Source organism: Desulfovibrio sp. OH1186_COT-070 (assembly GCF_003860215.1).
GTDB lineage: Bacteria > Desulfobacterota > Desulfovibrionia > Desulfovibrionales > Desulfovibrionaceae > Desulfovibrio.
On the sequence record NZ_RQYH01000009.1, the window covers coordinates 1 to 57,671 of the forward strand.

Below are 57,671 nucleotides of genomic sequence, written 5' to 3' on the forward strand. Positions count from 1 at the left end.
TGTCACAAATATCGTGTCGTCGATGTGCGCGCATAGCTTCTCCTGTCATGCAGGAAGAGGTGTTATCATACTATTCATAGTTTGACGACACTATCTAGTCGATGCCCATGGCCTTGCCGATTTTTTTCGCGGCCTTCTTGACTTTTTCCAAGGGGCTTTTTTCGGCTGCGGCTTCGAACTGGCGCAGGATTTCCTCCTGCTTTTCCGAAAGGCGCACCGGCGTGAGCACCCGCACCTCCACCAGCAGATCGCCGCGCGTGGCGCGCCCCGGATAGGGCAGCCCCTCGCCGGGCATGCGCAACAGGGAGCCGCTCTGGGTTCCTCTGGGAATTTCCAGCGGCAGGGGGCCGTTCAGGCCGGGCACTTCCACGCGGTGGCCGAGGGCTGCCTGCACAAAGCTGATTTCCTGACGGCAGAGCAGATCCTGGCCCTGGCGCTGCCAGCGCTTGTCCTGCTCCACGCTCAAGACCACATAGAGATCTCCGGGGGGGCCGCCGTGTGTGCCGGGCTCGCCCTCACCGCGCACGCGCAGGCGGGTTCCCGTGTCCACACCGGCGGGAATGCGCACCACCAGTTCGCGGGTGTCGGCCACAATGCCTTCTCCCTTGCAGCGGGGGCAGGGCTTGGTGATGATGCGGCCCGTACCCTGACAGGCAGTGCAGGGCATGGCGATCTGAAAAAAGCCCTGGGTGCGGCGCACCTGACCATGCCCCTGGCACTGGCGGCAGGTTTCCACCGAGCTTCCCGCCGCAGCGCCGCTGCCCTTGCAATCGGGGCAGGTGATGTGCTTGGGCAGGGAAAGGGTGATTTCGTCGCCCGCAGCCGCCTGGGAAAAACTGATGGTCAGATTGTAGCGCAGATCGGCTCCGGCCATGGCGCGTGAAGCGCGCCCGGCAGAGGAAAAACCGAACAGATCGCCAAAAATATCGCTGAAGTGGGAGAAAATGTCCTCGGTGCTGCCAAAGCCGCCCGCTCCTCCGCCCAGGCCTGCATGGCCGAAGCGGTCATAGCGGGCGCGTTTGTCCGCATCGCGCAGAACGTCGTATGCCTCGGCGGCTTCCTTGAATTTCTGCTCCGCCTCGGCATTGCCGGGATTGCGGTCAGGGTGGTATTTCATGGCCAGTTTGCGATAGGCCGTCTTGATTTCGCTTTCGTCGGCATTGCGATGCACGCCGAGCACTTCGTAATAGTCCAGCTCCATTTCGGCTCCGGTTGCTGTCCGGCTTCATGCCCTGCGGGGGCTGTCTGCCCGTCTGTGCCCCGTCCGGGACAGTTCTTGCTCACAAGGGGTCGGCGGGTGTTTTGCGGGCGTCAGGGCGGAGTTACTGCTGTTGTGACGCCACAGCCACGGAAAACGCATTCCGGCAAAAAACGCATCTTTTGCCGGAATGCCGTAACAAGGGTATGGCGCTTCGCGGATATTCCGGTCTGGAAGTCATTTCATGATTTCTCATGAAATGGGGCGCTAGTCTTCATCCGCAGGGACGGTATGGTCTTCCGGCAAAACGGTGTAGAGGGCTTCATCGTCAGGCATGACCTTGCCCGCCGCGATTTCACGCAGGGCTGTCACGGCCTCCTTGTTGCGGGATGCCACCAGAGGCTCATAGCCCTGACGGTACTGGCGCACACGTTTGATGGCCATCTGCACCAGCAAAAAACGGTTGTCCACACGCCTCTGGCAATCTTCCACGGTGATCCGGGCCATGCTGCCTCCGGTTGCGCCGCCGCTGCGGTCTTGGTGAGAAATAATACCGCCCGGCCGTTTGTAAAGGGTCGGGCGCATGTCCTTGCTGGACGGACTTTACCTGTCGAAACGCTGATGATATAGGGCGTCATTGCCTCTGTCAAGAGCGACGTTTTCCGGGAATGCCCGGCCACCATACGGCATGCTGTCACGCGGGTTTTCATGAGCAGAGAAAAACGGTCTTTTTCCCAGGAGCATTGCGTCAAAACCAGCGGAAAGGCGATGCAGAAAACCGCCATGCTCTGGCCCGGCTGCCGCGTGGGGGTGGCTGTTTCCGGCGGGGTGGACAGCTTTGTTCTGCTCAAGACCCTGAAGATCCGACAGGGCATTGTTCCTTTTCGTTTTGAACTCATGGCCCTGCACCTCAATCCCGGCTTTGACGCGCACAGTCATGCCGCCCTTTTGCCCTGGCTGGCGGGCGAAGGCATTGCCGCGCATGTGGAAGTGACCTCTCACGGCCCCGAGGCGCATTCCGCACAAAACTTGCGCCGCTCCGCCTGTTTTCGCTGCTCCTGGCTGCGCCGCAAGCGCCTTTTTGAGTTGTGCGCACGCTACAGGCTCACCCATCTGGCGTTGGGGCACAATGCCGAGGATCTGGTGCAGACCTTTTTTCTCAATCTCTGCCGCAACGGCCGGGTCAGCGGCATGGGCATGAACGAAGCTTTCTTCGGGGGAGGGTTGCGTCTGATCCGCCCCCTGCTGCTGGTGGAAAAAAAGCATATTCTCAAGGCCGCCAAGCAGTGGGGCCTGCCTGTCTGGGCCAACAGTTGCCCTTCAGCGGGGGCAACGGCCCGCAGTGCCATGGCCGGGACACTGGAAGCCCTGTACTCTGTGGCCGGTGACTCCCGCCGCAGCATTTTCAATGCCCTGGCGCGCTGGCAGTTGGAAAAAAGCAGTCCTGCCGACGCCTGGGAATTTCCCCACAGCCCGCAGACAAAGGCCCAAGACCCGGAGTAGGGGCATCCGGCCCAAGGCTCTTTTCCCCTGCGGACAGGGCGGACGCGGCTTGCGCTGCGGGTTACGCCCGGGCGCAGGGTTCGGGCCAGATTTGTGCGGGCAGGGCAGCCTCCAGAGCATGCCCGAAGCAGAGCAGATCCGCTTCGGCAAAGGGTTTGCCAACAAGCTGCACACCGACAGGCATCTGGTTGGCAGAGCCGGGATTGGCCGGCAGGGAGAGTCCGGGCAGCCCCGCCAGATTCAGGGACAGGGTATAAGCGTCCATGAGGTAGAGTTGGAGAGGATCCGCGCCGAGGCTGCCCGCATCCCAGGCTGTCACCGGCGATACCGGCGCCAGAAGGGCATCGCAGTCCGTGAGGGCCGCCAGGCATTCGTCACGGATAATGCGGCGTACCTGTGCGGCCTTGCGGTAGTAGGCGTCATAATAGCCCGACGACAGCACATAGGCTCCCAGCATGATGCGGCGCTTGACCTCCGGTCCCAGTCCTTCGGTGCGCGAACGCACATAAAGGTCCTCCAGATCCGCAACGCGGGCCGCGCGGCGTCCGTAACGCACCCCGTCATAGCGCGCCAGATTGGAGCTGGCTTCGGCCATGGCGATGATGTAGTAGGTGGCAATAGCCGCTCGGGTATGTGGCAGGTCAACCTCCACCAGAGTGGCTCCCAGATCGCGGGCCACATCCACAGCATTGTTGCAGGCCGCGCGGACTTCGTCTGAAAGGCCTTCGCCGTAAAATTCTCTGGGCAGCCCCAGACGCACGCCCTGAAGGGATTTTTTCGCCAGTTGCGCGGCATAGTCTTCCGCTGGCCGGGGATCGCTGGTGGAATCGCGGGGATCATGCCCGGCGATGACATTGAGTACGCGCGCGCAGTCTTCCACACTGCGGGTCAGGGGGCCGACCTGATCCAGAGACGAGCCGTAGGCGATGACCCCGTAACGGGACACGCGCCCGTATGTGGGTTTGAGCCCCACGCAGCCGCAAAAGGCTGCGGGCTGGCGGATGGAGCCGCCGGTATCCGTGCCCAGAGATGCAAAGCACTGCCCGGCGGTTACCGAGGCTGCGGAGCCGCCGCTGGACCCACCGGGAACCTTGCGCGTGTCGCGGGGATTGCGGGTTGTCTTGACGGCGGAATTCTCCGTGGTGGAGCCCATGGCAAACTCATCCATGTTGGCCTTGCCCAGCAGAACGGCTCCGGCATCGCGCAGCTTTTGCACGGCAAAGGCATCGTAGCAGGGCACATAGCCTTCAAGAATGCGCGAGGCCGCACCGGTGGCAAGCCCCCTGGTGCACAGGGCGTCCTTGACGGTGACGGGCACTCCCCACAGGGGGCGCGTGCTGTCCGGCCCCTGCCTGTCCAGAGCCGCAGCCGTGGCCAGAGCGTTTTCTCCGTCCACGGCAACAAGGGCCGCCACATGCGGCTCCGTGCCCTCAATGCGCCGCAGGCATGCCTCGGTCACCTCAACGGCGCTCAGTTTCCTGTTTTGCAGGGCTTGGGCTACCTTGGTCAGCGAGAGGGAGCAAATATCGGTCATGGTCTTTTCCGGATGCGCGGTACGGGCGCACAGTTTTTTCCGCATGCCGTTGCGGAGAAAGCGGGATGGCGGGCAGCAGGCCGGGCTTCAGACAATGCGGGGGACGAGAAAATATTCACCGTCGGTTTCCGGCGCTGTGCCCAGCACTTCTTCGCGGGTGCGGGTGCGGTGCGGCACGTCATCACGCAGAAAACCCGTATGCAGGGCCGGGCTGTACAGAGGTTCCACGCCTTCGGTGTTCACGCTTTCCAGCACGTCCATATAGGCCAGGATATCGCCGAACTGGCGGGCAAAAAGGGTTTGTTCTTCCGGGCTGGCGTGCAGGCGCGAAAGCTCGGCCATGTGCGCTACATCCTGATGCGTCACATTCTTTTTTGCGGGCATGACTGTCCTTTTTCGGCCGTCAGCGTGCCGGGGGCAGGCTGAGCTTGTATGAGGGTCTGGGCCTGTTGCCCATGATGGGCGCGCCTGCGGACTGGTTCAGGGGCATCTGGCCGACGGCCGGGGCTTCCGCTCCGCCTTCGGGAGCAACCAGGGGATTGCCCCCGGCGTCCACCGGAGGTTGGCCCTGCATGCGCAGAGCAGCCTGCTGCAGTATCTGGGCGCGAACCTGCCGCAGGGTCGCTGCGTCCACAGGCGTCATGCCCTGCGGAGATACGCCGAAAACAAAGAGTTTCTGGTGGGCAACGCCCGCAGTATCCCAAGTGATGGGTGCCATGGCCCACGCCTGGTTTGCGGCGCGTCGGGCCGCAGCCGTGACCTGGTGCGGATCGGGACGGAAGGTGAGGCCCATCACTGCGCCGAAGCGGGCAAAATCAAAGCCCAGGGCCGTCCAGAAATCCGCTCCGGGCGTTTGCAGGGCGCGGGGGGCCTGCGCCTGCTTCCACGCCCCGGGAAAGATCGTCAGGGCATACTTTTGCGCATTGGGAATCTGCTTGCCCGCAAGCCCTTGCTCCCAGAGGGTTGTGCCCATCAAGACAAGGCGGTCTTCGCCGTGGTAGAGCAGGCTTGTGGTCAGCATGTCCATGTTTTTCCAGGAGTCTGGCAGAAACAGGGCCTCAAAGCGCGTCTGCGGTATGGGACTGATGGCGCCGGCGGGAGTCTGCGCGTCAATGAGGGGGGCCACGGCGTCGCTCCAGGAGGTGGGATCGGCCTTGTTGTAAGTGGCTTTCTGCAACAGCAGGTTGCGGGCTGCCAGGCTCTGCTCCAGACGGCCCGTCATGCGCGCGGCATAGGCGTCGTTGGGGGAGAATGCGCCGAAAGAGCGGATGTTCAGGCTGTCTGTCACAAAAGCGACCAGCGTATCAATCTGGTCCTGCGGGCTGGGGAAAAAGCGCCAGGCTCGTACGCCTTCGTCGCCGGGCTCCAGAGACGGGGTGAAGCTGAAAAAGACCCGTTTTTCCAGAGCCCCGGCCTTGTGGGCCTGGGCATAGTTGCGGGTTTGCAGCGGCCCGCCCACCAGCGTGCAGGCGGCGGGCAGAGCGTCAAGGCGTTGCAGCCAGTCGGGGGCTTCGGTATTGACGACTTCCAGACGCAGGGCAAGCCCCGCGGAGGCCAGTTCTTTCTGCGCCAGATCAGCGCCGTTGCGAATTTTGGCGGCAATGGCCGCGTAGGATCCGGAAGCGGGCAGGGCCAGAACCACACAGGGACCTTGGCTGCCGGTGGCCGGGGTGGAGGGCGGGCGCTTGCCCAGAAAGGGCAGGGTGCAAGCTGTCAGGCAAAGAGCGAGCGCCGACAGGGCAAGCAACGCGAACACTCTGGCATAACGGTGGCGTGTCATGGCTCTCCTTCCGGTTGGACTCCCGCGGGGCGGCAAAAAGGTCCGGCTCTCGCGAACCAGACCTTTTGTAGTACAGCGCAGGCGCGGAGGCAAGAACTTGTGCCGGAGCGTGACAGTTGCCGCCCGCCTCATGCCTTGCCGGGCATGCCTTTGGCTCCTGTTTTGGGGAGACGGCAGCTTCGGTAGCAGGGTGCGCTGCCGTCTCCACCCCAAAAGACGCAATGGCTTGGCTTCCAGACTTCAGCGTTGGTTGCTTGCCGTGGGCAAATCTTCCCACAGTACTGCGGCCACATGTTCGTCGGGGTGATGACGGGTAAGCAGGCTCACTCCGAACATTCCCAAGGCACAGAAGATGAATCCGAACAGGGTCTGGTCAAAGTTTATGCCCAGATACGGCCAGAGGAGCGTGGACACAAGCCCGCCCAGCATTCCGGCCATCACACCGGCGCGGGTCAGACGGCGCCAAAGCATGGTGCCCAGGAAGGGCAGCACGATGGTGGTGGCCGTCAGGCGCAGTGCCCACTGGTAGATGGCGATAATGCCCGTGAAATTGAAGGCCACCCACAGCGCGGCCAGAGCCACCAGAGCCACTGTGAGGCGAGAAACCAGCATGAGCTGCTTGTTGGTGGCTGCGGGATTGACAAGCTGGCGGTAGAAGTCATGAGTCAGGTTGGAAGAACCCTGAAGAATGAAGGAATCGGCTCCGGTCACCAGAGCGGCCAGAAGGGCGCAGTAAATGAGCCCGCCCACATAGGGGGGCAGCAGGGTGCGCGTTACTGTGGAGAAGATCAGGTCGGGGTTGGTGTCCGGGGGCAGAAATTGCCTGGCTGCCAGACCGATGATGATGGGGCAGACAAAAACTCCTGCGCAGACCAGTACGCCCAGAGTATTGGCCCGCAGGGAAACTTTTTCGGACTCGGCAGCAAAGATGCGCTGCCAGGAAGACTGCCAGACAAGATAAAAGGGCCCCACTGAAAGGAAAAACATGGCCACTTCCCTTGCTCCGTAGGGGCCGGAAGGAGAAAGGAACTCCGGCGGGGTGGCGGCCAGCAGCGAACCCATGCCGCCAGCCAGATTTACGGAAGCCGCGGCCAGGATGATGATGCCCGCGATGATCAGCACAGCCTGCAGGGCATCGGTAATGATGGTGCCGGGCAAGCCGCCCAGTATGGTGAAACCGAGCACCAGCACTGCCGAAAGGAGCAGTGCGGAGCTGACGTCCATGCCGAAGCAGGCCGTCCATATGGTGGACATGGCCAGGTACTGCATGGCTGTGGTGGGAATGGCGTACACGATGGCCGAGAGCAGGGAGGGGATGATGCCCACCCGTGCTCCGAAACGTTGTCCGAAGAGATCGGCCAGCGTATAGAGGCGCTGGCGGCGCAGGGCGCGCCCGAAGGCCAGAATCAGAACCAGGGAAAAGAAGACGCTGGCCAGGCTGAAGCGGATATAGCCCGAAGCGCCCACCTGGAATCCCAGCCCCACAGTGCCGATGAAGACTGAGGCCCCGCACCATGTGCTGATGACCGTGCCCACAATGGGCCAGAATCCCATGTTCCAGCCGCCGATAAGATAGTCGTCAGCGTTTTTCACTTTCAGGAAGTAGTAAACGCCGATGCCGAACATGATCAGAAAGTAGACGATAAAATAGCCGAGATACCAGCCCATGAGATCCTCCTTGTGCCTTGTCTCTTCCGGATTTCAGCCTTTCGCGCAGGCGGAGCCCGGAAATTGTTCAGGGCTTCAGCGCGCCCCAGACAGGGCGCCCCATGCTGACGGTGGAAACGATGTGGATCCGGTTGATGTCTTCTGCGGGCACGGCGCGCGGGTCGGCGTCCAGCAGGGTGAAATCGGCCAGTTTGCCGGGTTCGATGCTGCCCCGGCGTTTTTCCTCAAAACACATGGCCGCCGCATGGGTGGTATAGGCGCGCAGGGCATCCAGCGCGCTCACGCGCTGCTCCGGTCCCAGAGGGAGTCCTGCGCTGGTGATGCGGTTTACGGCCGTATGGATGGATTGCATGGTCATCTGCGGCAGCACCGGAGTGTCGGCATGCAGAGAGAAGGGCAGGCCCAGACGCACGGCGCTGCCACAGGGGTCAATGCGCGCGGCGCGCGTGGGACCGAGAAAAATTTCGCGATGGCGGTCGCCCCAGTTCCAGACATGCAGGGCAAAGAAGGAGGGCCACAGCCCCGCGGCTTTCATGCGTTCCAGTTGTTCGTCCGAGGCCATCTGGCAATGGATGAGCAGATGGCGTGGATTTTTGCGGGGGCAGCGGGCCTGCGCCTTTTCCACCGCGCGGATGATGGATGTGATGGCCCCATCCCCATTGCCGTGCAAGATAGCCTGCTGGCCTGCGCTGTGCGCCTTGAAGACCAGGTCGTCCAGTTCTTTCTGGGGGATGATGGGGGCGGGTTTTGTTTGGGGGCGGCTATGGTAGCCTGCGGGCACCGCTGCGGTGAAAGCCTGGATGGATCCGTCCACAAGCAGCTTCATGCCATGAAAGCGCAGCAGCGGTGAACCCGGGCCGGACAGGAGGCCCGTGGCGAAAACCTCGTCAAAGCAGGCGGCATGCACGGGCATGTGTGCGTGCATGTGCAGGCGGCCTTCATTTTCCAATTCTGCCAATGCGGTGTACACCAGCCAGGGCGAAAGACCGCCAAGTCCCGCGCCGCCGCCAATGCAGGCCGTAAAGCCTTGGGCATTGTACTGCTCCACCGCTGTGCCCAAATCCCGCTTCAGCCCTGCAAGGGTCACAGGCGGCAGATGCCCCAGCGCGGTCAGAACCAGGGTTTCGGTGATCAGCCCGTTGGGACGACCGTTTTCGCACACCACGTCCGGATTATCGGAAGGCGCGTCCGGGGAAATGCCCATCAGGCGGTACATGTGGCTGTTGATGTAGGCCGCGTGTATGGAGATGTGCAGGAGCAGGACTGGCCTGTCGGGGAAAAGCGCGTCCATTTCTTCCCGTGTGGGGCCGCGTTTTTCGGCAATGCCCATGTCGTCGAAACCGTAGCCTGTGGGAATGGGTTGGTCGTGTCCCCGGCTGTGCCGTTGCAGAATACCCAGGGTTGAGGCCAGATCACCGGCTCCGCCGCAGTAGGCGTGGGCAGCCCAGGAGGCGAGCAGATCCGGGTGACTGTGGGTGTCAATGAATCCCGGATACACGACAGCGCCGTCCAGGTTGACTTCCTTCAGGCGCGATCCGCCCAAGCGGCGCAGTTCTTCCGCCGTCCCCACGGCCTCAATGCGATCCCCTGCGGTCAGAACGGCTTCAGCGCGGTTGTCCGTAGCGTCAAGGGTGACAATGCATCCGTTGCGGTACAGTGTTTTTTCACAACATTTCATGGGAGCCCTCTTGCCCGAAATGTGGCCGGAAATGTGCCGCTCCTCCGGCCCTGTTCGTTGTGCTTCTGCCGTGAAAGCCGGAACTTTTGCGGCGGCATGTTTGTCTGGACGAAAAAAAGCAAGAGGAATGCCAGAAGGAATAAAAATATTTTTACAATAAATACAAAATGTTATCTCTTGAGAATGAGATGACAGGGTGTGTTTTGTAGAAAATTTTATTCATAAACTGTCTTTATTTTTTGTCATGTTCATGATTTTATATAACAACCTTTCAGACGTAGCCGGAGGAGTGCGCATGCTGTCACCCCGTCAGGCAGCCCGGGTTTTGGCTTTGCATCTTGCCGTCCGTCCGCTGAATACGGACGAGCTATGCTGGCTTTCGGGCGAGGATGTACCGCCTGACGATACGGAGCGGGCCGCGTTGGAGAGTCTGCGCCTGGCGGAATGCGCTGCCGGTGTGCCCCGCCTGTGGCGCGCTGGTCCGGCAACCGGAGAATTTGTCCGCTCTTTCCGGAGGGGGGAGCTTTTGCCGCCGGGGCATCGGGCGTATGCTCTTGTGCGGTTGCGGGAAAAGGCGGGGCCGCGGCAGTGCGCGGAAATACTGCGCAGCGATCAGGTTCGGAGGTGCGCCGATGTGCATCTGACGCCTCTGCTGGAAGTAATGGTGGCGGTTCTCATGCGCTGGTGCGCGCGCCATGCCGATGACCCTGCCGCTCTGGACGGAGAATTTCTGCACGTTCTTTTTGCCCTGCAAGGATTTTCGCTCACTTCTCCGGCCCTGTTGCGCAGAATATTGCGCCTCACTGCCCGCGCTTTCCGCATGGCGCGCAAAAGCGGCAACGAGCGTTTCACGGCTCTGCTTTTTCTTTCCCGTTTGTATCTGTATGTTTTTGTGGGGGACAATTCGAGCCGTCTGGCTGACAGGATGGAAAGTTTCCTGAACACGGCCAAAGATTCTCTGGATCTGGAGTCCGGCGGTTTTTTGCCCCTTCTGGAAGGGCAACTGGCCTATATGCGCGGCGATCCCAAAAAAATCATTGCCTGCTTCAACCGCTGTTCCGAAGACATGGTCTGGTGCTGCCGCCGACTGTACGACACCCTGGGCGTTTGCGCCCTGTTCAGTGCGGGATATCTGCACCAGTTCCATTTTGCCCTGGGCAGTGTGGAATATTTTCATCGCAAGGCCGTTTTGGCAGGAGACGACCTCACCGCAGCCATGTTCCGGAGCAATTCCTGCTTTCTTCTGCTGCGCAAGGGCGACAGGCAGGGCATGCATGCCGCGGTGCGCTCCCTGGAGCAGTCGCCCCTCTATACGGAGCACGCCATCGTGCATTCCCATGTGACCCGCGCCCATGCCCTGCTGCTCTTCATGGAAGGTGACGCGCGTGGCGCGCACGCTCTTCTTGACCGGCAAACCCGTCTGCTGCTGGCAAGGGGGCACAAACCCGTAAAGTTCAAGGACCCGCTGGTTCTGGACATGCTCCACGTCTTTTCGAGCGAGGGATATCCGGATATTCCCTGTTACGAGCCCGAGCCGCTGATGCAGGGGCTTTTGCAGGGAGCCAACCGGCATTTGCAGGGCACGGCCCTGCGTGTTCTGGCCCGGCAGATGCTGGAGGGCGGCGCGCCGCCGCAGGAGGCTGTGCCCCTGTTGCGCAAAAGCCTGAAGGTTCTTCGCGGATTGGGGGATCCCCATGCCCTGACCCTGACGCTCCACACTCTCGCCGAGGCACTCTGGAGCAACGGCTGCCGTGAAGAAGCTCAAACCATGCGTACCATGGTACGGGACGCCGCAGGGCAGGATCTGCACGGCAGCAGCTATTACGATGCCTGCCGGATATGCATGAACGCGCGTCCGGCCGTTTTTGATCTGTTCGAGGACGTTTTTTCCAGGGGCCGGACGGTGGGAAAGGACGTGGGAGAACGCTGCCATGCCATTTTCAGCGGGCTGCGCATGCCCGACTCCCACGAGGAAGCTCTGCATCTCTTTGTACGGTCTGCCATGGACGCCTTCCGGCAGGAGCGGGGCGGGCTGTTTTGTTCCCGTGGGAAGGGCGTGCGTTTTGCGCACACGATCAACATCTCTGATCCGGACTTGGAGTCTGCCGCCATGCGTCCTTGTCTGGACTGGCTGGCCGCCTTCGCGGGCGACAACGGCCGCCGTGCGGCATCCCGGCATGATCGACACGGTTTTGTGCTCTGCCTGGGAGAAACGGAGGAAGATGGCTGGTATTTGTGGATGGACAGTCCTTATGCGGGATTGTCGTCCGTTGATTTTTCCGAAGAAGATCTGTGGGCGGGTGCGCGGCTGCTGGCTGCGGAACTGCGTTCGGTGTTGCGGTTGCAAAAATGCAGGGAGCGCGAAGTCGCCTCACAGCATGACAGGTTGCGCAAGATTTTTTTGGGCGAAGGCAGAAACGATTGCCTGGTATTGCGCGAAGGGCTGCACGATCTGCTGGTTCAGGCATCCAGTGCCGCTGTCACGGACGTGCCCATTCTGCTCTATGGGGAAACCGGCGTGGGCAAGGAGGTCGTGGCCCGGCATATTCACATGACCAGCGGGCGGCAGGGGCCGTTCATTCCGGTGCATCCGGCCAGCATGGTGGAGAATCTTTTCGAGAGCGAATTTTTTGGGCACGAGCGGGGAGCGTTTACCGGGGCGCTCAGGCAGAAGACCGGCCTGCTCGAAATAGCGGATCAGGGGACGCTTTTTATCGACGAAATCGGGGAAATGTCGCCCTTGGTGCAAACCAAGCTTTTGCGTGTTCTGCAAGAACAGCGTTTTATGCGCGTGGGCGGTACCAGCGAAATACGCTCGCGTTTCCGGCTCATATCTGCCACCAATCGCGATTTGTGGCAGGAGGCGCGTGAGCAGCGATTCCGGCAGGACCTTCTGTACCGCATTGCCGTGGTGCCGCTGCATTTGCCGCCATTGCGCCAGCGCCCCCAGGACATCCTGCCGCTGGCCAATGCCTTTGTCAGTCATTTTGCCCAGCGCTACGGCAAACACATTGAGCCGTTGGGCAGCGCGCATGCCGAACAGTTGCTGGCATACGACTGGCCGGGAAATGTGCGCGAACTGCGCAGCCTCATCGAGCGGGCCGTGATCCTGCACAGGGGCGGCGGGCTGCGCCTGCTTTTCGGGTTCAGCGATGATGCCACCGAAAAAAATTTCCTTTCTTCTCCGGGAGAGGGGTTTCCGGAGACTCTGCCCACTCTGGAAGAAGTGGAAGTGCTCCATTTGCGCAAGGCCATGCGTTTGTCCGGCGGGCGGGTACGGGGGCCAGGCGGTGCGGCGGAACTGCTGCGCATGAAGGTTCCCACGCTGTACGCCAAGTTGCGCAGACACGGGATTGCCTGTGGCCTGGACGGCGCAAGCTCCGCCAAGCAGGGTTTGTCGTCAAGCTGAAAAGCCCGGCTCACGGGAGCCGGGCTTTTGCGCATGCTGTTTGTTGCCGGATTGCGGGCAGAACCTGCGGAGTCGGCGCTGTCTTATTTCTTCACTTCGGTGAAGTCGGCATCCACCACATCGTCGGCGGCGTTTCCACCCTGGGGCTGCCCGGCATCGCTTCCGGGCTGTCCCCCGGCCTGCTGGGTCTGCTGCTGGTAGAGTTGCTCCGCCAGCTTGTGCGAGGCCTTGGCCAGATCATCGGCAGCGGCCTTGATGGCTGCGGCGTCCTCGCCTTCCATGACCGAACGCACTTGGGCGATTTTGCCTTCAATGTCGCTCTTCAGGGCGGCATCGGCCTTGTCTCCCAGGTCGGCCAGGGATTTTTCCGTGCCGTAGATCAGACTGTCGGCATGGTTGCGCGCCTCGATAAGCTCCTGTTTCTTCTTGTCGTCGCTGGCATGGGCTTCGGCTTCACGCACCAGGCGTTCGATGTCGCTCTCGGAGAGGCCCGAAGAAGCCGTGATCTTGATGGACTGCTCCTTGCCGGTTCCCATATCCTTGGCAGAAACGTTGACAATGCCGTTGGCGTCAATATCAAAGGAAACTTCGATCTGCGGCACTCCGCGCGGAGCGGGGGGAATGCCCGTGAGGTCGAAGCGGGCCAGAGTCATGTTGTCGTTGGCCATGGGACGCTCGCCCTGCAGGACGTGGATGGACACCGAGGGCTGATTGTCCGCGGCTGTGGTGAAAACCTGGCTCTTGCGCGTGGGGATGGTGGTATTGCGCTCGATAAGCCGGGTGAACACGCCGCCCATGGTTTCGATGCCCAGAGAAAGGGGCGTCACGTCCAGCAGCAGAACGTCCTTCACATCGCCGGAAAGGATGCCGCCCTGAATGGCGGCACCCATGGCCACCACCTCATCGGGGTTGACGGAGCGGTTGGGTTCCTTGCCGAAGAAATTGCCCACCACCTGCTGCACCAAGGGCATGCGGGTCATGCCGCCCACCAGAAGCACTTCGTCGATCTGGGCTGCGGTCATGCCTGCGTCCGCAAGGGCTTTCTTGCAGGGCTCAATGGTGCGGTCCACAAGATCGCTGACCAAGGATTCCAGCTTGGCGCGGCTGATTTTGATCAGCATGTGCTTGGGGCCGTTCTGGTCCGCGGTGATGAAGGGCAGGTTGACCTCTGTTTCCGTGGCGGTGGAAAGGTCTTTCTTGGCCTTTTCGGCGGCTTCTTTCAGGCGCTGCAGGGCCATGCTGTCTTTGGAAAGGTCAATGCCGTTTTCTTTTTTGAACTCTTCCACCAGATAGTTGATGACGCGCTGGTCAAAGTCTTCGCCGCCAAGGAAGGTGTCGCCCGTGGTGGCGCGCACTTCCACAACGCTGTCGCCCACTTCAAGGATGGATATGTCAAAGGTGCCGCCGCCCAGGTCGAAGACCGCAATTTTTTCATTGGCCTTTTTGTCGGCCCCGTAGGCCAGAGAGGCGGCCGTCGGCTCGTTGATGATGCGCTTGACGTCCAGACCGGCGATGCGCCCGGCATCCTTGGTGGCCTGCCGTTGCGCATCGTTGAAGTAGGCCGGGACAGTGATGACCGCTTCGCTCACGGTTTCTCCCAGATAAGCCTCTGCATCGGCCTTGAGCTTGGCCAGGATCATGGCCGAGATTTCCGGCGCACTGTAGGTGCGGCCGTCGGCCTCCACCCCGGCGTCATCATTGGCGGCCTTGACAATGGCATAGGGAGAATGGGTCTTCCAGCGATCCACCTCGGGGCTGTCAAACTTGCGGCCCATGAGGCGCTTGATGGCGAAGATGGTGCGCTTGGGGTTGGTCACGGCCTGACGGCGGGCAATGTCGCCCACCAGCCGCTCCTTGTCGGTAAAGGCGACCACAGAGGGAGTGGTGCGCCCGCCCTCGGGATTGGTGATGCACTTGGGGTCCTTGCCTTCCATGACATAGACGCAGGAATTGGTCGTGCCCAGGTCGATGCCGATAATCTTGCCCATATCTGAATCCTCCTCGGAAAATGTCTTGTGCGTGCGGCCTCTCTGCATGTGTGCGGCGGCCGGAACACGGAGTCTGTGTTCGTACGTGCCCCATAAGTAAGTCTTTCTTGGCGCGCGTCCAGAGCGCGCCGCAAAAAAAACTCCGGCAGGAGGAAAAAGGCCGCTCTGGGCATGGCTTCGGGATGTGCGCCCGCAGGGAGGAGAGAACTTTCAGGGCAAAAGGTTTTGTGGCTCACCGCAGGCAATGAGCCACAAAACACGGGAGTGTTCACGCAGGAGTGTGTGTATTTTCCCGCAGCAGCGCGGCCGCCAGGCGGCTGGCCAGAAGCTCGTCCTCGTCCGGCCTGCGGCCACTGATGCCCACACCGCCCAGCGTGCGGCTGTTCAGGGTCAGGGGTACGCCGCCAGCCAGGCTGGTCAGTCCTGCATCACAAAAATCCGCCAGGGTCAGGCGTTCGCGCTCCAGCCGGGCATGCAGGGCGCTGGTCGGCGTTTCCAGAAGTGCTGCCGTATGGGCCTTGGCTTTGGCGATGGCTGTGCCGCGCCGCGCGGCTCCTGCCGTGCGCGTGTAGTGCAAAAGATCCCCCGCCGCGTCGCAGACGGCAATGCACAGGGGAGGGCGGCCATCGTTTTGTGTCTCCGCGATCAGGGCGGCAACTGCCGCCATGATGCGCGTATGGTGCAGCGGATCGGGCATGATGCCTCTCCCTGAAAGCGTTGTCTGCCGGGCATGCCGCCCCGGACAGCATCAGAGAAGAAAGAGCGACAACTGCGGCCAGTACGTCACCAGCGCCAGCACGCCCAGCATGGTCAGAAGAAAGGGAACCGCCGCGCGCGAAACCAGTTCGATTTTCTGCTTGGTGATGCCGCAGGCCACAAAAAGGTTCACGCCTACTGGCGGCGTCACAAAGCCGATGGCCAGATTGACGACCATGATCACGCCAAAATGGATGGGATCCACACCCACCTTGGTCACCAGGGGCAGCAGGATGGGGGTGAGGATCACGATGGCCGCCAAGGCCTCCATGAATGTTCCTACCCAGAGCAGCAGCAGGTTGATCAGCAGCAGAATGGCGATCTTGCTGCTGGTCAGGTCCAGAATGGCTGCCGCGATGCGCTCGGGCACCTGTTCCAGGGTCATGACGTTGCCGAAAATGGTGGCCATGGCCATGAGCATGATGATGACCGCCGAAGTTTGGGCGGAATCCACGCAGCATTTCCAGAGCGAAGCGGGGGAAAGCTCACGATAGACAAAAAGGCCCACCAGCAGACCGTACATGGCGGCAATGGCCGCCGCTTCGGTGGGGGTCATCAGGCCGCCGTAGATGCCACCCAGAACAATGACCGGTACCAGCAGCGCCCATTTGGCTTCCCACACGGCGTGCCCCAGGGTTTTGAGGCTGCGGGGGCGGGATTCTCCGCGCCATCCGTGCTTGCGGGCGATAACGTAGGCTGTGGCCATCAATGCCAGACCGGTAAGAATACCGGGCGTGATGCCCGCCAGAAAGAGCTTGCCCACCGAGGCCTGCCCGGCCACGCCGTATACCACGAAGGGATTGCTCGGCGGAATCATCACGCCGATGGCCCCGGCCGCGGCCACGACCGCCGCGGCAAAAAGCTTGTTGTATCCGCGCTCCACCATGGCCGGGATGGTCAGCGTGCCGATGGCGGCCACCGTGGCCGGGCCGGAGCCGCTGATGGCCGCGAAGAACATGCATGTGGCGATGCTGGCCAGAGCCATGCCGCCCGCCAGACCGCCCACCAGTTCATCGGCCAGGGCCAGCAGCCTTCGGGAAAGGCCGCCAGCGCCCATGAATATCCCGGCGGCAATAAAGAAGGGGATGGCCATGATGGGGAAATTGTCGATGGCGGTAAAAGCCACGCTGGCAAGGTAGCTCGCGGGCAGAGTCTCCGCGCCCACCACGGTCATCAGGGCCGAAATGCCCAGAGAAAAGGCAATGGGAACGCCGAGCAGCAAAAGAACCACAAAATATCCGAAAAGCAGCGCAATGGCATTCAGGTCGTCCCACAGCAGGACCGGTGCGAAAAGCAGGGCGGTAAAGGCCGCTCCTGCCAGGGAGTCTTGCCATGGCACGCCCCGCACCTGCGTCACCAAATCCTCCAGGGCGCGCAGCGTCATGAGCCCGAAAGCCAGCGGCAGGATCATGTAGGGAATGGCGTAGGGGATGCGCAGGGCCGCCGTCATCTGGGGCATGGCAAGCTGCATGCTGATGTGCTCCACACCCTCCACAAAAACAAAGATACACAGGGTCAGGAGGCAGAGGTCCACCACAATCCAGCTTACGGCCTGCATGCGCGGCGGCAGCCGGTCATGAATGATGTCCACCCGGATGTTGGCGCGCTGGCGGATGGCCAGCGGGATGGCCAGATAGGAAACCCAGATGAAGACATAGCGGGCGGCTTCTTCCGACCAGACAGAAAGGCCGGTATATCCGGAAACGGTTTCCCGGATGGCGTCCACGGGCAAGAACGCTCCCAGCCAGGCGCGGAAGCCGGGAGCTTCCAGCAGGGCCAGCAGTTCCGTGATGGAATACCGGTAGACGGTCTGATAGGTAATGATCACGATCATCAGGAGCATTCCTGCGACCAGGAATGGTTTTTCCATATTCGCATCGAGCAGGCGCAGAAACTTGCGGAGGGGTGAGGTCATGGAGCGCTCCGTGGGGGTCGGCAAACAAGGGCGGCAAGGTCACTGCGGCCGTGTCGCCCGCAAACGGCGCCGGAGCAAATACCGACCATTGGCAGCGGCGCGAAAAAAAGCCGGATCCGGTATCCCGGACCCGGCTGCCGGGAATCTTATTTCTGGGTTTCGAGCAGCATTTCCACCAGTTCCGGCGGGAACTTGTCCAGGAACTTGTCCCAGACGGGCCTGGTGGCTTTGCGGAATTCGTCCAACTGTTCGTCGGTCAGGTCCACAATTGTGATGCCCGCCTTGACGAATCCTTCACGGGCTTCGGCCTCGTTTTTGGGGTAGAGTGTGGAGCGTTGGTAGGCCAGGGCTTCTGCCGCGGCTTCACGCACAACCTTCTGCGCTTCGGGAGGCAGTTTGTCCCACCATGCCTTGTTGGCCATCATGACCTGCATGCCGTAGTTGTGGGCCGAGGTCACGGCGTATTTCAGGACTTCGTGGTGCTTGGCGCCGTACATGTGAGGAAAGGTGTTGCCTTCTCCGTCCACTGTGCCCTGCTGCAGGGCTGTGTAGGTTTCGCCCCAGGCCACGGGCGTGGGGTTCATTTTCAGGATTTTGGCTACCTCCACTTCCACCGGAGAGTCCGTGGTGCGTATTTTCAGACCAGCCAGATCCCCCACCCCTGCCACGGGGCGGTTGATGGTCACAAAGTTCCTGTAGCCATATTCGGCATACATGACGGGTTCAAGACCGATGCCGTTGGCGACTTTTTTGAAGTAGTCCGCCAGTTTGCCCGTATCCATGGCCTGGTACAGCTTTTCCTGGTTTTTGGGGCTGGTGATGTAGGGCAGGTCAAAAACCTGATACAGGGGAGAGAAATTGGCCATGTTGGGGGTGGAGCTTACGGCCATCTCCAGGCTGCCTTTCTGGGCTCCTTCCATGAGTACACGATCACTGCCCAGAATGGCGTTGGGAAAGACCTGAACCTTGATTTTTCCACCGCTTTTTTCTTCCACAAGGTCCTTGAATTTCTCAAAAGCCAGTGTGATGTGGTTGCCGGGAGGCGTGGTGTGGGCCACCCGGAATTTGATTTTGGGGCCGTTGTAGTCGGCCGCATGGCCCGCCCCGGCAAACAGGGACAGTGCCACCGCAAAACCTGCGGCGAGAGAAAGCATCCTGTTCATGGTACCCTCCATTATGTTTGTTGGCGTTGCAGCAAGCTTCGCCAGTCCGCATGCTTTTTTGCTGTGTTCCGGATGGTTTTTGTCCGCCTCACGGGGCGGCTGCCAGAAAAACAGTGGCCGCGGTTTGCTGCAACGGCGGGCCGGTTTTTCTCTGTACCTTTGATGGAGCACAAAAGCGCGCGAAGATGCAATCGTTCAGGGGGGTACTGTGCAAAAAATGTCAGAAATCCTCCTTGCGCCTAGCCGCACTGTCCGCATACCCCAAAGAGGTATGTTCATATCTTGCTGAATTTTAAGAAAAAGAAAGGAGTGGCGCAGTGTGGTGTCAGCGTGCTATCGTTTGGGAAACGGGAACGCGCAAAATGCAGGAAGGTGTGACAAACGTGCCGTACAAACGCAATCCCGCCTGGGGCGGGCCTTGAAAGAGTTGCGCTGCATTCTGGGGACGGGCTGCTTGAGCGCCTGGTTCTGGCTGGTGCTTCGCAGCTACGGAGACCCGGAGCCTTTTCTTTTCAATGATGAGTTCGGGCGTTTGTTTGCCGTATTGCCCTGTGCCGGTGTTTTTCTGTTTTTGCTGGGGCTTTGCCGGGAGCGGCTGTGTGCCGGAGAAACGCTGGCCCGCCTCTGGAGCGCGGGCTGTATTGCGCTGTGCGGCCCGGTGCTGCTGAGCCTGGACTTCTTCTCTCATACCGTGGGGGAGGCAGTTGTCAGCGTTCTGGGCGGTTTTGGTTTTGCCGTCGGCTTTGTGATCTTGAGCTTGTCTGCGGCGTCTTTTTCCCGGTCAGGGCTTCTGGTTACGGCTGGCGGAAGCATTCTTGCCGGCCATGCCCTGATTCACGGGATACTGGCCTTGCAACCGGAAAGCCTTGCCCTGTTGCCTGTGGTTTTTGCCCTGGCGGCCCGGCTGCTGCTGGAGCCGCCGGTCATGCCCGCCCTGCAGGATGAAGACGCTCTTTCTGCGGGGAAGGCAAGCGAGCCTCCCGGTTCGGGCCTGCTTTGCCTTGTGTATGCCCTGACCGGCTTCAGCCACGGCCTTTACTACAGCCTGCTGGCGGTCATGGAGCCTCTGCTGCCCCGGCCCAAGCCCTATCTGCTGCTTATCGCGGCGGCAAGCTGCCTGCTTTCCCTGCTCTGCCTCTCCCTGGCGCGGCGCGGTTCGGTCTGGCGTACTGTCTTGCTCATGGGGCCACTTCTGGTGATGGGCTATATGGCCTGGCCGCTGCTGCACCGCGAATCTCCGGCGCTTTCGCTGGACAGTCTGCACTTTGCCTATGCCCTGTTGAGCGTGTACACCTGCACCACGCTCTTTTATGCCGCCTCCCGGCTTGCCGCCCACAGCCCCGGAGAGGGCATCCGGTTCGTTGGCCTGGGGGGAGCCATACTGCTTTTCAGCCTGCTGTCAGGCACATTTGCCCTGTCCGGCATCCGTGCCAGCTTTTCCCACGGCACCACGGTCAATTCTCTTTTTGCCCTGCTGGCTGTTGCCATTGTGCTTTCCAGTTGGGCCTATGTTTTCCTGCTGGAGCGGATGGGCTTTTGGGCGCTTTTCCCGCACGGGCAGGCGCGCCCTGCATGGCTCCTGCCCATTTTTCCCTCCTCTTTGGCCGAAAAAATGCCGCAGGAGCAGTGCATGCAGGAGGAAAATCCCTTGCCGCCCAAAGCCTCAAACCTGGAAGAGTGTGAACGGTTTTTCCGGCAGATGGGGCTGACGCGCCAGCAGGCCCTCATTGCGGCCATGCTGGCCCAGAAACGGCAGGATGCCGATATCTGCGCCAGCCTGAACATTTCTCCCCACACGCTGAAAACCCATATCCGCAATATCTTGCGGCGGCTGGGCATCAGCAGCCGTCACGAATTGCCCTGGCTCGCCTTTCATGCGGGCGGCCAGGGCACGGAATCATGAACCCTGCTTGTCGAGATCGTCAAGAATGCTTGTCACCGCGGCGATCTGGTCCACGAGCCCGCTGACCAGTTCCGCAGCCTGATCCATGGCTGTGGCAATGTCTGTGCTGAGGGCGGTAACTTCGGCAATGTGCTGGCTGATCTCTTCCGAAGCCGCGGACTGCTCCGTGGCCGCCGCGGGTTTTTCTGTTTTGAAAATTGGGGCACGGCGCCGAAATTTTCAACGAAAAATGGTCGCCAGTCTGGCAAGCACGTCCGCCATGACAGCAGGGGGCACTTTTTCCAGTCGCCTGCCGGATCGTGCCCGCACGTCCAGCGCACGGGGCTGATGGCAGTCGGTTTCTCCAACGGCAAGCTTCTTGCGAAGGAATACCGGGTCAGGCCATATCCTGGCGGTATTGCAGGGACTGACGCAGGGTTTCCTTGTCCATGTACTTGATTTCGGCTCCCAGAGGGATGCCCTGGGCTAAGCGGGAAATGTGGATATGCGGGAAGCGGTCATGCACCATGCGCCGGATGAAGGAGGCAGTGTTTTCCGCCTCCAGGGTTGCGCCCAGAGCCAGAACCAGCTCCCGCACCTCCCCTTCGGCCAGCCTGTCGAGCAGGCGTTCCGTATCCAGACTGTCGGCGTCCGATCTGTCCAGGGGGGCCAGCAGGCCGCCCAGAATCATGTACTGACCGTGATAAAAACCGCCCTCGTCCAGCGCCAGCATGCTGTCCCATTCCGCCACAAGGCAGAGCATGTCTCTGGAGCGCCCGGCATCGGCGCAGACGGCGCAGGGGTCGGCGCAGGCCAGGCCGCCGCAGCGCGAGCAGATGTGCAGGGCATCGCGCAGGTCGTGAATGCTCCGGCCCAAGCGGCGCGCTTCGGATTCTGGCCACTTGAGCAGAGTCATGGCCACGCGCATGGCCGATTTGGGGCCAAGCCCCGGCAGGCGCGACAACTGCTCCACCAGGGCTGTGAGGGGTTCGGGGATGGGCTGGCGCATGGATTACAGAATGCCCGGCAGCCGGATGCCGCCAGAAAGATTGCTCATTTCGCGTTCCATGCTCTCGCGGGCAATGCGCCCGGCCTCGTTGACCGCAGCCAGAATCAGGTCTTGCAGCATTTCCACATCCCCGCCTTCCAGGGCTTTGGGGTCAATGTGCAGGGCACGCAGTTCCTGCCTGCCGGAGACCGTGGCCTTGACCATGCCGCCGCCGCTGCTGGCTTCAAAGGATTGTTCGCCCATTTCCTGCTGGAGTTTGGCGATCTTGTTCTGCATGACCTGCGCCTGGCGCAGGATGTCGTTCATGTTGCGCATGTTTTCTCCCCGGATTGGCCTGCGCACTGCGCCGCGCCGATCCTGTTGTTTGCTGTTTTCACCCCTGTGCGGGCTTGCAGTCCATGAGCCTGCCGCCGAGGACCTCCCGGAACATCTCCAGTTCCGGCCTGCGGTCAAGCTCTTCCATCATCTGGCTTTGCGTCCGGCGTGGCGGCGGCTGCACGATGGTCAGGCGCAAAACCCCCGCGCCATAAGTGTTCAGCGCGCTCAAAATGCCTCCCCGCTGGCGCTCCATCTGTTCAAACGCAAAACCGTCTGCGGGCATGAGCCGCAGTTCTTCCTCTGTCCACTCCACGGGAGTTTTCCGCAACTGTCTGACGTGCAGAAGGTCGCTCTGTCCGTTTTGCAGCCGTTCCTCGCAAAAGTCGCAAAAAGCCGTCCAGTCCCGCACGGCTGTGCCGGGTGTGCTCAAAGTGGGGGGGGTCGGTTTTGCGCCAGCTTCCGGACTGTGGACGGCATGCTCGTGGGGGGGCTCCGCGGGGGGCGCTTTGGGCGGAGCGGGGACGCTGCGGCGGGATGCGGGCGCTCCGGTGGTGGGCGAAGCCGCCGGAGCGAGCGGTGTGGCCGGAGTCGGTATGGGCGAACCGTGCGCCTGCGGCGGAGATGCGGGGGCAATATGCCCCACAGGCAGCAGGCGGGGCAACAGGGCCATGTTGAGCAGCAGCAGTTCCAGAGCCGCGGCCGGCTCCAGACTGTGCACAACGCCGTGCTGGGCGTCGAGAGCCATTTGCCATGCGGCGTGCAGGTGGGCGGCGGAAAAACGGGGGGCCATGCTCTGCCACAGGGCCGCCTCGTCTTCTGTCAGGGACAGATGGGGGAGAATGGCCGGGCCGCTTTGCGCCAGCAGAAAAAGCGTGCGCAGGGTGGTGATCAGTTCGCGCACAAAAAAGCCGATATCAATGCTCTGGGCCAAGAGGCGGCGGCACAGGCGGGCAATGGCGGCGCAGTCCTCCGTGTGCAGGGCATGAAAAAATTCCGCAAACAGGTCCTGTCCGGCCAGCCCCAGCACCTGACGCGTCGCATCGGCCGTCAGGCTTGCGCTGCCCAGCGCCAGGGTCTGGTCCAGCAGGGACAGGCCGTCTCGCACACTGCCCGCGGCACGGCGGGCCAGCAGGCGCAGGGCGGCATCCTCAAAGGGCAGGTTTTCCGCGCGCAGCACCTTGGCCATGTGGGCCATCAGGGCGTCTTCGCCCAGATGGCGGAAGACAAATTGCTGGCAGCGGCTGAGGATGGTTGCGGGGAAGCGGTGCAACTCCGTGGTGGCGAAAAGAAAAACCACCCCCTGCGGGGGTTCTTCCAGCGTCTTGAGCAGGGCGTTGAAGGCATTGCGGCTGAGCATGTGGGCTTCGTCCACAATAAATATCTTGTACTTGCCCTCCATGGGCGCAAAGCCGATGGTTTCGCGCAGGGCGCGCACATCGTCCACGCCGGTGTTGGACGCGCCGTCGATTTCCGTCACGTCCACATGGTTGCCCTGGGTGATTTTGCGGCACTGGGCGCACTGGTTGCACGGCTCCGGAGCCGGGGCCCGCTCGCAGTTGAGCGCCTTGGCAAAGATGCGGGCAATGGTCGTTTTGCCCACGCCGCGGGTTCCGCTCAGCAGGTAGGCGGGGGCCGGCCTGCCCTCGGCGGCCGTGCGGGACAGGATGCTCCTGACCAGGTCCTGTCCGGCGACTTCGGCAAAGCTCTGGGGGCGGTAGCGTGCGGCAAGGGAGTGATGTTTCATGACTGCTTGGTCACGCGCCGCAGGACAGCGGCCCGGTTTGTGCGCCTTCCCGCCGTGCGGCGGGAGGGCGCATCCGCGAAGGTCAGCAGATCGTTTTCGTCAGACGCGGTAGGTATGCAGCCAGCCCGCATATTTGGGGTTTTCGCCCCTGACAATCCGGAAAAATTCCTGTTGCAAATGTTTGGTCACCGGGCCGGCCTCCCCCTTGCCGATCTGGCGGCGGTCCATTTCGCGGATGGGGGTGATTTCCGCAGCAGTGCCGGTAAAGAAGGCCTCGTCGGCGAGATAGAGTTCGTCACGGGTGAAGATCTGTTCTTCCACCGTGTAGCCCAAGTCGCGGGCCAGGGCAATGACCGAGGCGCGCGTCAGGCCGTCCAGTATGGGCGAGGCAAGGGGCGTGGTCTTGAGAACGCCGCCCCGCAGCATGAAGATGTTTTCGCCCGTGGCTTCGGAAACAAAGCCGTTGGTGTCCAGCATGACGGCTTCGTCATAGCCGTCTTCCTTGGCCTCCACCTTGGCCAGGATGGAATTGATATAGTTGGCGGAGGCCTTGGCCTTGGACATGCTGCTGTTCACATGGCTGCGGAGGAAGCTGCTGGTCTTGACGCGGATGCCCTTTTCCAGCGCTTCGGCTCCCAGATACGCCCCCCAGGGCCAGACAGCCACAATGGTCTGCACGGGATTGTTGCCGGGGTAAACCCCCATTTCTCCTTGGCCCACAAAGGAGAGCGGGCGGATGTAGCCTTCTGCCAGCTTGTTGGCGCACAGGGTTTCCACACAGGCGTCCACCAGTTGTTCCGCGGTATACGGAATCTGCATGCGCAGGATTTTTCCGGAATTGATCAGGCGCTGGCAGTGATCGTGCAGGCGGAATACCGCAGAGGAGCCATCGGCGCAGGCATAGGCGCGGATGCCCTCAAAAACCGCGCTGCCGTAGTGCAGGGCATGGGTGAGCACATGCACCCTGGCGTCTGCCCAGGGGAGCATTTTTCCGTCAAACCAGATGAATTCCGTTGTCTGCATGGCTGATCCTCCAATGGCCGCCGAGGGATGTCGCGGGGTAATCGCGCGAATGTATCCATATAGCGGAAAGTTTTTTGCAGTGCAAGTTTTTGCGCCGGGAGGGAGGCCCGCAACTGCGGGCAGCCGGGAGCACTGCCGGGAAAAGCAGTGCAAAAGCACTGGCCCTGCGGCGGACTCTGCCGTATGCTCCGGCAAAAGTTTCGGGCGGGAGAGGTGCGGATGGACAGGGAATATGTGCTCGGCATGGATATGGGCGGCACGCACACCGATGCGGTGCTGCTGGCTCTGGACCAAAGCGGCAAAAACTCTGCCTCGCCTGCTGCCGCCAGCTTGGCGGCGGCCTGCAAGGTGCGCACCCGGCATGAAAATCTGCCTGTCTCGGTGCGCGAGGCCCTGCAAAGGCTGGCGTCTTCCCTCCGGGAAAAGGGGCTGGATGCGGACAGCATCTTTGCCCGCATACGTCGTGTGACGCTGGGCGCGACTCTGGCGGTCAACGCTCTGGTCCAGAACCGTGCGGACAGGGTAGGGCTGCTTCTCTCCGGCGGGCCGGGGCTGGATCCACTCCGCGCCGCGCTTGGAGAGGATGTTTGCCTTGTGCCCGGCGGCCTTGACCACCGTGGGGAAGAAGTCAACCCCCTGTGCTTGGCAGAGATTCCCGTGCACCTCGAAAAATGGCGCAAAAACGGGGTGGCGGCAGTGGCCTGCGTGGGCAAGTTTTCGCCCCGCAACCCGGTACACGAGCAGGGAATGGCCGGGGCCGTGCGCCGGGCTGATGCAGATTTGCCGGTGAGCATGGGGCATACGCTTTCGGGCGGACTCAATTTTCCCCGCAGGGTGGCCACGGCCTTTTTCGGCGCAGCTGTAGCGCGCATGCACAACGCGTTTCTGGATGCGGTCAGGGCGGCGCTGGAAGATGCGGGCATCAGCGCGCCGGTTTTTCTGCTCAAGGCAGACGGTGGTTCCGCGCCCCTCCGGCTTGCCCGTGGTGAGCCCGCGCAGTCCATTCTTTCCGGCCCCGCAGCCAGCGTCATGGGCGTTCTGGCCCTGTGCGGCGCGCGCGGGGAGATGGCCGAAGGCTGCTCCCTCCTGCTGGACATGGGGGGCACCACCACGGACGTGGCCCTGCTTCTGGACGGTTCTCCGGTGGTGGACCGTGACGGCATGCGCCTGCAGGGGCGGCGGACGCTGGTACGGGCTCTGGCCTCTGTTTCGGTTGGCGTGGGCGGAGATTCACAACTGCACGCGCACGGGGCGGGCGCGGTGCGCGTGGGGCCGGAAAGAATGGACTGCGCCCTGGCTTTTGGCGGAAAGCGCCCAACCCTGCTGGACGCCTTCAACCTCTGCAACCAGCAGGTCGGCGGGGACACCGCAGGCGATGTTGCAGCCTCGGAGCGTGGACTGGCCGCTCTGGCCCAGGTATGCGGCCTGCGGGCGGAGATGCTGGCACGCAGGGCTGTGGACAACGCGCTGGAACAGGTGGCTGCCGCTGTCCGCAGTCTGGTGGATCAGGTCAATGCCCGCCCCGTCTATACGCTGGCTGCGCTCAAGGCCGCGCGTGAGGCCAGACCGGAGCGCGCCTGGCTGGTGGGCGGCCCGGCGGCCTGTGTGGCAAAGGATATGGCGCGCGCTCTGGGGCTGCCGGTGGAAATTCCGGCCCAGGCCCATGTGGCCAACGCCGTGGGCGCGGCCCTGACTCTGCCCTCGGCCTCTCTGGAAGCCTATGCAGACACCGGACGCCGCATTCTGCATGTTCCGGCGCTGGGGCTGACAGAGCCCATCGGCAGGGATTTTTCTCCGGATTCCGCTCGCCGCCGGGCCTGCGAACTGTTGGAGCAGAAGCTGGCTGACGCCGGAGTGTGCGGTGCGCGGGTGGAGGTTGTGGGCACGGAGGTTTTTGCCACGCTGGATGCCGGGGACAGGGGCAGCAGGGATATCCGCGTGGCCTGCCAGACCGTCCCCGGCATTGCGGCCCATGTTCTGCCTTCTTTTCAGGCCGCTGACGGCGGGCATCATGCAGATCGTGCTTTTTGAGCCCGAAATCCCGCCCAATACCGGCAATATCGCGCGGCTCTGCGCTGCCACGGGCACTGCGCTGCATCTTGTGGAGCCTCTGGGCTTCAGGCTGGACAACCGTTACCTCAAGCGTGCCGGGCTGGACTACTGGCCCAATGTGGATCTGCACGTCTGGCCCGACTGGGAGGCTTTTGCGGAGCGCGGCCTGCAAGGCGGGCGTCTGGTCTGTACCACGGCCAGGGACGGTTCCGCCGTGCCCTTGCAGCACTTCACCTTCATGCGCCATGACTGCTTGGTTTTCGGGCCGGAAACACGCGGCCTCGGGCCGGACATCCTTGTCCGTTCGCCCCACTGTGTCCGCATTCCCATGCGCGCGGGGAGGGTGCGCAGCCTCAACCTGTCCACTGCCGCGGGCATTGTGCTCTACGCGGCCCTGGCGGGCTGCGGCCTGCTGGACGATCCGGGGTGGGAGTGAGCGTGACGCTTTTTCCTTTTTCTTTCTGGGACTGTTGGTGGCTCGGCCCGCTGGCTCTGGTACTGGACCTCTGGCTGGGAGATCCGGCCCTGCCCTGGCGGCATCCTGTCTGCCTTGTGGGCGCGGCGCTGGAAAAGATGGAAGGACCGGCCCGCAAATGTGCGGGGAGCGAAGCGTCCGGATGCCTGCGGGGCAGGCTGGCGGGGGCCGTGGCGCTTGCCGTGCTGGTTCTGGGCTGTGGTTTGGTCGTCCGCCTGCTGGTGGCGCTGCCCGTGCTGGGAGCAGTCCTGGCCATATATTTGTCCTGGGCCGGGCTGGCAATGGGCAGCCTGCTGCGCGCGGGGCGGGAAACGCTTGAGCAGGTGGAGTGCGCGCCCCTCTCCGGGGCGCGGGAGGCTCTTTCCCGCCTTGTCAGCCGTGAAACCGCAGACATGGATCGCCCCCTCATGCGCAAAACCCTGGCCGACACGCTGTCGGAAAACCTCACCGATGCCTTTGTCGCGCCCTTTTTCTGGCTGCTGGTCGGCGGCCCTGTGGGCTTGTGGTGCTACAAGGCCGTGAGCACCGCTGATTCCATGTGGGGCTACACAACGCCCCGCTGGCGCTGGCTGGGCTGGGCCGGAGCGCGCGCTGACGATATTCTGGCCTGGATTCCGGCCCGTCTGGCCGCGCTGTCGCTGTGGCTGGCCCACACGCTCGCTGCGGGGCGCCGCCCGTGGCAGGGGATATGGCCGGGGCTGCAAACTTTGGCGCGTCAGGCCCGCGGCATGCCCAGCCCCAATTCCGGCTGGCCCATGACCGCTGCCGCATGGCTGTGCGGCGCGCGCATGGCCGGGCCTTCGGTCTATTTCGGCGTACTCGCCGCCAAGCCCTGGCTGGGGCCGGAGGAAGGCGCTGCAGCGTCCTGGGACAGGGCGCGCCTGCTGGCACTGTGCGCTCTTCTGCGCTATGCTGCCGTTTGCGGCGGACTGTGCCTCTGGCTGGCGGGCTGCGCGTTTTTGCTGCTTTTGGGGTAGAGAGCCATGACAGGACTGATGTACTGCACATTCCTCGTGGTAGGGCTGCTGGTGGGAATGACCGGTGTGGGGGGCATTCTTGTGCCGCCCGCGCTGATCCTGATGAGCGGCATGGAGGCGCACACGGCCATGGGCACGGCCCTGGCCTCCTTTTTGCCTCTGGGGCTTTTGGGAACCGTGATGTATTGCCGGTCGGGCCATATGGAATGGAGGAAGGCACTGCCCTTTCTGCTGGGCGGGCTGGCAGCCTTGCCCGGCTCCCTGCTGGCGGCCCGCGTGCAGGCTGGCCCTCTGGTGGTTTTGCTGGCCTGTCTGATCATTTTTGCCGGTGCCTGTGCCCTGCGTCCGCCGCGGGCGGGGGGCAGTGTTTTTTGGCGGAGCCGCACGGGTTTTTTCCTGATCGGGGGCGTGACGGGAATTCTGGCGGGCATGACCGGAGCGGGCGGGCCTGTGCTGTCCATCCCCTGGATGGTGGTTTCCGGTGTGCAGCCCATAAGCGCGGTGGCCCTTTCCATGCCCTATCAGGTGGTCACGGCTTTTTTCGGCACGGTGGGAAACTGTGCTGACGGGCACGTGGACTTTTCGCTGCTGGCAGTGCTCTGTGGTCTTGAACTGGCGGGTTTCGCGGGTGGTGTTGTTCTGGCCCGGCGTGTGTCCGCACTTGTTCTGCGCCGGGCCATCGGCGTCCTGTGCTGCGGGCTGGGAGTTTTTTTGCTGTTCCGTCAGGCGGGGGGAATGTGAAGCTTTTCGCGCAGGCGACATGCAATCGGTGCGGGCAATGCTGCCTGCGGGGCGGGCCTGTGCTCATGCGGCGCGATGCCGTTTTGCTGGAGGAGGGGAGCCTGCTTCCCCAGGCTCTGGTCTGCCTGCGTCCGGGCGAGTGGGTGCGCGACGATGTGCGCCGCGCCCTGTACCAGCAGACAGAGGAACGCCTCAAGCTGACCGGCGCCGGTGGCGGCACGCATCCCTGGCGTTGCCAGTACCTCCGCATGCGGGAAGGCAGCGCGGAATGCGCCGCGTACCTGCGGCGTCCGGCGCAATGTGCGGCCCTTTTCTGTCAGGACACGGCTTCTCTGGAAAAATTGCTGGCGGAAGACAAACCTCTGTCCCGATCCGCAGCCCTGGACGCGCTTTCCCGAAGGCTGCCGCCCAGTGCGGAAATTGCCCTCTGGCAGGAGGTTGTCATGGCCCACGAGGAGCAAAATCCCGTGCGGCCCGCGCTGGAATTGGCGGCTGCCCTGGGCTTTGCCCCGCCGGGCGGAGACGGGGAGGGGCGGCCCCCGCTGGACGGTATTGCGCACGCGGATGCCGTGAAGCGTCTGGTTTTGGCCGTGCGCACGGATGCGGCGTTTCGCGAGCTTTGCACGGAACGCGCGGGTATCCCGACCGCTCTGCTGCCCTTTCTGTTGGGCAGACCCCTGTCTGCCCTGCTGGCGGAAGTGGGGCTGCATCCCGTTGACAGAAGCTGACAGCAGTTCTACCCTTGCCGGGTAGAGTTGTTGCCGCCTGTTGCGGAGCGTAACCCCCGGAAAAAAGGAAAAGCCATGCCCCTGTGCAGTGTTGAAGAGGCCGTCGCCGAAATCCGGCAGGGCCGGATGATCATTCTGGTGGATGATGAAGGCCGGGAAAATGAAGGCGATCTGACCATGGCCGCCGAGCACGTCACTCCGGAGGCCATCAACTTCATGGCCAGGTACGGCCGGGGGCTGATCTGCCTGCCCATGGGGCCGGAGCTTGTTGACCGTCTGGAACTGCCTCTCATGACCCAGCGCAACGGGTCCCGCTTTGGCACGAACTTCACCCTGTCCATTGAGGCGCGCGAAGGTGTGACCACGGGCATCTCCGCCGCTGACCGCGCCACGACCATCAAGGCGGCCGTGGCCGACAACGCGCGGCCCGACGATCTGGTGACGCCAGGGCATGTTTTTCCCCTGCGCGCCCGGCCCGGTGGCGTGCTCAGCCGCGCCGGGCAGACCGAGGGAGGGGTGGATCTTTCCCGTCTGGCCGGGCTCAAGCCCGCATCGGTCATTTGCGAAATCATGCGGGAAGACGGCAGCATGGCCCGCATGCCCGATCTGGAGGTTTTTGCCGCGGAGCACGGCCTGAAGATCGCGGCAGTCAAGGACATCATACGCTACCGTCTGGAAAGGGGGCAGGTCTCCGTACGGCGCACGGCGCAGGCCCATCTGCCCACCCGTTTCGGCGATTTTACGGTCATCGCCTATGAAAGCGAGACAGAAAGCGGAACCCATCTGGCTCTGGTCAAGGGTGACCTCTCCGGTGCAGAGCCTGTTCTGGCGCGCATACACAGCGAGTGCCTCACCGGCGATGCTCTGGGGTCGTTACGGTGCGACTGCGGCGGCCAGTTGGGTTCGGCCTTGCGCCAGATCGAAAAAGAAGGGCGCGGGGCACTGCTCTACATGCGGCAGGAAGGGCGGGGCATCGGGCTGGCCAACAAGATCCGCGCCTATGCCCTTCAGGACCAAGGTTACGACACGGTGGAAGCCAACCGCAAGCTGGGTTTTCCCGCCGACCTGCGCGACTACGGCACAGGAGCGCAGATGCTGGTGGACTTGGGCATCCGCAAGATACGCCTTTTGACCAACAATCCCAAAAAAATTGTGGGTCTTTCGGGATACGGCATCGAAATTGTGGAAAGAGTGCCCATAGAAATGGCGGCCTGCCCGGAAAACGAGGCATATCTGAAAACCAAGAAAGAAAAAATGGCCCACATGCTGTCCTGCTCCTGCCACCGGTAATAAGGGCGGTGCATGCGCGTGGGCAGGAGAGGGCAAACCATGAACCTGCTGAAATTCCTGCTGGCGCAGCCGGCCCTGTTGTGGCGTTTTCTGGGTTTTTTTCAGCCGCCGTTGCTGCGTGCGCTGCACGCGGCAACGGTCATTCTGGTTATCGCGCAGTTTCTGACATTTTTTTGGGGCTGTAGCGACGCGCACATGCAACTGGGCCTTGCGGCCTGTGCCGCAGGTTTTTCCTTGGCTGTCTGCGGGCTGTGGAAGCGCGGCCCCGGAAACTACTTTCCTTATATGTTCGGCGATTTTGCCCAGCTGGGCAAAGATTTTGCGGCCATCCGGGGCGGCAATATCCATATTGCCCCGCGCCCTCGCGGGCTGGCCACGACAGTCCAGGGCCTGGGCCTGGGCGCGCTGGTCATGTCGCTGGCAACCGGATTTTGGCTGTATCTCGGTTGGGAGAGCGGCGACGTGACGCCGGAAGCCCTGACCGCGCACAGTGTCTTTGCCTGGCTGATGCTGGCTTTTCTTGCCGGACACGGCGGCATGGCCCTGACGCACTTTGCCGCTTGGCAAAAAAACACCGCCAAACAGCGAGCCCGTGCCAAGGGCGGGGCATAGGCTGCTGCGGCCCTGCCGCTGGCGATGCGGGAAAGCGCCTCTGTGCCCTTGCTGGCGGGAGTTTGCGCCCCAGGCAGGGGCCTGTGGGATGCCCGCCGCGTTTACCGCATGAAGGGCAGGGCGGACAGCATTTTTTGCAGGTTGAGGGCATCCCAAGGCATATGCTCCGCAAAGCTCATTCCGACCACATGGGCCTGCGCCGCGACATCCGCAAGAAGGCGTCCGATTTCCTGTATCCTGTTTTTTCCACGTTCGGCCTCGATATGCTTTTCCACCGCGGGATTTGCAAATAGAAGGGAGCGGAAAAGGGAGGGATCAAGCACATCAAGGTCAAGGTGGACGGCAACGCACTCAAGCTCCCGCTCACGCATCCACGCCGTGACCACCGTACTGTCGTGCATGACATCCCTGCCCGGCATGACGGTGAGTCCGAGGCGGTCTATGGTATTTTGCTCATGAGGCAACACATTGTTGACTCCAACCAGCGCCACCTGCTCCGGCTTGAGGGGCAGACGAACCTCGGCGGCCATGAGCGGTTCGCCTCTGCCGAGAAGGTTGCCCAGCACCATGGCATGGGCGTGATCAAAGTCATCGGGAGTGGTCACGTCCGGGTGCGCGTCAATCCAGAGCACACCCATTTTGCCCCCATACCGCTCGTTGAGATAGGCAAATGGCGCCTGACTGATGAGGCAGTCCCCGCCGAAGGTGATGATGCGCTCCGGGGTGTGAGCATCAATAATACTCCGGGCTGCCCGCATCTGACGCAGGATTTCCTGACGGTAAAAAACGCCGCCTTCTTTGGGCGCGTTGCCTCCTGCCCATTTTTCCACCGGCACCTCGACCAGAGGGGCCTCACTTGCCGGAGCCAGCCAAGCCAGCAGCCGCGCGCCCAAGGGATATATCTGTCCGGGAAACTCCGATTCATCATAGCCGCCCTGCCACTGGGGGTACAGCAGGCGCAGTGTTTTCCCCATGTACTGCTGATTCATGACTGCTCCTTGCCGGGAACAAGGTTTTCGTCCGGATCCGGAATCGCCGGGGCGAGACCTGAAAGTCCATTGCTTCTTGGCACGCAATGCCTTGAGCCTTCCGGCTTGTCAAGGCTGTCGTCGGCAGGCGCACGACATTGCAATCCCGGATTTTCATGAACCTTCATATGCGACGGCATGGTGCCGAAATTTTTTTTGTGCAAAGATCTAGGCAAAGTTGCCAAGCTGGAGTATAGCTCTCACACTTGCAGAACGCTTTGATCGCATGATCAATCACTTTCCTTCAGGTATTGCAGAAACTGCGTGATTTTTTGAGTTTCACGCCGAACCCTCCAAGGAGTATTGTATGGCGAACCAGGCCTTTATCAATGACTTCAAAGCGTTGCTCGGCGCGGAAAATGTCTTCGACTCCGAAGCTGACCGCATGAGCTATTCCTACGATTCCGCTGTCCTGCCCGCGGTCATGCCCGCTTTTGTCCTGCGGCCCACCAGCACCGAGCACTTGGGGCTGTGCGTCAAGAAACTGTATGACAACGGCATTCCCATGACCGTGCGCGGTGCGGGCAGCAACCTTTCCGGTGGCACCATCCCCGATGTGGGTGACACCGTGGTCATTCTGACCACAGGGCTGAACCGCATTCTTGAAATCAACGTCAACGACCTTTATGCGGTAGTGGAACCCGGTGTGGTCACTGCGGACTTCGCTGCCGCGGTAAGCCGCAAAAAGCTTTTCTACCCCCCGGATCCCGGCTCCCAGGCCGTATCCACCCTTGGCGGCAACATTGCCGAAAACGCCGGAGGCCTGCGCGGCCTCAAATATGGCGTGACCAAGGACTATCTCATGGGCATCGAATTTTTCGATTCCACGGGCGAGATTGTCAAATCCGGTTCGCGCACGGTCAAGTGCGTTACCGGGTACAATCTGGCCGGTCTGATCACCCAGTCCGAGGGCACGCTGGGCGTCATCTCCCAGGCCATATTCAAGCTTGTGCCGCCGCCCAAGGCCTCCAAGGCCCTGATGGCCGTGTTTGCCAATGTGCAGGACGCCGCCGAAGCCGTGGCGGGCATCATTGCCGCCCATGTGGTGCCCTGTACCCTGGAATTTCTTGACAACAATACCATCGTGCGCGTGGACGACTTTACCAAGGCGGGCCTGCCGCGCGATGCCGGCGCCATCCTGCTTATCGAGGTGGACGGGCATCCGGCCCAGGTGGCCGACGACGCTCTGGCCGTGGAAAAGGTGCTCAAGGAAAACCGCGCCACCGCCGTGCATGTGCCCAAGGACGCTGACGAAAAGTTCAAGCTGTGGGAGGCCCGCCGCATGGCTCTGCCCGTGCTTGCCCGTTGCAGACCCACCACTGTGCTTGAAGACGCCACGGTGCCGCGCTCGCAGATTCCGGCCATGATGAAGGCCGTCAACGACATTGCCGCCAAGTACCGTCTTGAGGTGGGCACCTTCGGTCACGCCGGGGACGGCAATCTGCACCCCACCTTCTTGTGCGACAAGCGCGATGCCGAAGAATTTGCCCGTGTGGAAGAAGCCATTGACGAAATGTTCGACGTGGCCATCAAGCTTCAGGGCACCCTTTCGGGCGAGCACGGCATCGGCACGGCCAAGGCCAAGTGGATGGAAAAGGAAACCTCGCGCGGTACCATTCTGTTCTCGCAGCGCCTGCGGCGCGCCCTTGATCCCAAAGGCCTGCTCAATGCTTCCAAATTGGTGGGAATCTAGGAGCTGCCATGAGTACGTTGCATGAATTGGCCCAGCGCCTCATGGCGCTGGATGACAGGATCACCTCCTGTATGAAATGCGGCCTGTGCCAGGCCGTGTGCCCCATGTTCGGCGCTTCCGGGATGGAGGCCGACGTTGCGCGCGGCAAATTGGCTTTGATCGACGGTCTGGCCCACGAACTGCTCAAAAGCCCCGAAGGCGTGGCAGACAAACTGGGACGCTGCCTGTTGTGCGGCTCCTGCCAGGCGTCCTGCCCCCCTGGGGTCAAGATCATGGACATTTTCATGGAAGCTCGTGAAATCGTCTATGAATTCATTGGCCTGCATCCGGTCAAGAAAATGATTTTCCGTACCCTGCTGGCCAAACCGGGGCTGTTCAATTTTGCCATGCGCCTGGGCGCTCCCGTGCAGGGGCTGATGTTCCGCAAGACTGACGATGTGCAGGGAACCGTCTGCGCTCCCATGCTTTCGTTCATGCTGGGCGACAGGCATATCCGTCCTCTGGCCAAAAAACCCCTGCATGCCGCGCACGGTGTCATCAACGAGCCGCGCCGTGCTGGCGGGCTCAAGGTGGCCTTTTTCCCGGGATGCTTGGGCGACAAGATGTATACCGGCATGGCCGAAGCCTGCCTCAAGGTTCTGCGCCATCACAACGTGGCCGTATTCATGCCCGCCAACCTGGCCTGCTGCGGCATTCCCGCCCTGTCGTCCGGTGATGTGCAGGGCATGGCGGGGCAGATGAAAGCCAATGTGGAAGCCCTGAAAGACGGCGATTTTGATTACATCCTGACCCCGTGCGGCACCTGCACCGCCACTCTCCACGAACTGTGGCCCAAGTATGCGAACCGGCTGGAATCCACTCTGCGCGACAAGCTCAGGGAGATTTCCGCCAAGGCGATGGACATCAACGCCTTTCTTGTGGACGTGCTCAAGGTGCAGCCTGCGGAGCAGGCGGCGGACAATGCTGTTGCCGTGACCTACCACGATTCCTGCCACCTCAAAAAATCTCTGGGGCTGACAAAACAGCCGCGGTCGGTGGTTTCCGCAAACCCGGCCTTCCGTCTGACGGAAATGGCCGAGGCTGACCGGTGTTGCGGCTGTGGCGGTTCCTTCAACCTTTTCCACTACAACTATTCCCGCCAGATCGGGCAGCGCAAGCGCGATAATGTGGTGGCATCGGGGGCCAAGGTGGTGGCCGCAGGATGCCCCGCGTGCATGATGCAGCTTGAGGACGTGCTTTCCCACAACAACGATGTGGTCAAGGTGCGGCATACGGTGGAAATATACGCGGACAGCCTGAAATAGCGACACTACGGAAGCGGGCGGCACGCCGCCCGCTTCCATTCTGAACAAGGAGAACCCCCATGACCCATCAGGAACTGGTAGAAGCCTTTTCCGCCAAGGCCGCCATCGTCAACGCCGTGGTGCAGGAACTGCCCACCATGGCTGCCGCCCTGCAATATGTGGCGGATGTCTGTGCCGCCAAGCAACCGGCGGAACTGTTGGCCGACGAGCCGGATGCGGAAAAAGGCCCCCTCGGCCCCAACAAGGTGCCCACGCGCGTCAAGCGCATTGTGGCTGCCCCTCAACTGGGAGCAGAGGACTTTGCCGCTTTGGCCGGACTGTGCGAGGAACGCGGCTTTCTCTGTATCAGGGAAGGGCTGCACAAGCACCTTGCGGGCATTGACGTGGGCCTTTCCGTGGCCGAACTGGGCGTTGCGGCCAGCGGCACCTGCCTGCTCAATACGGACAATGAAGATGTGCGGCTGGCGGGCATGATTTCGGAAATTTCCGTTATCCTGCTGCGCAAGTCCACAATCTTTCCCGATCTGCCGTCCATTGCCCAGCAGTTGCGCGAGCGCATGAACTCCGCGCCCGCAACGTACACCACCCTGGTGACCGGCCCCAGCCGTACCGCAGACATTGAGCGTGTGGCCGCCGTGGGCGTGCATGGCCCGCTGGAACTGCACATCATCCTTTTGGAGGACTAAAGCATGCATGACGCCCTGAAAAGCTCCTCGGGATACCACAAGGAGCTGAACGAAGCCCTCAACGACGAATTTTTGCGCCGCACACTGGACACCTTTGCCGTGGCCTATCGTGCCAACCGGGAAACCGTATTCAAGGAAGTGCCCGAGCGCGAGATCATCCGGAAAGTTGCCGATGCCAAGGACTACGCCTGCCAGCACCTGGAAGAACTCTACGCCCAGTTCAAGACCGAGGCCGAAAAACGCGGGATTCATGTGCACCGCGCCGCCACCGCCGCTGACGCCAATGCGCTCATTGCGCGCATTGCGCAGGAAAATAATGTGAAAAGGGTGGTCAAGTCCAAGTCCATGACCGCCGAAGAAATCGAACTGAACCCCGCCCTGGAGGCCCAAGGCATCACTGTGGACGAAACCGACCTTGGCGAATGGATTATCCAGTTGCGCCATGAAGGGCCGTCGCACATGGTCATGCCCGCCATCCATCTTTCCCGCTATCAGGTGGCCGAAGACTTTGAAAAAGCCACCGGCGAAAAGCAGGATACCGATGTACAGCGCCTGGTGAAGGTGGCGCGGGTGCAACTGCGCCGCAAGTTCATTGCTGCGGACATGGGCATCAGCGGCTGCAACTTCGCCGTGGCCGAGAACGGTGCCATCTCCACCGTGACCAACGAGGGCAACGCCCGCATGGTCACCACGCTGCCGCGCGTGCATGTGGCCATTGCCGGTCTGGACAAGCTGGTGGCCAAACTGGACGACGCCCTTACGGCCCTGCTGGTGCTGCCGCGCAATGCCACGGCCCAGCGCCTGACCACCTATGTGACCTGGATGTGCGGGGCCGGTCCCTGTGCCGCCACGCCCGACAACAAGAAGATTCTGCACGTGATCTTTCTGGACAACGGGCGTACGGAGATCGCCAAGGATCCCCTGTTCTCCCAGATTTTCCGTTGCGTGCGCTGCGGGGCCTGCGCCAACGTCTGCCCCGTGTACCGCCTGGTGGGCGGTCACAAGATGGGCTATATCTATATTGGCGCTATCGGCCTGATCCTGACCTACTTCTTCCACGGCAAGGAACGCGCCCGTATCCTGAGCCAGAACTGCATGGGCTGTGAATCGTGCGCCAATGTCTGCGCCGGCGGCATTGAGCTGCCGCGCCTCATCCGCGAGGTGCGCGCGCGGCTGAATGCGGAGCAGGGCGCGCCCATTGAGGCCAACCTGCTTTCGGCGGTGATGAAGAACCGCAAGCTGTTCCACCGGCTGCTCAAGTTCGCAAGCTTCGCCCAAAAGCCCTTCACCCGCGGCAGCCAGTTTCAGCGCCACCTGCCTGCCGTGTTCCTTGGCAAGCACAACTTCAAGGCTCTTCCGGCCATTGCCAACAAGTCCTTCCGGGATCTCTGGCCGAACCTGATGCCCAAGGTGCAGAATCCTGTCATGCGTGTGGCCCTTTTCAGCGGCTGCGCCCAGGACTTCATCTATCCGGAAGAACTGGAAGCCTGCGTGAAAATTCTGGCGGCCAAAAACATCGCCGTGGACTTTCCCATGGAACAGTCCTGCTGCGGCCTGCCTTTGGAAATGATGGGCCAGCGCGCCACGTCCGTGGACGTGGCCAAGCAGAACATCAAGGCTTTCCGCGGTGGCAACTACGACTACATCATCACTCTGTGCGCCAGTTGCGCCGGGCATCTCAAGCACCACTACCCCCAGATTCTGGAAAAGGACTACTCCACGGTGGAGGCCCAGGCTTTTGCCGACAAGGTCATTGACTTCAGTTCCTTTGCCCATGACGTGCTCAAGCTCTCGCCCGAGGACTTTGCGCATTCGTCCCAAAAGGTGACCTACCATGCTTCCTGCCATCTGTGCCGGGGGCTTGGGGTCAAGGACGCCCCGCGTGCGCTCATGGCCGCAGCGGCCGAGTATGTGCCCTGCGAGGAAGAAGAGGTCTGCTGCGGTTTCGGCGGCAGCTATTCCGTGAAGTTCCCGGAAATTTCCGCCCAGTTGCTGGAAAAGAAGATCAACAACATGAAGGCCACCGGTGCGGATCGGCTGGTGGTGGACTGCCCCGGATGCGTCATGCAGCTGCGCGGCGGTGCGGAAAAACACGGCCTGAAGATCAAGGTGGACCATATTGCCGAGCTTCTGGCCGACAATTTGAAGAAAAACTGACCGTGTGCCGCCGGGCTGCGGGAGCCCGGCGACACGCTTTCAAAGCATGCAATCAAGGAGGTTGTCTATGTCCGTTGGTCTTCTGGCACTTCTGGCCGTCATTCCCATTCTTGTAGCCCTCATTTTGATGGTGGGATTGCGCTGGCCGGCTACCAGGGCCATGCCTTTGGCCTGGCTCTTCTGCGTTGGCATCGGCTTTTTTGGCTGGAAACTGGCCCCCATGCATCTTCTGGCCTTGTCCCTCCAGGGCGTGGTCATTGCCATCGGCGTGCTGATCATTGTTTTTGGCGCCATTCTCATCCTGTATACGCTGGAAGAGAGCGGAGGCATGGAAACCATCCAGTACGGCATGCAGAACGTGAGCCGTGACCGTCGCCTTCAGGCCATCATCATCGGCTTCATGTTCGGGGCATTCATTGAAGGTGCCGCCGGTTTCGGCACTCCCGCCGCACTGGCCGCGCCCCTCTTGCTGGCGCTGGGTTTTCCGGCCATGGCCGCTGCCGTGGTCTGCCTGGTGTTCAACTCCGTGCCGGTGACCTTCGGCGCGGTGGGCACGCCCGTCATCGTGGGCTTCGGCTTCCTCAAAAATCTGGTGGCTGATGCCGTAACGGCCAATCCCGACCTGCCTTTCAACAGCTATGACGGTTTCTGCGCTGCGGTGGGCCAGTGGGCCACCTTCATGCACGCGCCCATGGCCATCCTTTTGACCATTTTCATGCTGGGTTTCATGACCCGCTTTTTCGGCAAGGAAAAATCCTGGGGCGTGGGTTTTGCCGCGTGGAAATACTGCGTTTTTGCGGGAACGTGCTTCCTTGTTCCCTACCTTGCCTGCGCTTGGCTGCTTGGGCCGGAATTCCCCGCGCTTCTGGGCGGCCTGATCGGCCTCGGCGTGGTGGTGTGGGGCACCAAGAAGGGCTTTTGCGTGCCCAAGGACGTGTGGGTCTTTGCTCCTGCCAATGAATGGGATGCCACCTGGACAGGCAGCGTGCCGCCCAGCACCAAGACGGAATTCCATGCCAACATGAGCCAGTTCCGCGCTTGGCTGCCCTATGTCCTCATCTGCATTCTGCTGGTCATCTCGCGCATTCCCGCCATCGGCCTCAAGAGCTGGCTGCTCAGCTTCAAACTGGCCTTCACGGACATTCTGGGCTTCAAGGGCGTTAATGCCAGCATTGACTACCTGTATCTGCCCGGGACCTTTTTCATCCTTGTCGCCCTCGCAACAATTGTCTTGCACAAGATGCCCGGCGACAGGGTTTCCCGCGCCTGGGGCGAAAGCCTGCGCAAGATGAAGTCCCCCACCATTGCCCTTATTTTTGCCGTGGCGCTGGTGTCCATCTTCCGTGGCTCGGCCGCCAATGAAGCTGGCTTGCCCTCCATGCCGCTGGCCCTGGCCGAAGCCGTTGCGGCTGCCGCCGGTTCCATCTGGCCCATGCTGGCCGCTTTTGTGGGCGGCCTCGGAGCCTTCATCACCGGTTCCAACACCGTATCTGACCTCATGTTCGCGGAATTCCAGTGGAACATGGCCCAGACCCTGGGCCTGCCCCGCCAGATCATCGTGGCGGCTCAGGCCGTGGGCGGCGCTATGGGCAACATGGTCTGCGTGCATAACATTGTGGCGGCCTGCGCGGTTGTGGGCCTGTCGGGACGGGAGGGCGAAGTGCTGCGGCGCACCTTCTGGCCTTTCATGGTCTACGGCATCATAGCGGGCCTCATCTGCTTCCTGCTGGTGGGGCTCAACTCCGGCGTGTTCTAGACACATCAGGACGGCCGCAAGGCTCTGTCTGAAACCAATGGCAAAACCCCGTTCGCGGGGTTTTGCCATTGGCGCGTTGTGCGGCTTGTGGAAAACGGCAATGGTCTGAAAATGCTCCCTGTTCCGGACGCATAGTTGGCCCGTCATGAGCTTTGGGAGCAACGGATACCGCTCAGCGGGGGGCGCGGCGCGGCTGCAAGTATTGGGGTTGAAAAAAGAAGCGGTAGTTTTTTGCCGGGGAGAGGTATTGCGGGCGTATGGCCTGACCTTCAATGGACAGGGGCTTGTCTGACAGCCCGAAGGGCAGCATGGCGTGGGTCGGATCGTTGTTTCCGGAAAGATTGAAGACGGGCATGCTGCTGTCGGAAGTTCCGGCGGTCAACGCCGGGCGGCCGGAATCCGGCAGAGTGCCGGAAGTGTTGGCGGGGCGGCGCGCTGTGGCGTTGAGCAGGCTCGGCATGGGGATATCCGTGCGGCGGAGCACCTCCAGAAAGTCATTGCCGGTACGCCCCACAAAGCTCACCAGGGCGGAACCGTCCTCGGCAACCAGCAGGCTGACCGGCATGGTGCCGCCGTGAATGCCCATGAATGTGGCGCGGGTTCCGGCGGGCATGACCACCCAGCCGCTGGTGTCGGGAGCATCGGCGGCGCGGGCGGCCAGAGGGCAGAATGCCGCCAGCAGGGCGCAGAATACACAGAAAATATGCCGCATCCGGTTCTCTCTCCCCATTCCGGCGCAACAGTGCGCTTTTGTTCCGGAGCCTCGCGCCAGCCGAGCTTTGCACAGAGGCACAAGGTTTTCTTGCTGTAGTGAGCGGGGCGGAACTTGTCAAGCCGCACACGCGTGAGCCTGCCGGGGTGCGCGGGGCTTCGCATGTTCAATCTTCGCGGGGTATTGCGCGCTTTTTGCCCAGGCCGCTCTGCGGCCAGGGGGGCGCAATTTTTGCGCAGGAGGACTGTCCGTTTTGTGGCCCGCCTGTTCTGGCAGAGAGGTTTTTGTGTTTCTGGCCGGGCTTTTTGGGGGGCTGGGGGGCGGCGGGGTCCGCGTATCCTGCATAGGCACCGCCCGCCAGTGCCCAGAGATACAGCCCCGCCACGGTGGCGTGCGGGGCATAGCGTTTTTTGTATCTGGCAAAAAGCGCGGGGGTAATGGCGCGGTGCCGGTAGAGCATCCTGAGCCCGCGCTGGATGGCCAGATCTCCCCTGCTCAGGATATTTTTGCGCTGCATGGAAAAGGTCATCAGCATTTCCGCCGTCCACATGCCGATGCCCCTGATTTCGCTCAAGCGCCTGCACACCGCATCGTCGTCCATACCGTGCAGTTGTGCGAGATCGAGCCTGCCGCTCATAATGTCTCTGGCAATTTCGCTGACATAGGCGGCTTTTCGCAGGGAAATGCCGCAGGTTTGCAGGGTTGCGGCCGGGATGGACGCCACATGCTCCGGTGTCAGGGGAGCGAACATGGCGCAGGCGCGCTTCCAGACGGTCAGATGGGCCTTGGCGGAAATCTGCTGGCCGATGATGGCGTGAACAAGAGCCATGAAAATGTCGGGAATAACCTCCCGGCGCACAGGACCAACGGTTTCGATGAGTCGGGCCAGCGCCTTGTCCTTTTTTTTCAGATGGGCGATTTCCGCTTCGCCGTAGGCAAAATACGCTTGAGCGTCTGTTCCGTCCCCGGGGGCAGCTTCGGGGAGCAGGGGAAGGGCAGTGTTGTCGTGGCTCACAGGGCTGTTCCCTTGCGCGGGATAAAAAAGCCGGACATATCCACACCTTCCAACTCCAGCAAGCGCATTTTCCGGGCAATGCCTCCGCCGTAACCGGTCAGATTGCCGCCTGCGCCGACAACCCGGTGGCAGGGAATGATGATGGAAACAGGATTGTGCCCCACCGCGCCGCCCACAGCCTGAGCGGCCATTTTTTTGCCCGTGTGCGCGCCCATTTGTCGGGCGATTTCACCGTATGTCGTGCACTGCCCGTAGGGAATATGGCGCAAAATGTTCCAGACGGCCTGCCGGAAGGCGCTGCCCTGGGGGGCCAGGGGAATGTCGGCGATGGAAGGCTTTTTCCCGGCAAAGTACGCATCCAGCCATTTTTTTGCCTGATCCAGAACGCCATGCCCCTCTCGCGTACTGCCTGTCGCGGGCGCGAAGTATTTTTCGCCTTCAAACCACAGGCCCGCAAGGCTTGAGCCGTGGCTGACCAATGTTATTGCCCCCAGCGGGGACGCATATTCTGTGGAAAGCAGCATGGGATCTCCTCTATATGGGGAGCTTTGGTTTTTTGCTGGCCCGGTGCTTGCCGTGCGCAAACGTGGTTTCATGGCCTGTTTTTGCGTTTTCCCTTTTCCTTTTTCTGCGCCGGAGCAGCGGCGGGAGGCGCAGGCGGTGGCGGCGGTGGCGTGAGATCCGGAGGAGGGGGAATCTGCGGCAGATTTTTCTCACTGCCCAGATAGTGCAGAAAAAAATCTTCCAGGGCGGTATGCATGCTTTTGTGGATTGCAGCGCGGACGGGAGCGGAAACAGAGCGGCATATCTCCGGCAGGGCGTCTTGCAGCGGCGGAGGGCAGGAAGCCATGAGCGCCCCTGCGTCAGCCTGCTCAAGGGATATCCAGCGGGGCTTTTTCTCCATCATGTCGTAGATATGGCGGGAGTGGAGAGGCGTTGTGTTCAGGGTATCTCCGGCGGCGGCCATGAGCAGCAGCGGCGGATGCAGCCAGCGAAAGGAAGATCGCGAGAAAAGCATGCCGAATCCGGGCGCAACGGCGGCAATGGCCCTGATCCGGGTATCGGCCAGGCTTTTTGTCAGGGGCAGGCGGCGGCACAGCCCGTCCATGCGTTCCCTGCCCCAGGCATTGCAGTACATGTCCTGCACCGGAGCTTGGGCGCAGTATGCCTGACGGTTGTCGCAGTCCGGCAGCGCGCCGCCCAGCAGCAGAACCGCCGTTGCTCCGGAGCCGAAACCCAGCGCGCCGATGCGCTCCCTGTCGATGCTGGACTCCGTATCACTGTCCGACAGCAGGAGGTCAATGGTGGCGCTCAGCTCCCGCGTCCGTCCCTGAAGCTGTGCCCAGGTGAGCAGGCTTTCCATATTGTCCATGCAGTCGGCAAAATGGGCGGGGGCCGCCACCACAAAACCGCACGAGGCCAGCCAGGCCGCAGTGTCATGGTAACTGAAGCGCGTTCCCGCCGTGTCGTGCGAGAGCAGAATCAGCGGAAAGCGCCCCTCCACGGCCTTGCCGTTGCGGGCAGCGGAAATGGTCCATGGAGCGTAGTTCAGTGTGTGCGGAGCGCGCACGGAGGGATACCAGACATTCACATCCAGGCGCAGGCCGCCGTCAGCCGTGCACTGGCCCAGGGTGCGGAAACCCACCTGATAAAATTCTGTGGCAGTGGCGGGCGCGGCAAAGGCCAGCAGCAGGGCGGCAAAAAGAAACAGGCGCATGAACATGTTGTGCCACAAGCCGCCGTGAGGTACAAGGGTGGCGCAAAAACGGCAACCGCAGGCAGACGGCACGAGTGGCCGCCAGGCCTGTGTTTTCCGGAAATTCCGGGTATTCCAGGAGTTGCGGATTGTGGAACTGATGGCATATCTTGTGGATTTTATCCTGCACATTGACGTGCATCTCTTTGAACTGGTGGAAAATTACGGGCTCTGGATATACGCCATTCTTTTTGTTATTGTTTTTTGCGAAACAGGCCTTGTGGTGACGCCTTTTCTGCCGGGCGACTCCCTGCTTTTCGCCTCCGGGGTGGTAGCCGGAGCCGGCTTTACGGGCTACGGGCATACTGTGGGGGTTTTTCTGGCGGCGGGCATTCTGGGAGATGCCGTGAACTATGCCATCGGTCGCCGCGTGGGGCCGGCCATTTTTGCGCGGGAAAACCGCCTCATCAAAAAGGAATACCTGCTTCAGGCCCACCAGTTTTATGAGCGCCACGGCGGCAAGGCCATTGTGCTGGCGCGTTTTGTGCCCATTGTGCGCACGTTTGCGCCCTTTGTGGCGGGCATTGCGCTCATGCACCCCAGAACATTTTTGTGCTTCAATATCACGGGCTGCATGCTCTGGGTCGGCAGTCTGGTCTCTGCGGGGTATTTTCTGGGCAATCTTGCTTGGGTACGGGAAAACTTCGGCCTCATCGTCTACATCATCATCGCGCTTTCGCTTTTGCCTGTGGTTTGGGAAATCATCGGCAGCAGGCGTTCCGGTAAAGGCCCCCGACACCGCTGATCCTGCTCCGCGCGTTTCCCTGCGCGGGAGCGTCCGGATGCGGGAATTTTCAGTGAGCGGGCGGGAGCAGCAGCCTCCCTCCCTCCATATGGGCCTGACGGTTGATGCACAGGGGGGCGTCTTCCTGATGGTGGGAAACAAAAACCATGTGCATGCCCTGTGCCGCCAGTTGGTCCAGTAGGGAGAGGTATGCGGTACGGGCGAACTCGTCCAGCCCGGAGCAGGGTTCGTCCAGCAGCAGAATATCCGGCTGGCCCATGAGGGCGCGGGCCAGAAAAAGGCGCCGTATCTGTCCTGTGGAGAGATGCCGCACAGGCCGCCCGCCCAGTTCTTCCACCTCCTGCGGGCTTTTTTCGGGAAAAAGAAAATGCATGTGGCGCAGGGCTTCGGCGCGTTCCGCGGGGGAAAAACGGCGGTAAACGCCGATGCTGTTGTCGCTGCCCGTGCATACCATGTCCAGAGCGTTCAGGCTGTAGCCGTAGAGCGCCTGCGAAAGATCGGAGACCAGCCGTATGCCCCGGCGCACGGCGGCCAGCGTATCCACGGGCCCTTCGTGTCCGGGCAGCCGCCGCGTCAGCCGCCCGCCCTCGGCCACAAACTCGTCCCCGGCCAGCAGGCGCAGCAGGGTGGACTTGCCCGAGCCGTTGGCGCCGGTGATCTGCCAGTTTTCGTTGGGGTACATGCTCCAGGTGATTTCGTGCAGGATTTTTTTGCGCCCCACATAGACACTGGCATTCTCCATCTCCAGCAAGGGTTCCCCCGTCAAGGGGCCTTTTGTGCGGGATGCTGTGCTGGCGGCCGCGAACGGGCTATGGAGAGCAGAAGGCGATTTTTTTTCGGGCGGCGCGGTATTGTTACGTGCGGCGCGCGGCGGGGCTTCCAGCAGTTGGCCGTCGTGCACAAAACGCCGGTGCGTGCACCAGGAGGGAATCTGCTCCGGGCGGTGTACCGCCATGATGACCGTGCAGCTTTGGGCGCATTCGTCCAGCACTGCGGAAAAAATTTTGCGGTGCGCGGCGTCCAGCCCCTCAAGGCATTCGTCCAGCAAAAGCAGGGGAGAGGCGCGCAGCAGCGCCCGTCCCAGCAGCAGGAGGCGGAGCTGGCCTTGTGAAAGGGTGTCTATGCTGCGGTCCAGCAGGCCGGTGGCGTGCAGGCGGGCGGCCATGTGCTCCACGGCCTGCCTGCGCCTGGCGTCCTGAACCGGGGAATAGAGCAGAGAGCTTGCTTCAAAGCCGGTGAGCAGCAGATCCCGCCCCGCAAAATCCCATGCCTGCCGTTGACAGTTCTCCTGCTGGGCGGGAGAGATCAGGGATGTCATGGCCCTGCCCGCCAGGGGGGAGTCTTCCGCTCCCTGGGGGCCGTGCCAGAAAATTTTTCCCTTTTCCGGCCACAATTCTCCGGCCAGCAGGCGCAGCAGTGTGGACTTACCCGAACCGTTGGGCCCCAGCAGGGCACAGTGCTGCCCCTGCTCAATACGCCAGTCAATACGGCGCAGAACGTTTTTCCGGCGAGGGTCGCCGGGCAGAAACAGGCTCACATCGCAAACGGAAACAAGAATAGACATACGCCATCCGTGGGGAGTTTTTTGCGGGCCTGGGTCATGCTCACGGCCTGCGAGCGCGGCATTTCATATGGGGTGTATAGTTCTGCGCCCCCGCTCGAACACAGTGTACTCCCGAAATCCGAAAGAGCGGGCATAGGAGGCCAGACGGGCAAAACCGTAGCCCACATCATCGCGCCCGTGCGCGTCGGAGGCAAAACTGACCGGCAGTTCCAGTTCCGCGGCCAGAGCCATGATGGGCGGCGCGGGATAGATTTCGCGGCATGCCTTGCGCAGCCCCGCCGAGGAAATTTCCATGCTCATGCCCTGATCCCGCAGAGCCTGAAGCCCCTGGCGGATCAGCTCCAGGCTGCGGGGATCAGCCAGCCAGACATGGAAACGCTCTACGGAAAAAATCTTTATCAGGTCGGGATGAGCCGCAATCCGGAAAAGGCCGGACGCGATCATGCGCCGCCAGGCCGTGAAATAGGCAACATAGTGTTTTTCGCACTCTTCCTGGGAAAGATCCTTCCAGGCATCGGAGCCGTCGTCAAAGCCCCAGCGGCCGAGAAAATGGACGCTGCCCAGAAGATAGTCAAAGTCCCAGGCAGTGCAGGCGGCGCGCACGTGCTCCTCCTCGCCGTCCAGCCAGTCCATCTCCATGCCAAAAAGAACGCGGCATGGCCCGTGGGCATGAATTTTCTTGAGCTCCTGCACTTCACGGGCATAGTCCGGCAGGTGGCGGGAAAGATGCTCGCGGTATTCGTTGCGGTAGTCAAAGCCCTGCGGTCGCGGCGAATGTTCGGAAAAACCGATCAGTTCAAGGCCTTTCGCCGCTGCTGCGGCGTGCATCTCGTGGGGGGTGTTGCCGCCGTGAGAATAGCGCGTGTGCGTATGCAAGTCTGCAAGGATCATGAAAAAATTCCTGGTTGCCGTTGGGCCTGCAACAAAGAGTATGACCCCGAAAGCCTTTGCTGGCAAGCCATAGGCGCATCCGCTTGGGAGCGCGATTTGACTTTGGCGGGAAAAAGGGTTTTTTGAGAAGGCAAAAGCAGGTTCGCGTCGCAGCCCCACGCCTGCGGATGCGTGAGAAAATTTTTTTTTGGAAGCGCGAAAGTGCCTTGCCGCGCCGCGTTTTTGCGGCGCACTCCAGTTCGGTTGCGGCCTGAAGTATCTGCTCCTGCCGCCGATAAGAAGCCAGTAGGGGCTTGGCCCACAATCATGGAGGGAATGCTTGTGACAGAAATTACCGAAGCGGCGCAAAAACCGCAGCAGAGTCCGCTGCCGGACATGACGCAGATGCACGGCATCTCCGAGGACGATTTGCTCCAACTGGTCACTTTTCGCATTGCCGAAGAGGAATTCGGCGTGGACATTCTGGCCGTGCAGGAAATCATCCGTCCCACGCAGATCACCATGGTTCCCCAGGCTGCAGCTTTCATCGAGGGCGTGATCAACCTGCGGGGCAAGGTCATTCCCGTCATCAACATGCGCACCCGGTTTGGTATGCCCGTTGCGGAGTTTGACAGTAAAACGCGCATTATTGTCATGGAATTCGAGCAGAAAATCGTGGGCATTCTGGTGGACGGCGTTTCGCAGGTTCTGCGGATTCCCGTGTCCACGGTGGAGGGAGCGCCGCCCGTGGTCTGCGGCGTGGGCTCCGAATATATCAAGGGTGTGGGCAAACTGGACGACCGCCTGCTGATTCTGCTTGACTTGGACATGCTGTTGAGCGACATCAGCGCGGACATGGCGTAGGCCCGGGCCTCGTCCGGGGGCCGCCGCACGTGACCGTGCGGGCGGCTGCGCGCCTGCCGCCACATCCCCGGAGGTACACATGCGCCTTTCCCGTTCCATTGTGGGTGAAGCCGAAGCCCGTGCCGCAAGTCGTGTCATTCTGGAAGACGGCTATCTGGGTATGGGCAATGAGGTGCGTCTTTTTGAAGAGGAACTGGCGCGCTATCTGGGGGTCGAGCCTTGGCAGGTGATCACGGCCAATACGGGCACGGCGGCTCTGCATCTGGCTCTGGACGCTGCGGCCGCGAGTTCTTCCGCAAGATCTTCCGTAGTCGGCGGCAGACCCGAGGTGCTTGTTCCCTCCCTGACTTTTGTGGCGTCATTCCAGGCGGTAGTCGCCGCTGGCTGCACGCCCGTGCCCTGCGATGTTCTGCCGGAAACCGGCACCCTTGACCTTGCGGACGCCGCAAAGCGTTTGACCCCCCGAACCATTGCCGTCATGCCCGTGCACTATGCCAGCAACCCCTGGCAACTGGATGCGGTATACGCCTTTGCCAACGAAAGGGGCCTGCGCGTGGTGGAAGATGCGGCCCATGCCTTTGGCTGCAAGCACCGTGGCCGCAGGATCGGCAGCTTCGGCGATCTGGTCTGCTTCAGTTTCGACGGCATCAAAAACATCACCTGCGGCGAAGGCGGCTGTCTGGTGGCTTTTGATGCCGCATCTGCGCAACTGGCTGCGGACGCGCGCCTGCTTTCGGTGCGGGGCGATACCGGCCAGCGTTTTTCCGGCGGGCGCTCCTGGGATCCCGACGTGACGCGGCAGGGCTGGCGGTATCACATGAGCAATATCATGGCGGCCATCGGCCGGGTACAACTGGGGCGGCTGGAAGGGGAATTTCTTCCCGCCCGCCGTGTTCTGGCGGCGGTCTATGAAAAGCGGCTGGCGAATCTTGCCGGGCTGGCGCTGCTGCGTACCGACCCGCAGGATTTTGTGGTGCGCCATATCATGCCCGTGCGCGTTGCCGGGGGCCGCAAGGACGCGCTCAAGGAGGCTCTGAACGCTCAGGGCATCCCCACGGGTGTTCACTACAAGCCCAACCATTTGTTGAGTTTTTTCGGGGGCGGCGCGCAGCATTTGCCCGCAACAGAGCAACTCTATGCCGAACTGCTGACTCTGCCCCTGCACCCCGGCCTGACCATTGCCGACGTGGAAAGTGTCTGCCAGGTCATAACGTCTTTTTTTGACGGATGCGCTTCGTGAGGGGAGGGCTGCGCCGCCCCGTCCGGAAAGACCTGACAGACTTTCTGCGCGCTCTGGCAGGGCGCCGCTGGATGCGCTTTGGCATGGTGGGCGGCGCTGCGGCTCTGGTCTACGCTCTTTTGGGGATTTTTTTCGTCAGTCTCTGCGGCCTGCCCGCGCTGGCGGGCAATGCCCTGGCCTATGCGCTGAGCTTTGCGGTTTCCTATCTTGGGCAGAGCCTCTGGACTTTTGCCGGAGAAACAAAGCCTGCCGCAGGCAGGCACGCCTCCATGCTCCCCCGTTTCGCCCTTGTCCAGCTTCTGGGGCTGGGGCTCAATTCCGTTTTTGTCTGGCTGTTTATGGCTTTGGGGCTGGAATATGCCCTGGCTATGGGGGCGTCCGTCTTTCTGGTGCCCCTTGTGGTGTACGCGCTGTGCAAATACTGGGTGTTTCGCGATCCGGGCCAAAGCGGGGCAAAAGATCCCGCCAACGGGCCAGGCAGGGAGGAAACATGAGCACGCCCCGGGTTTCCGTTATCATGAATTGCCTGAACAGCTCCCGCGATCTGCGCGAAGCGCTGGACAGCGTTGCGGCCCAGACATTTGAAGACTGGGAAATTGTCTTCTGGGACAACGGCTCCACAGACGACAGCCCGGCCATTGCCCGGGCTTTTGGCGGAAAGCTGCGCTATTTTCGCGGTGAGGCCACAGTGCCTTTGGGGGCTGCGCGCAATCTTGCCCTGGCGCAGGCGCGGGGTGATCTGGTGGCTTTTCTGGACTGTGACGATATCTGGCGCGCGCGCAAGCTGGAAAAACAGGTGGCTCTGTTTGATGCCAACCCCCGGTTGGGGTTGGCCTGCACCGATACCGAGGTTTTTGACGGCAGGCGGGTGTGCAAAAGGCTGTTTGCCGAAAGCCCTCCTGCGCGGGGCATGGCCTTTGCCCCCCTGATGGAGAGGCAGTGGATTTCCATGTCGTCGGCCATGCTGCGGCGCGAGGCTCTGGCGGGTCTTTCTGCCCAGGGGGCGGCGCCGGGCGGGGGAACCAACGGGCACTGGTTTGACGAAAGCCTTAACGTCTGCGAGGAGGCGGACGTTTTTTACCGCATTGCCCATGACTGGGAACTGGACTTTGTGGACGAACCTCTGACCCTCTGGCGGGTGCACGGGGGCAACACGACCTTTCTCAAATTCGGCCAGTTCGCCGAGGAAACCCTGCGTATTCTCGAAAAGCACCGGAAGCTCTATCCGGGGTATGACGCCGAATATGCGGGCCTTGTGGCACTGCTCACACGTCGGGCGGCCTTTCAGCGGGCCGTGGATCTCTGGCGTCGGGGGCGCAATGCCGAAGCCCGCGCAGCCATACGGCCCTGGCGCGATTTTGGCCGCAAATACAGGCTTTTCTGGTGGGCCAGCTATCTGCCGGGCTCGCTCTTTGCACTGGCCGCGCGCACCTACTTTTTTTTGCCTTTTTTCCTGCGGCGTTAGCTCTTGAAAATATTTCTGTTGCATCCGGGAAAACTCCACTGTATCACTCCGCTAAAACAATGTTGCGGCTCTGGCGAAAGGGGGCCGGGCCTGTGGGGCAGGCGCGGCCGTCAGGCCAAGAACATCAACGTGTTGGGAGGACAGATGGCCTGGACACAAGTGTACGATCCTGTGGGCGGCGCGGTGCTCTCCGCCCTTGTGGCAGGAATTCCCCTGATCAGCCTTTTTTACATGCTGGCTGTGCGTCGGTCCAAGGGGCATTATGCCGCTGCTGTGGCGGTGATTTTGTCCCTGATTCTGGCTGTGGCCGTGTGGGGCATGCCCGCAGGCACGGCATTCAGCGCTCTGGTCTTTGGTTCGGCTTTCGGGATATTCCCCATTGTCTGGATCGTCATCACCGCGGTCTGGGTGTACAACATGACCGTTGAGTCGGGAGAGTTTGAATATATCAAGGAATCTCTCGCACGGCTCACTGACGACCGCCGTCTGCAGGCCATTTTCATTGCCTTTGCCTTCGGCTCCTTCATTGAAGGCACAGCTGGCTTCGGCACGCCTGTGGCCATCACCGCAGCCATGCTGGTGGGATTGGCTTCCGCCCGCTGTACGCCGCAGGCATTTGTCTGATTGCCAATACGGCTCCGGTGGCCTTTGGCGCCATCGGTATTCCCGTTATTGTGGCCGCGCAGGTTTCGGGCCTGCCCGAACTGCAAGTGAGCCAGATTGTGGGTCGCCAGTTGCCCATTCTGTCGCTCATCGTGCCGCTGTGGGTCTGCGTGGTCATGTGCGGCTTCAAGCGCACCATGGAAGTTCTGCCCGCCATCATTGTGGCCGGTGTGAGCTTTGCCATCGCGCAGTTCGCCTTTTCCAACTTCCACGGCCCGACCCTGCCCGACATCATGTCCGCCATTGTCACCATCATTGCCATGGTGCTTTTGCTGCGCGTCTGGAAGCCCTCCCGCGTTTGGCGTTTCGAGGGAGAACAGGCGGCTGTTCTGAGCGGCGAAGCTCCGGCCTTTGGTGTGGTGCTGCGCGCCTGGCTGCCCTACATCATTTTGGCCATCATGGTCTTCTTGTGGGGTCTGCCCCAGTTCAAGGCCATACTCAACGCCATGCCGGGTGCTGTGCTGAAGTTCTCCTGGCCCGGCCTTGACGGCATGGTGGAGAAGGCTGCGCCCATTCTGGCCGCAGGCAAGAATCCCAACTATCCCGCAGTGTTCACGTTCAACTGGCTGTCTGCCGGCGGCACGGCCATTCTGCTGGCCGGGTTCTTCTCCGTGCCTTTCATGCCTGGGTACAGCTTCGGCAAGGCGGTTTCCTGCTTCTTCAGGACCATCTGCCAGCTGCGCTTCCCCATTCTGACCATTGCCATGATTCTGGGCTTGGCCTACCTCATGAATTACTCGGGCATGAGCTCCACCATGGGCATCGCCTTTACGCTGACCGGCGCGTTCTTCCCGCTCTTTTCGCCCATTCTGGGCTGGCTGGGCGTGTTTCTGACCGGTTCGGACACATCGTCCAATGCCCTGTTCTGCGGCATGCAGCGGTCCACGGCTGAAGTGGTCGGCATGGATCCCGCGCTGGCCGTGGCCTCCAACGCCACAGGCGGCGTTACCGGCAAGATGATTTCTCCCCAGTCCATCAGCGTGGCCACAGCGGCCACCAACATGGTGGGCCAGGAGGGCAATCTCTTCCGCTTTACCCTGGGTCACAGCCTGGCCATGACGGCTGTGCTCTGCGCAATCACCTATCTGCAAGCCACGGCTTTGAACTGGATGCTGCCGTAATCCGGCGCATACCGGCGGAGTGGAAAAAGGGCCGCCCCGAAAGGGGCGGCCCTTTGGGCTGCTGAACAAGGCCAGCAGCCCCGAAAATTGCGAGCAGGTCGCGGCTTGGCCGCGCCGTAAAGCGAACGATTTTTGTGCCTTTCCGCCAAGCCATTGAGCAGCTTGACGGCGCAAACTCCACAAAGCGGGGTTTGTCACTATTGGGGCCGCCCTTTTCGGGGCAGCCCCGTTTTGGCAAAATACCTGGCTGTTACGCGGAAAGTTTGCGCACCTCCACATACCAGGCAGCGGCTTCTTCCAGCAGTTTGTTGCTTCTTCCCGCCAGAGCCTGGGGATCCTTGAGGTAGCCGTCCTGCAGCAGGCTGGCGTCAAACAGGGCCTGGGTCATGTGGGCCAGCGTCCTGTCCCCGCTGTCCGCCTTGAAGATGCGCAGCATATTGCGCAGCAGGGGGTGGTCGCGGTTGACTTCCAGCGTTTTGACCGGGACGGAATCGTCCTTCTGCATGACCTTGATGAGTTTTTCCATGGAGGAGGAAATGCCGCCGTCAGGCGACACAAGCACGGCCGGACTGTCGGTCAGCCGGTGCGAAACGCGCACTCCGGCAACCCTGTCTTCCAGAATTTCCTTCATGCGCTCAAGCAGCGCGTCAAAGCTGGAGGCATCGTCTTCGGACAGGGGAGCGGCGGCCTTGTGCTCCTCCTTGTCGGCAAAGGCGTCAAGGGCCTGATCCGTGGCTGTTTCCACAGACATGAAGTCCCAATCCTTGTATTTGCCCAGGCCGTCCATGACGAATTCGTCCACCGGCTCGTACAGCCAGAGCACTTCAATGCCCTTGCGCGCAAAACGTTCCATATGCGGGTTGAGGCGCGCGGCTTCGCGGTTGGGCGCAGCCACATACCAGAAGGTTTTCTGCCCTTCGGGTGCACGCTCCATGTACTGGTCGAGGCTGCTGAGGGCTTCGGCATCGGGCAGGGCGGAAGTGTTGAAGCGCAAAAGGGCGCTGACGCGCTCGCGCTGGGCGAAGTCGTGGTAGCCCAGTTTGAAGACCTTGCCGTGCAGGGTCCAGAAGCGGCGGTATTTTTCTTCATCATCGCGGGCCAGTTTTTCCAGATTGCCCAAAGCCTGCTTGACAATCACCTGGCGGATTTTGCGCAGCACGGCATTTTCCTGCAAGGTTTCCCGCGAGATGTTCAGCGGCAGATCCTCGGAATCCACCACTCCCTTGAGAAATGCCAGATATTCGGGAATGAGATCCTGATTGCGGTTCTGGATGAGCACGCGGCGGGTATACAGATCCAGCCCCCAGAAATCGCGGTCCGCGCCGAAGAAATCCTGCGCGGTGTCGGGGATGAAGAGCAGGGCGCTGAACTGCACAGGCACATCCACAGAAAAATGCAGGACATCCAGCGGAGCCTTGGAGTCGTAGGTCAGCGCCTTGTAAAAGCCTTCGTACTGTTCTTCGGTCACGGAGAATTTGGGCTCGCGCCACAGGGCCGGCTGGGTATTGACCTTCTGGCCGTCCAGAAGCACGGGAAAGGGCACAAAAGCCGAATGCTTGCGGATGGTCGACTCCACACGGAAGTTTTCGAGAAATTCCGTGGCATCGTCCTTGAGCCATGCCTTGATGGTGGTGCCGCGCTCCGGCGCGTCTGCCGCAGCCGGTTCCACCGTGTAGGTTCCCAGGCCGTCGCTGCTCCAGACATGGGCATCGGTGCTTTCGCCAAAAGCGGGGCGCGAGGTGACTTCGACCTTTTTCGCCACCATGAACACGGAATAAAAGCCCACGCCGAACCTCCCGATGATGTTGGCGGCATCGGGGGGGGAGTTTTCGTCCTGCGCGTTTTTGGCTGCGGCCAGATCCGCCAGAAACTGCTCCGAGCCGGATTTGGCGATGGTGCCGAGATTTTCGGCCAGTTCGTCGGCGCTCATGCCCAGCCCCGTATCGGCGATGGTCAGGGTTTTTGCATCCTTGTCGATACTGATGCGGATTTCCAGCGGCAGATCGGGCAGGCACGGCTGCTCGCCGCGGTTCATCCGGTAGCGCAGCTTGTCCAAGGCGTCCGAGGCATTGGACACAAGTTCCCGCAAAAATACTTCGCGGTTGGTGTAGAGGGAGTTGGTCAGGATGTGCAAAACCTTGCACACCTCGGCCTGAAACTGGCGGGGTGTCTTTTCTGTAGGGGACATGAAAACCTCCTGTACGGTACTCTTGCCCAATGATAATGCCCCCCGGCGGATTTTCAAGGGGATAACGAGCAGAAAGGATGGACGCCACGCCTGTGAATGTTCTGTCCGAATCCGCTCGCCCCTTGTTTTTTCCGGCAGATAAGGCTACCTGAAGCAAGGACATTTTCAAGGAGGCCTCCATGGACGTCGTTATGCTTTCGCGTCTGCAATTTGCCGTGGCCGTATTCTTCCACTTCATTTTCGTGCCCCTGACGCTGGGGCTTTCCGTCCTCATTGCCTGGATGGAAACCTGCTATGTGCGCACCGGAGATGAATTCTGGAAAAAACAGGCCAAATTCTGGGGAAAGCTTTTTGTCATCAATTTCACCCTGGGCGTGGTGACCGGTATCACGCTGGAATTCCAGTTCGGCACCAACTGGTCCAAATATTCGGAATATGTGGGCGACATTTTCGGATCCCTGCTGGCTATCGAAGCAACTGTCGCCTTTTTCCTCGAATCCACCTTCCTGGCCGTATGGCATTTCGGATGGGAGCGCGTGAGCAAGAAGGTGCATTTGGCCGCCATCTGGATTGTGGCCATTGCCGGCAATATTTCCGCCCTCTGGATCATCCTGGCCAACGGCTTCATGCAGCACCCCACAGGTTACATCATCAATGAGGCCGCAGGGCGGGCGGAGCTGAGCAACTTCTGGGAAGTGGTCTTCAACGGTTATGCATGGGGCATGTACGCCCATACGATCATTGCCGCATGGGCTGTGGGCGGATTCTTTGTGCTGGGCGTTTCGGCCTGGCATCTGCTGCGCAAAAGCCATGTGGATTTTTTTCGCCGTTCTTTCCGCATGGCGGCCCCCTTTGCCCTTGTGTGCGCCCTGTTGCTGGGAGTTTCGGGCCACCATCAGGGCGGTGCCGTGGCGCAGCACCAGCCGGCCAAACTGGCGGCCATGGAAGCCCACTGGGAAACCGGCCGCAACGTGCCCTTTTACCTGCTGGTCTGGCCTGACGAGGCCAACGAAGGCAATATGGTGGAGGCTCTGGGCGTTCCCGGCCTGATGAGCTGGATCGCCTACGGCAGTGTTGACGCCGAAGTCAAGGGGCTGAAAGACTTTGCCAAGGAAGATCGCCCGCCGGTTCTGCCGACGTTTTTGTCCTTCCGGGTCATGGTGGCGCTGGGCGGCCTGTTTGTGCTGCTGGCCATCGGGGCCTTCTGGCAACGCACAAAGGACGAACCCTGCCCCCTCCTGCTCAAGGCTCTGATCTGGAACATTCCCCTGCCCTACATCGGCCTGATGGTGGGCTGGGCTGTGGCGGAAATCGGCCGTCAACCCTGGATCGTCTACGGGCTGATGCGCACCGCCGATGCCGTGTCGCCGGTTCCCGCGGACAATGTGGCCGTTTCTCTGGCAGCCTTCACCGTGGTCTATTCGGTGCTGGGCATATTGGACATTTACCTGCTGCGCAAATTTGCGCTCAAGGGCCCGGACGCCCGGGAGGTGTAGGCCATGTTGGAAACCATCTGGTTTGTGCTGTGGGCCTTGTTGTGGACTGTGTATTTTATTCTGGACGGCTTTGATCTGGGGCTGGGCAGCCTTTTGCCCTTCCTGTCCAAAAACGAAAGCGAACGCCGTATCATGTACAATGCCGCCGGGCCTTTCTGGGACGGCAACGAGGTATGGCTGATTTCCGCTGGCGGCGTGACGTTTGCCGCCTTTCCCAAGGCCTATGCGGTAATGTTCAGCGCCTTGTATGCGCCGTTGCTGCTTCTGCTCTTTGCGCTCATCTTCCGGGCTGTTTCCTTCGAGTTCCGCAACAAGGTGGAGCACGACAGTTGGCGCGCCCTGTGGGATGCCGTGCACTTTCTTTCCAATATCATCCCCTGTGTGCTGTTGGGAGTCGCCTTTGCCAATCTTTTCATGGGCATCCCGGTGGACGCCCAGGGCGTGTACCACGGCAACCTGCTTGGCCTGCTGAATGTGTACGGCCTTGCGGGCGGGGTGTTTTTTGTGTGCATGTTTGCCCTGCACGGGGCCATCTGGCTGTCCATCAAGAGCCGCGGCGATTTGCAAACCCGCGCTCTGGCTTCGGCCACTTTTCTCTGGCCGCTCATGCTCGTCCTGCTGGTGGCATTTCTGGTGCTTACCGGCATGTACACCAGGCTTTACGACAATTACCTTGCCATGCCCGCGCTGTGGGTTCTGCCCGTGCTGGCTCTGACCGGGCTTGTGGGCGCGCGCGTGATGCTGGGTGCGGGCAAGCTCTGGCTGGCTTGGGGGTGCAGTGCCCTGTTTATCCTGGGCGTGACGTTTTTTGGCGTGGCGGGCATGTTCCCCGGCATGATCATCTCCTCGCTTGACCCTGCGGCCACGGTGACGGCCTTCAACGGCGCGTCCAGCCCGCTGACGCTCAAGATCATGCTGGGAGTGGCTCTGGTGATGGTGCCCATAGTGCTTTTGTACCAGTTCTGGATGTACCAGCTGTTCTCGGCCCCGGTTACGGTCAGGGATCTGGAGGACGAACACGCGTATTAAAGAGGCAAAACCGCCCGCAGGAAAATGTTTCCTGCGGGCGGTTTTTTTGACTGGCGGCAGATGTGCCGCAAGCCGCGTGCTGTCTGGACGGCGCAAACTCCGTTCAAAATTCCATGAAGACCTGCTCCTCGGCATCGTCGCGGGAGCGGCGAACGATTTTTCCGATGGGCCATGCAGCAAGCCGGAAGGCGCGGATGCGGTTCACGGCTTCCTCGGCCTGCTCGGTGGGCAGAATGAGCACATAGCCTATGCCGCAGTTGAAAATCTGCAACATTTCCGGCCAGGTGAGGTTGCCTGCCTGCTGGAGCCAGGGAAAGACCGCGGGTTTTTCCCAACTGTCAAAAGCAATGTGCGCCTTTACCTGGGCGGGGAGAACGCGTGGGATATTGTCGTAAAAACCTCCGCCGGTAATGTGCGCCATGCCCTTGACCTGCATGTCCCGCAGCAAAGGGCGAACGGCCTCCACATAGATGGTGGTGGGGGCCAGCATCACGTCGCACACGCTGGCCCCGTCCGCTCCGGGGAAAGGATCGTCACGATCCAGCCCGCTTTCTGCCAGAATTTTCCGGGCCAGGGAATATCCGTTGGAATGCAGGCCGGACGAAGCAATGCCGATGATGCTGTCGCCCACCTGGATGGCGGAACCGTCAATGAGCCGGGCATTGTCCACCATCCCTACGCAAAAACCCGCCAGATCGTATTCGCCGGGGGCATACATGTCGGGCATTTCGGCGGTCTCGCCGCCCAGCAGGGCGCAACCTGCCTGACGACAGCCTTCGGCCACGCCGCCGATGACGGTATGGGCCGTCTCCACATCCAGTTTGCCTGTGGCAAAATAGTCCAGAAAAAAGAGGGGGGCGGCGCCCTGCACCAGAA

The 57,671-nt window shown here is 61.5% G+C and carries 47 protein-coding genes and 1 pseudogene (1 of these 48 running past the window's edge); 23 read left to right on the plus strand and 25 right to left on the minus strand.

The features are described 5' to 3' along the window. Positions 1-94: 94 nt before the first annotated feature. Entirely contained in the window at positions 95-1,201 is a 1,107-nt protein-coding gene (gene dnaJ, locus EII23_RS04830) for a molecular chaperone DnaJ (protein ID WP_124792261.1), read from the minus strand. A 264-nt stretch (positions 1,202-1,465) separates the two neighbouring features. Then, positions 1,466-1,705, minus strand: coding sequence for a DNA-directed RNA polymerase subunit omega (gene rpoZ / locus EII23_RS04835; protein ID WP_124792262.1), 240 nt, complete (start codon positions 1,703-1,705; stop codon positions 1,466-1,468). A gap of 201 nt (positions 1,706-1,906) precedes the next feature. Between rpoZ and EII23_RS04840 the strand changes: the two genes are divergently transcribed. Beyond that, positions 1,907-2,701: an ATP-binding protein gene (locus tag EII23_RS04840; RefSeq protein WP_124792263.1), complete on the plus strand. Its 795-nt coding sequence runs from the start codon at positions 1,907-1,909 to the stop codon at positions 2,699-2,701. 61 nt (positions 2,702-2,762) lie between these two features. Here the strand turns inward: EII23_RS04840 and gatA are convergent, their stop codons facing one another. From gatA to EII23_RS04865, 5 genes are all read right to left on the minus strand, one after another. After that, a complete protein-coding gene (gene gatA / locus EII23_RS04845; protein ID WP_124792321.1) occupies positions 2,763-4,235 on the minus strand; it encodes an Asp-tRNA(Asn)/Glu-tRNA(Gln) amidotransferase subunit GatA in 1,473 nt (490 codons plus the stop codon). Positions 4,236-4,322: 87 nt separating this feature from the next. Next, positions 4,323-4,619, minus strand: a complete 297-nt coding sequence (gene gatC, locus EII23_RS04850; protein ID WP_124792264.1) for an Asp-tRNA(Asn)/Glu-tRNA(Gln) amidotransferase subunit GatC — start codon at positions 4,617-4,619, stop codon at positions 4,323-4,325. A 19-nt stretch (positions 4,620-4,638) separates the two neighbouring features. Further along, positions 4,639-6,015 (minus strand): hypothetical protein, encoded by a 1,377-nt coding sequence (locus EII23_RS04855; RefSeq protein WP_124792265.1) that lies wholly within the window; start codon positions 6,013-6,015, stop codon positions 4,639-4,641. Positions 6,016-6,255: 240 nt separating this feature from the next. Further along, positions 6,256-7,683: a sodium:solute symporter gene (locus EII23_RS04860; protein WP_124792266.1), complete on the minus strand. Its 1,428-nt coding sequence runs from the start codon at positions 7,681-7,683 to the stop codon at positions 6,256-6,258. Positions 7,684-7,750: 67 nt separating this feature from the next. After that, positions 7,751-9,361: an amidohydrolase gene (locus tag EII23_RS04865; RefSeq protein WP_124792267.1), complete on the minus strand. Its 1,611-nt coding sequence runs from the start codon at positions 9,359-9,361 to the stop codon at positions 7,751-7,753. A 295-nt stretch (positions 9,362-9,656) separates the two neighbouring features. On the opposite strand from EII23_RS04865, the gene EII23_RS04870 reads away from it, so the two are divergent. After that, on the plus strand, positions 9,657-12,770 hold the full coding sequence (locus tag EII23_RS04870; RefSeq protein WP_124792268.1) for a sigma-54-dependent Fis family transcriptional regulator: 3,114 nt from the start codon (positions 9,657-9,659) through the stop codon (positions 12,768-12,770). Positions 12,771-12,853: 83 nt separating this feature from the next. Here the strand turns inward: EII23_RS04870 and dnaK are convergent, their stop codons facing one another. The 4 genes from dnaK to EII23_RS04890 form a co-directional block, all read right to left on the minus strand. Beyond that, positions 12,854-14,758, minus strand: coding sequence for a molecular chaperone DnaK (dnaK, locus tag EII23_RS04875; RefSeq protein WP_124792269.1), 1,905 nt, complete (start codon positions 14,756-14,758; stop codon positions 12,854-12,856). Between the two features lie 268 nt (positions 14,759-15,026). Continuing rightward, entirely contained in the window at positions 15,027-15,455 is a 429-nt protein-coding gene (locus EII23_RS04880) for a heme-binding protein (RefSeq protein WP_124792270.1), read from the minus strand. A 51-nt stretch (positions 15,456-15,506) separates the two neighbouring features. Next, positions 15,507-17,429: a TRAP transporter large permease subunit gene (locus EII23_RS04885; protein WP_124792271.1), complete on the minus strand. Its 1,923-nt coding sequence runs from the start codon at positions 17,427-17,429 to the stop codon at positions 15,507-15,509. 146 nt (positions 17,430-17,575) lie between these two features. Continuing rightward, on the minus strand, positions 17,576-18,592 hold the full coding sequence (locus tag EII23_RS04890) for a TRAP transporter substrate-binding protein (RefSeq protein WP_124792272.1): 1,017 nt from the start codon (positions 18,590-18,592) through the stop codon (positions 17,576-17,578). Between the two features lie 418 nt (positions 18,593-19,010). Between EII23_RS04890 and EII23_RS04895 the strand changes: the two genes are divergently transcribed. Further along, positions 19,011-20,495: a helix-turn-helix transcriptional regulator gene (locus EII23_RS04895; protein WP_124792273.1), complete on the plus strand. Its 1,485-nt coding sequence runs from the start codon at positions 19,011-19,013 to the stop codon at positions 20,493-20,495. Positions 20,496-20,714: 219 nt separating this feature from the next. On the opposite strand, the gene EII23_RS13610 is transcribed toward EII23_RS04895, so the two are convergent. The 5 genes from EII23_RS13610 to EII23_RS04915 form a co-directional block, all read right to left on the minus strand. After that, entirely contained in the window at positions 20,715-20,882 is a 168-nt protein-coding gene (locus EII23_RS13610) for a type II toxin-antitoxin system PemK/MazF family toxin (RefSeq protein WP_409360225.1), read from the minus strand. Next, positions 20,872-21,483 carry a recombination mediator RecR gene (gene recR, locus EII23_RS04900; RefSeq protein ID WP_124792274.1) on the minus strand — a complete coding sequence of 204 codons (612 nt, stop codon included), beginning with the start codon at positions 21,481-21,483 and terminating at the stop codon, positions 20,872-20,874. Before recR ends, EII23_RS13610 begins: the two co-directional genes overlap by 11 nt. 3 nt (positions 21,484-21,486) lie before the next feature. After that, positions 21,487-21,798, minus strand: a complete 312-nt coding sequence (locus tag EII23_RS04905; protein ID WP_124792275.1) for a YbaB/EbfC family nucleoid-associated protein — start codon at positions 21,796-21,798, stop codon at positions 21,487-21,489. A gap of 58 nt (positions 21,799-21,856) precedes the next feature. Then, complete coding sequence (gene dnaX / locus EII23_RS04910; RefSeq protein ID WP_124792276.1) at positions 21,857-23,545, minus strand: DNA polymerase III subunit gamma/tau; 1,689 nt, start codon at positions 23,543-23,545, stop codon at positions 21,857-21,859. A 99-nt stretch (positions 23,546-23,644) separates the two neighbouring features. After that, positions 23,645-24,568: a branched-chain amino acid transaminase gene (locus EII23_RS04915; protein WP_124792277.1), complete on the minus strand. Its 924-nt coding sequence runs from the start codon at positions 24,566-24,568 to the stop codon at positions 23,645-23,647. A gap of 219 nt (positions 24,569-24,787) precedes the next feature. On the opposite strand from EII23_RS04915, the gene EII23_RS04920 reads away from it, so the two are divergent. From EII23_RS04920 to EII23_RS04950, 7 genes are all read left to right on the plus strand, one after another. Next, on the plus strand, positions 24,788-26,599 hold the full coding sequence (locus tag EII23_RS04920) for a hydantoinase/oxoprolinase family protein (protein ID WP_124792278.1): 1,812 nt from the start codon (positions 24,788-24,790) through the stop codon (positions 26,597-26,599). Then, positions 26,580-27,056: a tRNA (cytidine(34)-2'-O)-methyltransferase gene (locus tag EII23_RS04925; RefSeq protein ID WP_124792279.1), complete on the plus strand. Its 477-nt coding sequence runs from the start codon at positions 26,580-26,582 to the stop codon at positions 27,054-27,056. The genes EII23_RS04920 and EII23_RS04925 overlap by 20 nt, the downstream gene beginning before the upstream one ends. 2 nt (positions 27,057-27,058) lie before the next feature. Next, positions 27,059-28,072, plus strand: coding sequence for a CobD/CbiB family cobalamin biosynthesis protein (locus EII23_RS04930; protein WP_260424604.1), 1,014 nt, complete (start codon positions 27,059-27,061; stop codon positions 28,070-28,072). Positions 28,073-28,078: 6 nt separating this feature from the next. Continuing rightward, on the plus strand, positions 28,079-28,813 hold the full coding sequence (locus EII23_RS04935; protein ID WP_124792281.1) for a sulfite exporter TauE/SafE family protein: 735 nt from the start codon (positions 28,079-28,081) through the stop codon (positions 28,811-28,813). Further along, the gene (locus EII23_RS04940) at positions 28,810-29,541 is read left to right on the plus strand and encodes a hypothetical protein (protein WP_124792282.1); all 732 of its coding nucleotides are present in this window, start codon (positions 28,810-28,812) and stop codon (positions 29,539-29,541) included. The genes EII23_RS04935 and EII23_RS04940 overlap by 4 nt, the downstream gene beginning before the upstream one ends. Before the next feature lie 75 nt (positions 29,542-29,616). After that, positions 29,617-30,831 carry a bifunctional 3,4-dihydroxy-2-butanone-4-phosphate synthase/GTP cyclohydrolase II gene (locus EII23_RS04945; protein WP_124792283.1) on the plus strand — a complete coding sequence of 405 codons (1,215 nt, stop codon included), beginning with the start codon at positions 29,617-29,619 and terminating at the stop codon, positions 30,829-30,831. Between the two features lie 39 nt (positions 30,832-30,870). After that, entirely contained in the window at positions 30,871-31,443 is a 573-nt protein-coding gene (locus EII23_RS04950; RefSeq protein WP_185702297.1) for a cytochrome b/b6 domain-containing protein, read from the plus strand. A gap of 101 nt (positions 31,444-31,544) precedes the next feature. Here the strand turns inward: EII23_RS04950 and EII23_RS04955 are convergent, their stop codons facing one another. Next, on the minus strand, positions 31,545-32,432 hold the full coding sequence (locus EII23_RS04955; protein ID WP_124792285.1) for an arginase family protein: 888 nt from the start codon (positions 32,430-32,432) through the stop codon (positions 31,545-31,547). Positions 32,433-32,778: 346 nt separating this feature from the next. On the opposite strand from EII23_RS04955, the gene EII23_RS04965 reads away from it, so the two are divergent. The 5 genes from EII23_RS04965 to EII23_RS04985 all read left to right on the plus strand — a co-directional run bounded on the left by EII23_RS04965 (position 32,779) and on the right by EII23_RS04985 (position 40,067). Beyond that, on the plus strand, positions 32,779-34,164 hold the full coding sequence (locus EII23_RS04965; RefSeq protein WP_124792287.1) for an FAD-binding oxidoreductase: 1,386 nt from the start codon (positions 32,779-32,781) through the stop codon (positions 34,162-34,164). Positions 34,165-34,172: 8 nt separating this feature from the next. Then, complete coding sequence (locus EII23_RS04970; protein WP_124792288.1) at positions 34,173-35,468, plus strand: (Fe-S)-binding protein; 1,296 nt, start codon at positions 34,173-34,175, stop codon at positions 35,466-35,468. A gap of 59 nt (positions 35,469-35,527) precedes the next feature. Next, the gene (locus EII23_RS04975) at positions 35,528-36,154 is read left to right on the plus strand and encodes a lactate utilization protein (protein WP_124792289.1); all 627 of its coding nucleotides are present in this window, start codon (positions 35,528-35,530) and stop codon (positions 36,152-36,154) included. A gap of 3 nt (positions 36,155-36,157) precedes the next feature. Next, the gene (ldhH, locus tag EII23_RS04980) at positions 36,158-38,311 is read left to right on the plus strand and encodes an L-lactate dehydrogenase (quinone) large subunit LdhH (RefSeq protein ID WP_124792290.1); all 2,154 of its coding nucleotides are present in this window, start codon (positions 36,158-36,160) and stop codon (positions 38,309-38,311) included. A gap of 67 nt (positions 38,312-38,378) precedes the next feature. Next, a complete protein-coding gene (locus tag EII23_RS04985; RefSeq protein ID WP_124792291.1) occupies positions 38,379-40,067 on the plus strand; it encodes an L-lactate permease in 1,689 nt (562 codons plus the stop codon). Positions 40,068-40,239: 172 nt separating this feature from the next. Here the strand turns inward: EII23_RS04985 and EII23_RS04990 are convergent, their stop codons facing one another. The 4 genes from EII23_RS04990 to EII23_RS05005 form a co-directional block, all read right to left on the minus strand. Further along, entirely contained in the window at positions 40,240-40,779 is a 540-nt protein-coding gene (locus EII23_RS04990; RefSeq protein ID WP_124792292.1) for a hypothetical protein, read from the minus strand. Positions 40,780-40,945: 166 nt separating this feature from the next. Further along, positions 40,946-41,794: a DNA-3-methyladenine glycosylase gene (locus EII23_RS04995; RefSeq protein ID WP_260424605.1), complete on the minus strand. Its 849-nt coding sequence runs from the start codon at positions 41,792-41,794 to the stop codon at positions 40,946-40,948. Next, positions 41,791-42,318 (minus strand): methylated-DNA--[protein]-cysteine S-methyltransferase, encoded by a 528-nt coding sequence (locus EII23_RS05000; protein WP_124792293.1) that lies wholly within the window; start codon positions 42,316-42,318, stop codon positions 41,791-41,793. The genes EII23_RS04995 and EII23_RS05000 overlap by 4 nt, the downstream gene beginning before the upstream one ends. A gap of 68 nt (positions 42,319-42,386) precedes the next feature. Beyond that, entirely contained in the window at positions 42,387-43,517 is a 1,131-nt protein-coding gene (locus EII23_RS05005; protein ID WP_124792294.1) for a dienelactone hydrolase family protein, read from the minus strand. A 133-nt stretch (positions 43,518-43,650) separates the two neighbouring features. On the opposite strand from EII23_RS05005, the gene EII23_RS05010 reads away from it, so the two are divergent. Further along, complete coding sequence (locus EII23_RS05010; RefSeq protein ID WP_409360226.1) at positions 43,651-44,295, plus strand: DedA family protein; 645 nt, start codon at positions 43,651-43,653, stop codon at positions 44,293-44,295. Between the two features lie 49 nt (positions 44,296-44,344). Here the strand turns inward: EII23_RS05010 and EII23_RS05015 are convergent, their stop codons facing one another. Further along, on the minus strand, positions 44,345-45,859 hold the full coding sequence (locus EII23_RS05015) for an ATP-binding cassette domain-containing protein (RefSeq protein ID WP_124792296.1): 1,515 nt from the start codon (positions 45,857-45,859) through the stop codon (positions 44,345-44,347). 63 nt (positions 45,860-45,922) lie between these two features. Then, positions 45,923-46,750, minus strand: a complete 828-nt coding sequence (locus EII23_RS05020; RefSeq protein ID WP_124792297.1) for a histidinol-phosphatase — start codon at positions 46,748-46,750, stop codon at positions 45,923-45,925. 375 nt (positions 46,751-47,125) lie between these two features. Between EII23_RS05020 and EII23_RS05030 the strand changes: the two genes are divergently transcribed. The 5 genes and pseudogenes from EII23_RS05030 to EII23_RS05050 all read left to right on the plus strand — a co-directional run bounded on the left by EII23_RS05030 (position 47,126) and on the right by EII23_RS05050 (position 52,082). Then, positions 47,126-47,593 carry a chemotaxis protein CheW gene (locus tag EII23_RS05030; RefSeq protein WP_124792323.1) on the plus strand — a complete coding sequence of 156 codons (468 nt, stop codon included), beginning with the start codon at positions 47,126-47,128 and terminating at the stop codon, positions 47,591-47,593. Between the two features lie 79 nt (positions 47,594-47,672). Further along, the gene (locus tag EII23_RS05035) at positions 47,673-48,833 is read left to right on the plus strand and encodes a DegT/DnrJ/EryC1/StrS aminotransferase family protein (RefSeq protein WP_124792299.1); all 1,161 of its coding nucleotides are present in this window, start codon (positions 47,673-47,675) and stop codon (positions 48,831-48,833) included. After that, positions 48,830-49,327: a GtrA family protein gene (locus EII23_RS05040; protein WP_124792300.1), complete on the plus strand. Its 498-nt coding sequence runs from the start codon at positions 48,830-48,832 to the stop codon at positions 49,325-49,327. Before EII23_RS05035 ends, EII23_RS05040 begins: the two co-directional genes overlap by 4 nt. Beyond that, a complete protein-coding gene (locus EII23_RS05045; RefSeq protein WP_124792301.1) occupies positions 49,324-50,298 on the plus strand; it encodes a glycosyltransferase in 975 nt (324 codons plus the stop codon). Before EII23_RS05040 ends, EII23_RS05045 begins: the two co-directional genes overlap by 4 nt. Before the next feature lie 144 nt (positions 50,299-50,442). Then, positions 50,443-52,082 (plus strand): annotated as a pseudogene (locus EII23_RS05050) (L-lactate permease). 250 nt (positions 52,083-52,332) lie between these two features. Here the strand turns inward: EII23_RS05050 and htpG are convergent. Then, entirely contained in the window at positions 52,333-54,270 is a 1,938-nt protein-coding gene (htpG, locus tag EII23_RS05055; RefSeq protein WP_124792302.1) for a molecular chaperone HtpG, read from the minus strand. Between the two features lie 179 nt (positions 54,271-54,449). Here htpG and EII23_RS05060 point away from each other — a divergent pair, with 179 nt between their 5' ends. Beyond that, positions 54,450-55,766 (plus strand): cytochrome ubiquinol oxidase subunit I, encoded by a 1,317-nt coding sequence (locus EII23_RS05060; RefSeq protein WP_124792303.1) that lies wholly within the window; start codon positions 54,450-54,452, stop codon positions 55,764-55,766. Positions 55,767-55,769: 3 nt separating this feature from the next. Next, a complete protein-coding gene (cydB, locus tag EII23_RS05065; protein WP_124792304.1) occupies positions 55,770-56,795 on the plus strand; it encodes a cytochrome d ubiquinol oxidase subunit II in 1,026 nt (341 codons plus the stop codon). Positions 56,796-56,898: 103 nt separating this feature from the next. Here cydB and purM read toward each other — a convergent pair whose 3' ends face one another. After that, positions 56,899-57,671 carry the 3' portion of a phosphoribosylformylglycinamidine cyclo-ligase gene (purM, locus tag EII23_RS05070; protein WP_124792305.1) on the minus strand. The gene runs 286 nt beyond the window's last position, so the window shows 773 of its 1,059 coding nt (coding positions 287-1,059); its start codon lies off the right edge, out of view; its stop codon occupies positions 56,899-56,901.

Coding starts and splice junctions, on each gene's coding strand:
- dnaJ (WP_124792261.1), bottom strand. CDS start 1,201: ATGGAGCTGGACTATTACGAAGTGCTCGGCGTGCATCGCAATGCCGAC.
- rpoZ (WP_124792262.1), bottom strand. CDS start 1,705: ATGGCCCGGATCACCGTGGAAGATTGCCAGAGGCGTGTGGACAACCGT.
- EII23_RS04840 (WP_124792263.1), top strand. CDS start 1,907: ATGAGCAGAGAAAAACGGTCTTTTTCCCAGGAGCATTGCGTCAAAACC.
- gatA (WP_124792321.1), bottom strand. CDS start 4,235: ATGACCGATATTTGCTCCCTCTCGCTGACCAAGGTAGCCCAAGCCCTG.
- gatC (WP_124792264.1), bottom strand. CDS start 4,619: ATGCCCGCAAAAAAGAATGTGACGCATCAGGATGTAGCGCACATGGCC.
- EII23_RS04855 (WP_124792265.1), bottom strand. CDS start 6,015: ATGACACGCCACCGTTATGCCAGAGTGTTCGCGTTGCTTGCCCTGTCG.
- EII23_RS04860 (WP_124792266.1), bottom strand. CDS start 7,683: ATGGGCTGGTATCTCGGCTATTTTATCGTCTACTTTCTGATCATGTTC.
- EII23_RS04865 (WP_124792267.1), bottom strand. CDS start 9,361: ATGAAATGTTGTGAAAAAACACTGTACCGCAACGGATGCATTGTCACC.
- EII23_RS04870 (WP_124792268.1), top strand. CDS start 9,657: ATGCTGTCACCCCGTCAGGCAGCCCGGGTTTTGGCTTTGCATCTTGCC.
- dnaK (WP_124792269.1), bottom strand. CDS start 14,758: ATGGGCAAGATTATCGGCATCGACCTGGGCACGACCAATTCCTGCGTC.
- EII23_RS04880 (WP_124792270.1), bottom strand. CDS start 15,455: ATGCCCGATCCGCTGCACCATACGCGCATCATGGCGGCAGTTGCCGCC.
- EII23_RS04885 (WP_124792271.1), bottom strand. CDS start 17,429: ATGACCTCACCCCTCCGCAAGTTTCTGCGCCTGCTCGATGCGAATATG.
- EII23_RS04890 (WP_124792272.1), bottom strand. CDS start 18,592: ATGAACAGGATGCTTTCTCTCGCCGCAGGTTTTGCGGTGGCACTGTCC.
- recR (WP_124792274.1), bottom strand. CDS start 21,483: ATGCGCCAGCCCATCCCCGAACCCCTCACAGCCCTGGTGGAGCAGTTG.
- EII23_RS04905 (WP_124792275.1), bottom strand. CDS start 21,798: ATGCGCAACATGAACGACATCCTGCGCCAGGCGCAGGTCATGCAGAAC.
- dnaX (WP_124792276.1), bottom strand. CDS start 23,545: ATGAAACATCACTCCCTTGCCGCACGCTACCGCCCCCAGAGCTTTGCC.
- EII23_RS04915 (WP_124792277.1), bottom strand. CDS start 24,568: ATGCAGACAACGGAATTCATCTGGTTTGACGGAAAAATGCTCCCCTGG.
- EII23_RS04920 (WP_124792278.1), top strand. CDS start 24,788: ATGGACAGGGAATATGTGCTCGGCATGGATATGGGCGGCACGCACACC.
- EII23_RS04925 (WP_124792279.1), top strand. CDS start 26,580: ATGCAGATCGTGCTTTTTGAGCCCGAAATCCCGCCCAATACCGGCAAT.
- EII23_RS04935 (WP_124792281.1), top strand. CDS start 28,079: ATGACAGGACTGATGTACTGCACATTCCTCGTGGTAGGGCTGCTGGTG.
- EII23_RS04945 (WP_124792283.1), top strand. CDS start 29,617: ATGCCCCTGTGCAGTGTTGAAGAGGCCGTCGCCGAAATCCGGCAGGGC.
- EII23_RS04950 (WP_185702297.1), top strand. CDS start 30,871: ATGAACCTGCTGAAATTCCTGCTGGCGCAGCCGGCCCTGTTGTGGCGT.
- EII23_RS04955 (WP_124792285.1), bottom strand. CDS start 32,432: ATGAATCAGCAGTACATGGGGAAAACACTGCGCCTGCTGTACCCCCAG.
- EII23_RS04965 (WP_124792287.1), top strand. CDS start 32,779: ATGGCGAACCAGGCCTTTATCAATGACTTCAAAGCGTTGCTCGGCGCG.
- EII23_RS04970 (WP_124792288.1), top strand. CDS start 34,173: ATGAGTACGTTGCATGAATTGGCCCAGCGCCTCATGGCGCTGGATGAC.
- EII23_RS04975 (WP_124792289.1), top strand. CDS start 35,528: ATGACCCATCAGGAACTGGTAGAAGCCTTTTCCGCCAAGGCCGCCATC.
- ldhH (WP_124792290.1), top strand. CDS start 36,158: ATGCATGACGCCCTGAAAAGCTCCTCGGGATACCACAAGGAGCTGAAC.
- EII23_RS04985 (WP_124792291.1), top strand. CDS start 38,379: ATGTCCGTTGGTCTTCTGGCACTTCTGGCCGTCATTCCCATTCTTGTA.
- EII23_RS04990 (WP_124792292.1), bottom strand. CDS start 40,779: ATGCGGCATATTTTCTGTGTATTCTGCGCCCTGCTGGCGGCATTCTGC.
- EII23_RS05000 (WP_124792293.1), bottom strand. CDS start 42,318: ATGCTGCTTTCCACAGAATATGCGTCCCCGCTGGGGGCAATAACATTG.
- EII23_RS05005 (WP_124792294.1), bottom strand. CDS start 43,517: ATGTTCATGCGCCTGTTTCTTTTTGCCGCCCTGCTGCTGGCCTTTGCC.
- EII23_RS05010 (WP_409360226.1), top strand. CDS start 43,651: ATGGCATATCTTGTGGATTTTATCCTGCACATTGACGTGCATCTCTTT.
- EII23_RS05015 (WP_124792296.1), bottom strand. CDS start 45,859: ATGTCTATTCTTGTTTCCGTTTGCGATGTGAGCCTGTTTCTGCCCGGC.
- EII23_RS05020 (WP_124792297.1), bottom strand. CDS start 46,750: ATGATCCTTGCAGACTTGCATACGCACACGCGCTATTCTCACGGCGGC.
- EII23_RS05030 (WP_124792323.1), top strand. CDS start 47,126: ATGACGCAGATGCACGGCATCTCCGAGGACGATTTGCTCCAACTGGTC.
- EII23_RS05035 (WP_124792299.1), top strand. CDS start 47,673: ATGCGCCTTTCCCGTTCCATTGTGGGTGAAGCCGAAGCCCGTGCCGCA.
- EII23_RS05045 (WP_124792301.1), top strand. CDS start 49,324: ATGAGCACGCCCCGGGTTTCCGTTATCATGAATTGCCTGAACAGCTCC.
- htpG (WP_124792302.1), bottom strand. CDS start 54,270: ATGTCCCCTACAGAAAAGACACCCCGCCAGTTTCAGGCCGAGGTGTGC.
- EII23_RS05060 (WP_124792303.1), top strand. CDS start 54,450: ATGGACGTCGTTATGCTTTCGCGTCTGCAATTTGCCGTGGCCGTATTC.
- cydB (WP_124792304.1), top strand. CDS start 55,770: ATGTTGGAAACCATCTGGTTTGTGCTGTGGGCCTTGTTGTGGACTGTG.